This is a genomic window from Methanosarcina mangrovi (genome assembly GCF_052057765.1).
Taxonomy (GTDB): domain Archaea; phylum Halobacteriota; class Methanosarcinia; order Methanosarcinales; family Methanosarcinaceae; genus Methanosarcina.
The window spans coordinates 2,362,063-2,419,733 of record NZ_CP195120.1 but is presented as its reverse complement, the minus strand read 5'-3'; the positions used below and the strand labels follow the sequence as shown (position 1 = coordinate 2,419,733).

At 43.1% G+C, this 57,671-nt stretch carries 41 protein-coding genes and 1 pseudogene; 17 read left to right on the top strand and 25 right to left on the bottom strand.

Annotated elements, in window-relative coordinates; all coding sequences use genetic code 11:
- Positions 1–82: 82 nt before the first annotated feature.
- The 4 genes and pseudogenes from hsdR to ACSAZL_RS10775 all read right to left on the bottom strand — a co-directional run.
- Positions 83–1,219, bottom strand: a pseudogene (hsdR, locus tag ACSAZL_RS10790) (EcoAI/FtnUII family type I restriction enzme subunit R); the annotation flags it as partial.
- Positions 1,220–2,367: 1,148 nt separating this feature from the next.
- The gene (locus tag ACSAZL_RS10785; protein WP_440948667.1) at positions 2,368–3,801 is read right to left on the bottom strand and encodes an NAD(P)/FAD-dependent oxidoreductase; all 1,434 of its coding nucleotides are present in this window, start codon (positions 3,799–3,801) and stop codon (positions 2,368–2,370) included.
- A gap of 154 nt (positions 3,802–3,955) precedes the next feature.
- Complete coding sequence (locus tag ACSAZL_RS10780) at positions 3,956–4,159, bottom strand: hypothetical protein (protein WP_440948666.1); 204 nt, start codon at positions 4,157–4,159, stop codon at positions 3,956–3,958.
- A gap of 303 nt (positions 4,160–4,462) precedes the next feature.
- On the bottom strand, positions 4,463–4,960 hold the full coding sequence (locus ACSAZL_RS10775) for an inorganic diphosphatase (RefSeq protein ID WP_440948665.1): 498 nt from the start codon (positions 4,958–4,960) through the stop codon (positions 4,463–4,465).
- Positions 4,961–6,144: 1,184 nt separating this feature from the next.
- On the opposite strand from ACSAZL_RS10775, the gene ACSAZL_RS10770 reads away from it, so the two are divergent.
- Positions 6,145–8,763 carry a NosD domain-containing protein gene (locus ACSAZL_RS10770; protein WP_440948664.1) on the top strand — a complete coding sequence of 873 codons (2,619 nt, stop codon included), beginning with the start codon at positions 6,145–6,147 and terminating at the stop codon, positions 8,761–8,763.
- A 167-nt stretch (positions 8,764–8,930) separates the two neighbouring features.
- Here the strand turns inward: ACSAZL_RS10770 and ACSAZL_RS10765 are convergent, their stop codons facing one another.
- From ACSAZL_RS10765 to ACSAZL_RS10745, 5 genes are all read right to left on the bottom strand, one after another.
- On the bottom strand, positions 8,931–11,669 hold the full coding sequence (locus ACSAZL_RS10765) for a DEAD/DEAH box helicase (RefSeq protein ID WP_440948663.1): 2,739 nt from the start codon (positions 11,667–11,669) through the stop codon (positions 8,931–8,933).
- A 427-nt stretch (positions 11,670–12,096) separates the two neighbouring features.
- Entirely contained in the window at positions 12,097–12,765 is a 669-nt protein-coding gene (locus ACSAZL_RS10760) for a flavodoxin family protein (protein ID WP_440948662.1), read from the bottom strand.
- Between the two features lie 366 nt (positions 12,766–13,131).
- Positions 13,132–15,525, bottom strand: a complete 2,394-nt coding sequence (lon, locus tag ACSAZL_RS10755) for an endopeptidase La (RefSeq protein WP_440948661.1) — start codon at positions 15,523–15,525, stop codon at positions 13,132–13,134.
- Between the two features lie 93 nt (positions 15,526–15,618).
- The gene (locus tag ACSAZL_RS10750; RefSeq protein WP_440948660.1) at positions 15,619–16,038 is read right to left on the bottom strand and encodes a MarR family winged helix-turn-helix transcriptional regulator; all 420 of its coding nucleotides are present in this window, start codon (positions 16,036–16,038) and stop codon (positions 15,619–15,621) included.
- A 119-nt stretch (positions 16,039–16,157) separates the two neighbouring features.
- On the bottom strand, positions 16,158–16,298 hold the full coding sequence (locus ACSAZL_RS10745; RefSeq protein WP_440948659.1) for a hypothetical protein: 141 nt from the start codon (positions 16,296–16,298) through the stop codon (positions 16,158–16,160).
- A 264-nt stretch (positions 16,299–16,562) separates the two neighbouring features.
- Here ACSAZL_RS10745 and ACSAZL_RS10740 point away from each other — a divergent pair, with 264 nt between their 5' ends.
- A complete protein-coding gene (locus ACSAZL_RS10740; RefSeq protein WP_440948658.1) occupies positions 16,563–17,081 on the top strand; it encodes a protein-tyrosine phosphatase family protein in 519 nt (172 codons plus the stop codon).
- Between the two features lie 238 nt (positions 17,082–17,319).
- On the opposite strand, the gene ACSAZL_RS10735 is transcribed toward ACSAZL_RS10740, so the two are convergent.
- On the bottom strand, positions 17,320–18,612 hold the full coding sequence (locus ACSAZL_RS10735) for a Fic family protein (RefSeq protein WP_440948657.1): 1,293 nt from the start codon (positions 18,610–18,612) through the stop codon (positions 17,320–17,322).
- 399 nt (positions 18,613–19,011) lie between these two features.
- A complete protein-coding gene (locus tag ACSAZL_RS10730) occupies positions 19,012–19,218 on the bottom strand; it encodes a hypothetical protein (RefSeq protein ID WP_440948656.1) in 207 nt (68 codons plus the stop codon).
- Positions 19,219–19,612: 394 nt separating this feature from the next.
- Between ACSAZL_RS10730 and ACSAZL_RS10725 the strand changes: the two genes are divergently transcribed.
- Positions 19,613–21,451: a M3 family oligoendopeptidase gene (locus ACSAZL_RS10725; protein WP_440948655.1), complete on the top strand. Its 1,839-nt coding sequence runs from the start codon at positions 19,613–19,615 to the stop codon at positions 21,449–21,451.
- Positions 21,452–21,968: 517 nt separating this feature from the next.
- Here the strand turns inward: ACSAZL_RS10725 and ACSAZL_RS10720 are convergent.
- Positions 21,969–22,175 carry a hypothetical protein gene (locus ACSAZL_RS10720; protein ID WP_440948654.1) on the bottom strand — a complete coding sequence of 69 codons (207 nt, stop codon included), beginning with the start codon at positions 22,173–22,175 and terminating at the stop codon, positions 21,969–21,971.
- A 254-nt stretch (positions 22,176–22,429) separates the two neighbouring features.
- On the opposite strand from ACSAZL_RS10720, the gene ACSAZL_RS10715 reads away from it, so the two are divergent.
- The gene (locus ACSAZL_RS10715) at positions 22,430–23,611 is read left to right on the top strand and encodes a tetratricopeptide repeat protein (protein ID WP_440948653.1); all 1,182 of its coding nucleotides are present in this window, start codon (positions 22,430–22,432) and stop codon (positions 23,609–23,611) included.
- A gap of 149 nt (positions 23,612–23,760) precedes the next feature.
- Here the strand turns inward: ACSAZL_RS10715 and glgP are convergent, their stop codons facing one another.
- Complete coding sequence (gene glgP, locus ACSAZL_RS10710) at positions 23,761–25,440, bottom strand: alpha-glucan family phosphorylase (RefSeq protein WP_440948652.1); 1,680 nt, start codon at positions 25,438–25,440, stop codon at positions 23,761–23,763.
- A gap of 606 nt (positions 25,441–26,046) precedes the next feature.
- On the opposite strand from glgP, the gene ACSAZL_RS10705 reads away from it, so the two are divergent.
- The 3 genes from ACSAZL_RS10705 (at position 26,047) to ACSAZL_RS10695 (ending at position 29,383) form a co-directional block, all read left to right on the top strand.
- A complete protein-coding gene (locus tag ACSAZL_RS10705) occupies positions 26,047–27,261 on the top strand; it encodes a HEAT repeat domain-containing protein (RefSeq protein ID WP_440948651.1) in 1,215 nt (404 codons plus the stop codon).
- Positions 27,262–27,571: 310 nt separating this feature from the next.
- Positions 27,572–28,564 carry a PAS domain-containing protein gene (locus tag ACSAZL_RS10700; protein ID WP_440948650.1) on the top strand — a complete coding sequence of 331 codons (993 nt, stop codon included), beginning with the start codon at positions 27,572–27,574 and terminating at the stop codon, positions 28,562–28,564.
- Between the two features lie 378 nt (positions 28,565–28,942).
- A complete protein-coding gene (locus tag ACSAZL_RS10695) occupies positions 28,943–29,383 on the top strand; it encodes a pyridoxamine 5'-phosphate oxidase family protein (protein WP_440948649.1) in 441 nt (146 codons plus the stop codon).
- A gap of 840 nt (positions 29,384–30,223) precedes the next feature.
- Here the strand turns inward: ACSAZL_RS10695 and ACSAZL_RS10690 are convergent.
- Positions 30,224–30,847 carry a fasciclin domain-containing protein gene (locus ACSAZL_RS10690; protein ID WP_440948648.1) on the bottom strand — a complete coding sequence of 208 codons (624 nt, stop codon included), beginning with the start codon at positions 30,845–30,847 and terminating at the stop codon, positions 30,224–30,226.
- 1,132 nt (positions 30,848–31,979) lie between these two features.
- On the opposite strand from ACSAZL_RS10690, the gene ACSAZL_RS10685 reads away from it, so the two are divergent.
- The 4 genes from ACSAZL_RS10685 to ACSAZL_RS10670 all read left to right on the top strand — a co-directional run bounded on the left by ACSAZL_RS10685 (position 31,980) and on the right by ACSAZL_RS10670 (position 36,425).
- The gene (locus tag ACSAZL_RS10685; RefSeq protein WP_440948647.1) at positions 31,980–32,384 is read left to right on the top strand and encodes a pyridoxamine 5'-phosphate oxidase family protein; all 405 of its coding nucleotides are present in this window, start codon (positions 31,980–31,982) and stop codon (positions 32,382–32,384) included.
- Positions 32,385–32,539: 155 nt separating this feature from the next.
- Positions 32,540–32,749 carry a hypothetical protein gene (locus ACSAZL_RS10680; RefSeq protein ID WP_440948646.1) on the top strand — a complete coding sequence of 70 codons (210 nt, stop codon included), beginning with the start codon at positions 32,540–32,542 and terminating at the stop codon, positions 32,747–32,749.
- 416 nt (positions 32,750–33,165) lie between these two features.
- Positions 33,166–34,062, top strand: coding sequence for a DUF1638 domain-containing protein (locus ACSAZL_RS10675; protein WP_440948645.1), 897 nt, complete (start codon positions 33,166–33,168; stop codon positions 34,060–34,062).
- A gap of 278 nt (positions 34,063–34,340) precedes the next feature.
- On the top strand, positions 34,341–36,425 hold the full coding sequence (locus ACSAZL_RS10670; RefSeq protein ID WP_440948644.1) for a CHASE4 domain-containing protein: 2,085 nt from the start codon (positions 34,341–34,343) through the stop codon (positions 36,423–36,425).
- A 129-nt stretch (positions 36,426–36,554) separates the two neighbouring features.
- On the opposite strand, the gene ACSAZL_RS10665 is transcribed toward ACSAZL_RS10670, so the two are convergent.
- Complete coding sequence (locus ACSAZL_RS10665; protein ID WP_440948643.1) at positions 36,555–37,286, bottom strand: YkgJ family cysteine cluster protein; 732 nt, start codon at positions 37,284–37,286, stop codon at positions 36,555–36,557.
- 896 nt (positions 37,287–38,182) lie between these two features.
- On the opposite strand from ACSAZL_RS10665, the gene ACSAZL_RS10660 reads away from it, so the two are divergent.
- A complete protein-coding gene (locus ACSAZL_RS10660) occupies positions 38,183–40,318 on the top strand; it encodes a CHASE4 domain-containing protein (RefSeq protein ID WP_440948642.1) in 2,136 nt (711 codons plus the stop codon).
- Between the two features lie 35 nt (positions 40,319–40,353).
- Here ACSAZL_RS10660 and ACSAZL_RS10655 read toward each other — a convergent pair whose 3' ends face one another.
- The 5 genes from ACSAZL_RS10655 to ACSAZL_RS10635 form a co-directional block, all read right to left on the bottom strand.
- Positions 40,354–41,454 (bottom strand): transglutaminase domain-containing protein, encoded by a 1,101-nt coding sequence (locus ACSAZL_RS10655; protein ID WP_440948641.1) that lies wholly within the window; start codon positions 41,452–41,454, stop codon positions 40,354–40,356.
- 118 nt (positions 41,455–41,572) lie between these two features.
- Positions 41,573–41,773: a hypothetical protein gene (locus tag ACSAZL_RS10650; RefSeq protein WP_440948640.1), complete on the bottom strand. Its 201-nt coding sequence runs from the start codon at positions 41,771–41,773 to the stop codon at positions 41,573–41,575.
- Between the two features lie 96 nt (positions 41,774–41,869).
- Positions 41,870–43,111, bottom strand: coding sequence for an ABC transporter permease (locus ACSAZL_RS10645; protein WP_440948639.1), 1,242 nt, complete (start codon positions 43,109–43,111; stop codon positions 41,870–41,872).
- A 35-nt stretch (positions 43,112–43,146) separates the two neighbouring features.
- Positions 43,147–44,580 carry a COG1361 S-layer family protein gene (locus ACSAZL_RS10640; RefSeq protein ID WP_440948638.1) on the bottom strand — a complete coding sequence of 478 codons (1,434 nt, stop codon included), beginning with the start codon at positions 44,578–44,580 and terminating at the stop codon, positions 43,147–43,149.
- On the bottom strand, positions 44,577–45,500 hold the full coding sequence (locus tag ACSAZL_RS10635) for an ABC transporter ATP-binding protein (RefSeq protein ID WP_440948637.1): 924 nt from the start codon (positions 45,498–45,500) through the stop codon (positions 44,577–44,579). Before ACSAZL_RS10635 ends, ACSAZL_RS10640 begins: the two co-directional genes overlap by 4 nt.
- 1,295 nt (positions 45,501–46,795) lie before the next feature.
- On the opposite strand from ACSAZL_RS10635, the gene ACSAZL_RS10630 reads away from it, so the two are divergent.
- Positions 46,796–46,954 (top strand): hypothetical protein, encoded by a 159-nt coding sequence (locus tag ACSAZL_RS10630; RefSeq protein ID WP_440948636.1) that lies wholly within the window; start codon positions 46,796–46,798, stop codon positions 46,952–46,954.
- 655 nt (positions 46,955–47,609) lie between these two features.
- On the top strand, positions 47,610–47,888 hold the full coding sequence (locus tag ACSAZL_RS10625; protein WP_440948635.1) for a DUF4405 domain-containing protein: 279 nt from the start codon (positions 47,610–47,612) through the stop codon (positions 47,886–47,888).
- Between the two features lie 237 nt (positions 47,889–48,125).
- On the opposite strand, the gene ACSAZL_RS10620 is transcribed toward ACSAZL_RS10625, so the two are convergent.
- The 4 genes from ACSAZL_RS10620 to ACSAZL_RS10605 form a co-directional block, all read right to left on the bottom strand.
- Positions 48,126–49,337 (bottom strand): DUF7343 domain-containing protein, encoded by a 1,212-nt coding sequence (locus ACSAZL_RS10620; RefSeq protein WP_440948634.1) that lies wholly within the window; start codon positions 49,335–49,337, stop codon positions 48,126–48,128.
- A gap of 109 nt (positions 49,338–49,446) precedes the next feature.
- The gene (locus ACSAZL_RS10615) at positions 49,447–50,454 is read right to left on the bottom strand and encodes a hypothetical protein (RefSeq protein WP_440948633.1); all 1,008 of its coding nucleotides are present in this window, start codon (positions 50,452–50,454) and stop codon (positions 49,447–49,449) included.
- 138 nt (positions 50,455–50,592) lie between these two features.
- A complete protein-coding gene (locus ACSAZL_RS10610; protein WP_440948632.1) occupies positions 50,593–51,000 on the bottom strand; it encodes an ArsR/SmtB family transcription factor in 408 nt (135 codons plus the stop codon).
- Positions 51,001–51,093: 93 nt separating this feature from the next.
- Positions 51,094–51,411, bottom strand: coding sequence for a hypothetical protein (locus ACSAZL_RS10605; RefSeq protein WP_440948631.1), 318 nt, complete (start codon positions 51,409–51,411; stop codon positions 51,094–51,096).
- Between the two features lie 947 nt (positions 51,412–52,358).
- Between ACSAZL_RS10605 and ACSAZL_RS10600 the strand changes: the two genes are divergently transcribed.
- From ACSAZL_RS10600 to ACSAZL_RS10590, 3 genes are all read left to right on the top strand, one after another.
- Positions 52,359–53,351, top strand: coding sequence for a hypothetical protein (locus ACSAZL_RS10600; protein ID WP_440948630.1), 993 nt, complete (start codon positions 52,359–52,361; stop codon positions 53,349–53,351).
- Positions 53,352–53,728: 377 nt separating this feature from the next.
- On the top strand, positions 53,729–54,406 hold the full coding sequence (locus ACSAZL_RS10595; protein ID WP_440948629.1) for a hypothetical protein: 678 nt from the start codon (positions 53,729–53,731) through the stop codon (positions 54,404–54,406).
- Positions 54,407–54,655: 249 nt separating this feature from the next.
- The gene (locus ACSAZL_RS10590) at positions 54,656–55,999 is read left to right on the top strand and encodes a hypothetical protein (protein ID WP_440948628.1); all 1,344 of its coding nucleotides are present in this window, start codon (positions 54,656–54,658) and stop codon (positions 55,997–55,999) included.
- Between the two features lie 28 nt (positions 56,000–56,027).
- Here ACSAZL_RS10590 and ACSAZL_RS10585 read toward each other — a convergent pair whose 3' ends face one another.
- Entirely contained in the window at positions 56,028–57,401 is a 1,374-nt protein-coding gene (locus tag ACSAZL_RS10585) for a HEAT repeat domain-containing protein (protein ID WP_440948627.1), read from the bottom strand.
- Positions 57,402–57,671 lie beyond the last annotated feature (270 nt).

Here is a 57,671-nt window from a genome sequence, read left to right as displayed (position 1 = left end):
GCAATAATCGGGCTCTCTTTTGAATTTCTTCTGCTCCAAGACTGTTGATCAGATCGATAGCTTTTTTCTTTCCTTTGGGGCTGTATTTATCCATCTTACCTTTTTCCGGCCTCCAGCCTGCAAGATCTTTGTCAAGGTCAATGCGGACAACTCTGTAAGGCGCAAGGAATCCGTCTTCAATTCCCTGTTTCAGGGAATAGGTGTAAATTGGTTCTCCGAAGTAATGGGTGTTGGATACATCTTTTGTTTCCTTCGGGGTTGCAGTCAACCCGATCTGGGTTGCCGAGGAGAAATACTCAAGGATCTCTCGCCAGGCCGAATCTTCAGCTGCGCTTCCCCTGTGACACTCGTCTACGATCACAAGGTCGAAAAAATCTGGAGAAAACTGCTTGTAAATGTTTTTTTCTTCTTCTGTGCCGGAAACCGCCTGATAGAGGGACAGGTAAATTTCATAGGACTTCTCAGCTTCCCGGTTCTTTATTTTTGTCATTGCCTTGCCGAAATGCTTGAAATCGTTGATCTTCGTCTGGTCAACGAGAATGTTTCGGTCTGCCAGAAAAAGAATCCTTTTCTTTACCCCTGCCTTCCAGAGGCGCCAGATGATCTGAAAAGCCGTAAGTGTTTTTCCCGTACCTGTTGCCATAACCAGCAGGATACGGTCCTGCCCCTTCGCAATTGCCTCTACTGTACGGTTAATTGCTATTCGCTGGTAGTATCTCAGAGATTTCCGTTGATCAGCAAAATAGTCCTGAGTAACGATTTTCTGCCTTCCATCGTCGAGCCCTTTCCATTCACAGTATTTCTGCCAGAGAAAATCAGGGGAAGGAAATTTGTCGAGAGATAGTTCTTCCTCTACCTTTCCCAGCGTCCCTGTCCGGTCGTGAAGTAAAAAGGAGTCTCCGTTCGAGCTGAAAGCAAAAGGAATGTCCAGCATCTCAGCATATACAAGCGCCTGCTGCATGCCTTCCCCCACAGTATAGATATTCCGTTTAGCTTCCACCACTGCAAGAGGAAGGTTGGGTTTATAGGAAAGGATGTAATCGGCTCTCTTTGGTTGTCCCCTGCTTGCGGAAGAGCCTTTGACAATGATCCTGCCTTTTGTAAGATTCACTTCTTCCCGGATCTGGCGTTCGTCCCAGTTAGCCTGCTTGATAGCAGGTGTGATAAACTTTGAGCAAATATTCCTTTCACTCAGTTCTTTTTTATCGATTTTTTCCATTTGCAGTCATCCGGCAGAATTCACTATCACTTTAGACGGTAAGTAATTTTCACTGTTATTCACTACTTTAACTATTAAATTTCTTGTGTTTTTTAAATTCTGCAGGGATAATTGCTTTTCAGCAATCTTAGGCATTTTTTACAGTATTTTTATAATTTTCAGATTTAATTATACAATCAGTATAACATTAGCTCATTAAACCAAAAGTTATTAGAACTCACTAACGAGTATATCTCTGCATTGCGATTATTCGTTAAAAATAATATATACTACCAATGCATAGTATGAATTGCGTTCTCATCAAATGAACACCCACTAACAAACAAACACCTACTCCAAAAAGATCTACCCCACACTAAAAGATTAAAAAACGGAAGATTCACAACCCACAACCCACAAGTCAAATAACTCAAACCTCTTCCCAAACTAGAAAATTAAAAGTTAAAGATTTTAGAACTCTTTCGGAACTTCCAGGTTTTTTAGATGGGAACGCAAACTCTTTTCAAAACAAATAAAAAATTAAATAGTTGTCCTAAACAATTTCAAATAGTTTTTAGTCTATTAGTATTTATCCCATATTAAAATGTAAATTTTTAGCACGGTAAATTTTAAGTGTAGTCGCTAATTTAACTGCTATTTTCTGCACTTTTTAACTCTTGCAGAAATAACTACTCCTCAGCGTGATTCGGCATCTTTTATATCATTTTTTACATGTATTTTTATATTATTTTTATAATTTTTATATTTTATCATATGACAAGTGTAACATTGGATTATCGAACTAACTATTATTATAATACACTAACGATTATATCTCCGCGTTGCGATTATTCGTTAAAAATAATATATACTACCAATGCATAGTATGAATTGCGTTCTCATCAAATGAACACCCCACTAGCAAATAAACACCTACTCCAAAAAGATCTACCCCACACTAAAGAGATTAAAAAACGAAAATTCTCACCCCACAAGTCAAATACCTCAAACCTCTTCCCAAACTAAAAAATTCTAAAGTTAAATCTTTTAAACGCCTTTCGGAACTTCCAGGTTTTTGAGATGGGAACGCACCTTTTTTAAATACAAAATTTAAAAACAAAAATTCAATCTTCTTATTGATTACTTTTTATCTTTTCAATCTTCTTCAATCATTTTTTATCTGCTTCAACCTTTTTCAGAATCCCTTCTGCGGCCATGATTCCGGTTGCAGCGGCATTGACTATATCCCTTGAAAGCCCTGCTCCATCTCCTGCTGCAAAGAGGTTTTTGATGCTGGTCTCCATCCGGCGGTCGACTTTCAGGTGCATGGCGTAGAATTTGACTTCAGGGGCGTAAAGCAGGGTTGAGTCCGAGGCAACACCTGGAATAATCTCGTTTAAGGTCTCAAGGCCTTCGATTATATCCATAACAATCCTGTGCGGGAGAGCCATTGAGATATCGCCGGGTGTGACGTCTTTTAAGGTGTTTATAACCAGGTTTTTGGCAAGGCGCTCTTTTGTAGAACGGCGCCCACGCCTGAGGTCGCCCATGCGCTGGAGGACAGGCTTTCCTCCGCCGATTGTTGTTGCAAGTTTTGCTATTGAGCGGGCGTATTTGGTTGTGTTTTCCATGGGCTCGGTCAGTTCGATATGGACAAGAAAAGCGAAATTGGTGTTTTCTGACTCCTTATTCGTCATTGAATGCCCGTTGGTTGCAATAAAGTCCTCATATTCTTCCTTTACGACAAAGCCACGCCTGTTAGTACAGAAAGTTCTGACAAAGTCATCGTAGCGGCGGCTCTGGATATGGAACTTGGGATCGCGGTTGATTTTCGTTACAGGGTCCATAATAATTGCAGGGACTTCCACCCTGACTCCTATATCAATTCCTCCGTAACGGGCTTCTATGCCATGCTTTTCAATCATTTCCGAAACCCAGTTGCAACCCCTTCTTCCCGGAGACAGGACCACATAACGTGCCCGGATGACCTTGCCGTTCGAGAGTATGGCACCCTTGCACGTTTCACTCTCGATCAGCAGGTCCCGGACTTCGGTCTCGATCAGGAAGTCCACGCCTTTATCAACAAGGTTCTGTTTGAAAAGCCCAATGACCGCAGGAGCATTGTCCGAACCTATATGCCGCTGCTTGATTTCGATAAAGCGGGCTCCGACCGAAGCTGCCCTGCGTTTTAACTCCTCTATTTCCGGACCTTCGGTCAGGAGCGCCCCTTGAGGCGCACCGAACTTAAGAAAAACTTTATCAACCCTATCAACCAGTTCCCAGGCTTCAGTCTGGTCTCCGGTCAGGGCTGCCAGGTCCCCTCCTATGTCAGGCCGCAGGTTCAGGGTTCCGTCCGAAAAAGTCCCGCAGCCCCCAACCCCGCACATAATCTCACAGGGGGCGCAGTGCATGCAGTAGCTCTGGTTTTTCATCGGGCAGAGGCGTTTGTCGATGTCCCTGCCCATATCAATAACAAGAATTTTCAGCTTCCCGGCTGCAAGCTCGTAAGCTGCAAACATCCCCGCAGGTCCTGCCCCTATAATCACGACATCATATGCGGAGTCTATCTTTTCTTCTTCAACAGCCTGGTTTTCGTTACCCATAGGCAACTCCCTTGAAATTTCTGACGCTATAACCGGAATAACCTGTGAATTTCTCTATGCCCGCCAGTATGAACTTCTTGATACCCTTAGGTAAATTCCCACAATTCTTAACCTATTATTATATTCCCTGCTTGTATTTACACCCACCCCAATACTAACCCTGCCTCAATGGAATCTGGTCTCTTCGGCAAATGCAAATATCCATAACGTAGAAACTGTGCCCGTGGGCTCGTAAGTTCCCAAAGGTTATTTCTTCAAGCAGTTCCCTCGATTCGGGATGGAATCTGCACTGAGGCCTCTCTCGGCAGGCTTCATCTTCAGACACAGCTTTCAGTTTGCCCGTGTACAGGGCAGGCATAGTCCAATCACTGGATAAAAGTAAGTGCAAGCATGAAGGCCATAAACAGGCAGGCGAACGCCATGAACAAAAGCAACTTTTGCAAATAATCCTCCTCCTTTCCCACTATTTTAATAATCTTTCCCACTACCTTACTATATGTAACTCACAGTATAAACAACTTCCACCAATAAATAAAAATATACATAAAAAGTAGATAAATATTCTATGAAATCTCCTGGCAGCTATCCCCCACATTCCTCGAAATTTCAGAAGAATGTCTTACTTACCACAAAAACAAAATAAAGCTCATCACTGACTGAATCATTTATTTTGCTCGAGATATCGAGATTTGGCTGCCTTGAGCATATCAACTGCTGCTTCGAGACCTTCCCACCCAATAACTATTACATGTTTGCCCTCCAAGTTTTTATAAGTTTCAAAGAAGTGAATGATTTCCTTTAACAGGTGAGGAGGGACCTGTTCAATTGTTTCTATATAATTCCACAATGGGTCGGTCTCCGGAACACAGAGTATCTTTTCGTCTCTCCCTTTATCGTCTTTCATATCAAGCAATGCAACAGGATGCACATCTATTACACAGCCTGGAAACGTAGGCTCCCAGGTTAAAACAAGGGCATCCAGAGGGTCCCCGTCAAGAGCTAGAGTGTCGGGAAAAAAACCATATTCACAGGGATATACCATTGAAGAAAAAAGCATTCTGTCGAATTTAACAACTTTCTTTTCCTTATCATATTCATATTTGTTCCGACTTCCCTTTGGAATTTCGATGATCACACTTTCGACCTGTCTTTCAGTCATATCAACACTTCCTGTTTATTGAATTCATTCCAAAACTTGATTTAGCTTGATTTATCTTGATTTAGCTTTGTTATTGCTGCTAACATCAAACTCCAGGGTACGACTTTTCTTTGATTTCATACGCGGAAATACTTTCTTACCCCACTCTATCCAGCTAAAGATTCATTGGTTTGAAAGTTCATTAAGGATTTCCTTACAGCACCTGTGACACTTACAGGAATGGAAGCAACGAACTGTTAGCCATAGTTACGGGGCACATCTTTTCCGTTACGACGTTTTCAGTTACGACCTGTTGTAACAATCCGGAAGTCTTGAAATCTTGAATTCTGATCCTCCCGAGTTTTGTTTAGAGATCACGGGAAATCGAAGATTTGCTGGAGAGCAGTTTGTTTAGCTCACGACAATGTCCGGCTTGATCAGACCACCAACCCTCACTCCTGCGGCTCCCCGGCAATTTGACATTTACAGCTCTGTTCAGGACAGAGTCTGGCGATTTTCACGTGCTTATTGGCCGTTGAGGGCAGAGGGATATTCGGTTTCCTGCCTATAAAAGGTATTGGGAGTGGAGATTTTGGGCGAGTAGATTATTGGGGAAATAGGTTATTGGGGAAATAGGTTATTGGGGAAATAGGTTATTGGGGAAATAGGTTATTGGGGAAATAGGTTATTGGGGGAGGAGATAATATCTAACTGACATCATCTGAGTCTTGGCATCGATGTGACCAAGAATTCACATAAAGCTTGCCCTGTTAATGAGAATAGGAAACAGATCGGGGAGTGCATTCGGATTGAGAATTCAAAGTCAGGTGTTGAATGTTTCAGGAAAATTTTGCAGGGTTTGGTCAGGGAGTTAAGAAATCTGGAAACAGGGAAGTTGTATCATGACCTGATAAAAGACGAGCAAAAACCTGCGACGGAGGTAATCTCCACAAATAGTTCTTCCCCTTCAGTTTATTAAGTATGAAATAATACAGAAAATGAGGAGCTGAATGCCTTAGAAATGATATATAAATATTTTTACACCTTTAAATTTTAGAAAAACATCTAACATGCTCTATTTTTCCCGAAAAAATGATTAGGAATATATAATACAAAGAATAAGGTTCATTATCCCTTAAATAAACTATCCTTTTTGAGTATCCTGATGGCATCATATTTCTGGATTAAAGGGGGGAGTAACGGATATGTGGGTAAATAAATTAACTGTCCTTTTAGCGGTTGCTATATTTCTTATGATTGCGGTTTATAACCCTGCATCCGCCAGGCGGATTATCGTAGATGGCAATGGTTCAGGTGAAGATTTCAAATCTATTCAAAAAGCAGTAAATAATTCGTCTTCGGGAGATATCATTCTTGTTTCTCCGGGTTTCTATAACGAAAGTGTGGATATAGGGATACAGAACATAAGCGTCCTTTCCAAGTCTGAAAATCCTGAGGATACTACTGTTCGGGCTTTTAATGTAAGTGCGAATAATGTTACTGTAAACGGATTCAGTATACATGAAAGTTTAAACATCAACGGTTATTGCTCCAAAATTTCTGACAATATAATTTTTGGTGGAGATGTTGGCAGTGTATCTCCAGGACCGGGTGGCATTATTTTGCTTAATAACACACTTTTGAAGGGTCGCATAGAATTAATTGGTTGCCATGGCAACAAAATTCACAGTAATTATATTTCAAATGAAAAAGGTTCTGGAATTTTCCTTTCTGAATCTTCTTTTAATCAGATAGAGAATAATACTGTTGTAAATTGTAGTGAAGGGGTCCTTATATCCTGGCTCTCATCGGATAACACAGTTAACAATAACATCCTGGCTTCTAATGATCGAGGAATTTTGATTGGAGGGCAAGGAGGAAATTCAATTTCAAATAACACAATTTCAAACAACGATGTTGGGATATGGTTTTGCAGTGATTCTTCGGGTAATCTTGTGACTAATAACAATGTAGAGCAAAACAGGATATATGGAGTATATCTCAATCAGGTCACTGAGGCACCATACAATAGAACGAATCGGTTCTACAACAATATATTCAACAATACAATCAATCTCTATAACCACAGAAGCAGCTATTATACAAAAAAAGCAATAAGCGGGGGTGCTGGAATAATTCCTGTTGCTTGTAATACCACAAAAACAGCAGGCACTAACATTATCGGCGAATCATACATCGGCGGTAATTACTGGGCAAAGCCTGATGGAACCGGATTTTCGCAAACCTGTAATGATTGGGATGGAGATGGAATTGGTGACTCGATCTACATGATTAGTTTGAACATTATTGACTATCTTCCTCTTGTGTCTGCATCCAAACAGGAGCAATCAGTATTTCCTGCCGTAGACTTCAGTGCTAATGTAACAAGTGGTTATGTTCCTTTTTCTATCCAGTTTACAGACCTTTCGCAAAATGCAACAGCAAGGTCATGGGACTTCAACGGTGATGGAATTTGTGATTCTACTGACGCGAACGCTGTTTTTGTGTACACCGCTCCGGGAATCTATACTATCAATTTGACTGTAAGTAATGAAAATGGCACTGTCTCAAGATTATCTGCCGTAATTGCATCTACTCGGCCCCAATATACCCTCACGGAAACTCAAATTACTACTAATAAATCAAATCAAACGCAGCCTGCTATTTATGGGGATAGAATAGTGTGGTTAGACGATCGCAATGGAGAGTATGATTTCTATATGTACGATCTCTCCACCCGGAAGGAAACAAATATAACAGCAAATACGTCGGTTAAGAAGAAACCTGCCATCTATGGAGATAAAATAGTATGGGAGGATTGGCGCAATGTTTCCGGCTGTTCGAACTATGATATCTACATGTACGACCTCTCCACTCAAAAGGAAACTCAGATAACCGACAACAAATCAGTCCCGAATGACCCAGCCATCTATGGGGACAGGATAGTATGGGCGGATGGACGCAATGGAAACTCCGATATTTACATGTACAACTTCTCTACATCCAAGGAAACCAGGATCACTACCAATGAATCATGGCAGATAACTCCTAAAATCTATGGTGACAGAATAGTTTGGGAGGATTCTCGCAATGGGAACCCCGATATCTACATGTACGATATCTCCACCTGTATTGAGACCCGGATTACTGTTGACGATTCATTTCAATACCATCCTGTTATTTATGGCGACAAAATAGTGTGGCAAGATAGTCGCAATGGTGCCTGTGATATCTATGTGTATGATATCTCCACTTCCAAAGAAACTCAAATTACTAACGAGGGATCGTGGGCCTCCGGTCTTACTATCTATGAAGATCGGATAGTATGGAATGACAATAGAGATGGTAACTACGATATTTACATGTACAACCTCTCAACTTTTGAAGAAACTCAGATCACAACCCATGCAAGAGACGATTACAGTCCTGCAATCTATGGTGACAGGATGGTATGGGAAGGTGTCCGAAAGGAAGATAATCGAAATGAATACGTAGTAAATTATTATCCTTACACATTTCAGGATATCTATATGTGTACTCTCTCTGAAGTGGAGCCATCACTGAAAACACCTGTTGCCGACTTCTCTGCAAATGTAACATCAGGGAATGCGCCCTTGAAAGTATTATTTACTGACAACAGTACAGGCGCACCGATTTACTGGTTATGGGATTTCGGAGACGGCATTAATTCAAAACATGCTTTGAATGCAACTCACACATTTGCTGAACCGGGAAAGTACGATGTAAGTCTTACAGTAACGAATGAAAACGGTAGCAATACCTGGGTCAGGCCTGGATATATCACAGTCTCCGAAAGGAAATGAATATCTTAAGTTGAAAAACCGGTGAAAAATCGAAAATCAGTAAAAGAGTCAAGGCTAAGGGGCAAATTGGGACAATCAACAAATCTGACGAAGTAAACCCTTTTGATAAAACAAAACCTTTAGCCTTGCCAGGCAGATTTGAGAACCATTATCAGACCTTTGGTCTTTCAGTTCATTTTCCTGATAATCAGCTTCTTCACAACCTTTTTTCCATCCACTTCGTTATCGGTCTCGTTTTCTTTATTTTCGGAGATTTCAATCCAGACCCCAAAGTTATAGTCGCTGCCTGCCCCAAGGTCCCGGATCCGGATCTCAACGGGCTTTTCTCTTGTAGCTTCCTTTTTTCCTGCGAATTTCTGGTGAAAGGTTTTTGCTGCAGCTTTTTCCGGGGAAGGGGCCGAGAAGACTCCGATCATTCCTCCGTTTTTGTCCGTGGCAATGAAGGTTTTTTCTTTTTTCTCCTGCCCTGCCGGAGCTTCCTTTTTTATGGTTTCCCGCCTGAGCTGCCTCCTGACCCTGTCAAGGGCATCTCCTGAATCCTGTTTTTGCGGGCTCTGCCTCAGGGCTCTGGCTTCGGAAAGGTGCTTTTCTTTTTTCTCGGGCGGGGTGTAGGGAGCTTTTCCCAGAAGCTCGTGCAGGAGCATGATTGCCGCGTGTTTGTCGAGGGGTTCGTTATTGTTCCCGCACTTGGGGGACTGGATGCAGCCAGGGCAGCCGCTTTCGCAGGGGCAGCTCTCAATGGCTTTTAAGGTGCCTTCGAGGACCTCTTCGATCAGGTCGTAGCCTTTTTCGGCATACCCGACTCCGCCCCTGTGCCCGTCGTAGATGAAAATCCCGCTTTTACCACCGAGGTCGGGATGGGAAGGAGTTGATACCCCGCCTACATCGCTCCTGTCCACAAGCAGGTGCAGAGGGTACATGGAAATCATCGCATGCTCAACAGCATGGATCCCGCCCGCAAAGTCAAGCTTATGCTCTTCGATCAGTTCCTGCAGCCTGTTTGGGAGCTTAAGCCAGAGGGCAACTGTCTGAAGGGTTATCGGAGGCATTACAAGGTCATGGGCACTCATAGTCTCGTCACTGTGGGTCTGGATTTTCCTGTACCCTATGATCGTGTCCGTTACCTCCACATCCCCAAGGCCTACCTCCACCTCGGGAGCATGCAGGAGAGGCTTTACCGCATAGGTTTCCCTCATCTGGACCGAGGAATCTATCATGGGTTTTGTGTAGTAACTGTCGTGCGTCTTTACGGTATGGATTTCCTTTTTCTCATGGTCGATCCTGTTTATGTAAAAGGGCTCTCCCCTGTGCATATAAACAGCACCTGGATGGCATTCCCGGAAAGCCAGGGTCTCCTCTATGTCTTTTTCGAGAGGAAAGCTCCTTTCCCCTTCAAAGGCAAGCAGAGAATAAGTATTATTATCAATTCCCCTGAGGGAGACATGTTTGTAAGGGAAAGAGTCCGTGGAATACTTCAGGTCGCTGCCCGCAAGCAGCCCTTCGGCTTCCAGGAGCTCAACGACTCTTGGATACCCGCTGCCGAAATACTTTTCATCGGATGCCCTGAGAGGGATTTCCTTTGCTGCACAGAGCAGGTGCCCTGCCAGGATATAGGGGTTTTTAGGGTTGAGCACGGCATTTTCACTGCTTCTTGCAAAAAAGTCATCAGGGTTTCTCATATAGTACTGGTCAAGGGCATTTGTGCCGGCTACCATAAGGACAAGACTCTCGTTCCCGCTCCTGCCTGCCCTCCCCGCCTGCTGCCTTGCACTCATGACCGTGCCGGGATAGCCGTCAAGAATACAGGCATCCAGCCCACCTATATCTATCCCGAGTTCAAGGGCATTTGTGGAAATGACGCCTCTGAGCTCTCCGGAATTCATTTTCTTTTCGATATCTTCTCTCTCCCGGTCAAAATAACCGCTCCTGTAAGAGCAGACCGCAGAAGAGAGCCCGCGTTCCCTCAAAAGTTCCCTGCAACTCTTATACATGCGCTCCACCCCCTGCCTGGACCGTGTAAAGGCAAGGGTCTGAAGCCCTGCTTGGACTGCCCGAGTAAAAAGAGTTGAGGTCTCGGAAAAGCTGCTTCTTCGGAGTGTGCACCCCTTTCCGTTCAGGTAAAGAGGGGGGTTCCAGAACACAAATTTCTGGGAACCATGTGAAGATCCGTTATTTTCAACTACCCCGACTTCCCTGCCCAGAAGGGTTTCAGTATGTTCTTTCGGGTTCCCTATAGTTGCCGAACAGCAGATAAACTGAGGTGATGCCCCATAATACTCCGCAACCCGCAGGAGCCTTCTGAGCACGTTTGCCATATTGCTTCCTATAACTCCCCTGTAGTAATGGCTCTCGTCAACAACAATGAATTTGAGGTTTGAAAAAAAGCGTCTCCAGAGGTGGTGCCATGCCAGGAAACTCATGTGCACCATCTCAGGATTTGTGAAAACAATATTAGTATGCCCTTCCCTGATTTCCCTCTTCTGGGCTGCGGTCAGGGCGCCGGTATAACGGGCTATGCCTGCTCCTGACTTAAGTGCCCCCTCAAATTCCAGGAAAGCCTTTAGCTGGTCGTTTACAAGGGCGTTCAGAGGAGAAATATAGAGGGCGGTAGCCTCGGGGTCTTTCAGGACAGCTTCAAAAATCGGGATCATGTAAGTAAGGGACTTTCCGCTTGCAGTGCTTGTGGAGAGCACCAGGTCTTTTCCTTCCCTTACCCTTTCGATTGCTTCAGCCTGATGAGAATATAAGGATTCAATTCCGATATCTGCAAGAGCAGCTTTCAGCTTTGCTTCCAGTTCAATAGGAGCATAAAGGGCATCCTTTGCCGGGATTTCCTCGACGTGGACTATCTGGTTTTCGTAGCGGCTGGAAGCTTTTATTTCATTCAGCAGGCGAGAGATGTCCATTTTTCAGCTCCGTTTTGTTTTATTCGTATCCTGAATTCTGATCGTCCCTGGTGGGATGAGATTTTGATACCTCTATTTTTCAAGTGTGGATGAAGCTTACGCTTCAATTTGATCGAAGCCTGAAGGCTCGAGCGGAGGGTGCCGAAGAACAGGATAGATGAAAGATGCCATTCAACTTCTTGTTCCGGAATAATATTAATCTATTGATTGCCACGTGTTTCGCTTCCCGAATTGCGCCTCGGGAGTACGCAGTCCTTTTCGCTTCGCTCAAGAGGACTAATTTAACAATTGTTGGTTGTTCGATGCAGGAGAGTGGTTTTTCCCACGAAAAAGAAGGAAAAGATGTTTAAAAAGCAGAAGTAAAACGTGAAAGAAGTGAAAAAAGCAATATTAAGGAGTTTATCCTGTAATTTTAATTTTATTGCTTTTATTTCCGGACTTCAAGAGCTTTTTGCCGTTTTACGAACCTTGCCCCCATCTCAAAGGCTTTTTCACAGTCTTTCGGGAATACTTCTTTTCGCCTCTTTGCCTTCTCCTCGGGATTAAACCTATCGGCAACATACTTTGAATAATCATCGAACTGGTAGGTGTCGGTGCTGCATAGTGATTCGGAATATCCGAAGATTCTTGTTGCAACTCTTTTATTCAATTCTATAAGCTTATCAATACCAAATACTTCAAAAAGTTCCTCTGTAACATTCATTGTATAAATAAAACCAATAGGGATATTTTTCGGATAGAGCGAGGGTAAGTCATTCGAGTAAACGAGATATGGAAACACATAGCGTTCCATGAATGACCTCATCTCGCCTGTCAAATTTCCGAGATAGATTGGAGATCCCAGGATCACAGCATCAGCATCATCCAACCTCTCAAGTACAGGTGTCAGTTCATCCTTCATTGCGCATTTCCCATAGCTTTTCCCGCCCTTCAATTTACAGGCAAAACAACTTGTGCAGCCTTTAAAATCGAGGTCGTAGAGGTGGATTATTTCTGTTTCCGCACCTTCCGAAGCTGCACCTTCAAGAGCTTTTTCCAGCAGGGTTGCCGTATTCCATTTCTTTCTTGGGCTTCCGTTTATGGCTATTACTTTCATGATCTTACCTCGTATTTTCGATTTCCCGGGACTTCCAGATTCTCAGGCTTTTATAAAACTACAGTACTGCAAGTTCCTCTAATTTTCTCTATTATCGTTCTTTCCAGGAGTATTAATAACTTGATTAGCTAAATAATCTGTATCAACTCAACAATAATGACGATTTTTAAAGTATATAAACTATAAAATCAGAGTGATACTTTATAAAACAGGAAAAAGCAGGACCATAAAAGAAAAGTGCTGAAAAACTGGAGTGCTGAAAAACTGGACAATCTAAAAATTCAATTTCTAAACTATTTAAGATAAATCCTCAGGAAGGGTATATAACGGTTCCGGAAAACCGTACCCCCTCCTGCACTTCCAAATTTAAACATTCTGGGTAGCTGCGAAGCTGTTTCCTGCAAATGACGACGACAGCACATGTCCGGGGAGATCAATGTCCAGAGCCTCTTTCAGGACCTCTTCAATGGTCTCTACAGGCACGAAATGCAGTTCGTTTCTGACGTCTTCGGGCACGTCCTCCAGGTCTCTTTCGTTTTCTTTTGGCAGGATTACTTTCTTTATGCCTGCCCTATGGGCTGCTAGGACTTTTTCTTTTATGCCTCCGACGGGCAGTACTGCACCACTCAGCGTTATTTCCCCTGTCATGGCAAGTTTGGGATCAACTGCTTTGCCGGTTATCAGGGAGGTAAGGGCGGTAAAGAGGGTCACACCAGCTGACGGGCCATCCTTTGGGGTTGCACCCGATGGCACGTGGATATGGACATCACTTGTTGTAAAGTTGAAGCTGTTTTCGGTGCTGGCAAGTCTGGACCTGACAAGGCTCAAAGAGATCTGTGCCGACTCTTTCATTACGTCCCCGAGCTGGCCTGTGAGGGTAAGCTTACCGTTTCCGGGCATGAATGTGCCTTCAATGAAAAGGATGTCTCCTCCTACAGGGGTCCAGGCAAGGCCGGTTACCACTCCGGGAACATTTTCTTTTCTGGCTTCTTCCTGCCTGATTATCTCTTTTCCGAGAACCTCTTTGAGCATGTCCGCTCTGACCACGTAAGGAAGATCGGTTTTTCCTGACACGATCTTTTCGGACACAAACCTTGCAGTTTTTGCAAGCTGCTTTTTAAGTCCACGGACCCCGGCTTCGCGGGTGTATTTGTCGATTATTCCCTTCAGGGCTTCATCTTCAATTTTGAGTTTGTCCGCATCAAGGCCGTGTTCTTCCAGTATGCAGGGCAGCAGATGATCTTTTGCAATTGCAAGTTTTTCATTTTTCGTGTAGCCCGAGATCTCGATTGTCTCCATTCTGTCAAGCAGAGGCCAGGGGATACTTGCCAGAGAATTGGCAGTGGCTATGAAGAATACTTCGGACAGGTCATACGGGACTTCCAGATAATGGTCCGAGAATGTGCTGTTCTGCTCGGGGTCAAGGACTTCCAGAAGGGCACTTGCCGGGTCTCCTGCGTAGGAAGTTGAAAGCTTATCGACCTCGTCGAGGATGAAGACCGGGTTTTTCGTACCTGCTTTTCTCATGCCCTGAATAATTCTTCCGGGTAGGGCTCCTATATACGTTCTTCTGTGGCCTCTTATCTCGGCTTCGTCCCTGACGCCTCCGAGGCTAATCCTGACATACTCCCTGCCAAGGGCATCTGCAATGCTTTTTCCGAGGCTCGTTTTCCCGGTTCCGGGCGGGCCCGTAAGGAGCAGAATCGAACCCTGTTTTTCCTTTTTCAGTTTCATTACCGCCAGGTGCTGGATTATTCTTTCCTTGACCTTTTCAAGCCCGTTATGGTTGCTTTCAAGGACACGGCGAGCTTCGTCAATATCGATGCTCTTTTTCTCTTCCGTCACCCAGGGAAGGTCGAGCATGAGGTCCAGGTAGTTTCTGATAACAGCGCCCTCAGGATTGTGGGGGCCTCCGGTTTCGAGTTTCTTCAACTCTGACAATGCCTTCTTTTTGATCTCTTCAGGCATCTTTGAGTTTTCAATCCTTTCCCTGTATCCACCTTCACCTGAAGCGGCATCGTCGCCTCCGTTAAGCTCTTCCTGAATCATCTTCAGCTGCTCCCGCAGCATGGCTTCGCGGTTCGACTTGCTTATCTTGTCGGTAACTTTTTTTGCCATTTCCATCTGGAAATTGATGTTTTCTTTCTGCTTCATCAGGATTTCAAAAAATGCAAAATACCTTTCACGAACAGAAACTATCTCCAGAAGGTCCTGTTTTTCTTCCAGTTTTATCGGCATGTACGGCATAACATATCCGATGAGCTGGTCAATGGAGTCCATCTTCTCAATTGGCTTGGTAAACTGTTCAGAGCCCTGGAAGCGGCTGCTTATCTCCCGGATTGCTTTTTTAATGTTCGCCATCATTTCTGCCTGGATGTCTTCATCAAGGTCAGGTATATCAGAAACAGGCTTGAACATGGCATAGAACAATCCATTTTTCCGGTACACAGAGACTGCCTCTACCCTCTGGACAGCCTTCGCAATAACCAGATAGCCGTCATCAGCAGGCTGCACATAGCCAATTTTAAGCAGGTTTCCGGTTTTGTACAGACTATCTTCCGATATCTCCGAAGGTTTCGTGCCGCTTTTCACTGTCAGCCCGACGGCATATACAGCCTCGGCAGTTTTCATCTCAGCTAACAGTATTTCTCCCGTAACTTTGTCCGCCAGGAATTTCGCCCGGCTTTTCGGGTAAACCACTATCTCAAAGAGCGGCATTACAAGGCTTTCTCTGTTATTCTCGGCTTGTTCTGTGTACATTGTTAATCGTCTCAATTATTATCAAAAGTGCTGTCCCGGTTATCCCGGTTATTTAGTTTGAATTAACCTAACTTTTTCGCCGGACAAAAAAAATTACCATACCTTTTCCAGGAGGTTGATAAGCGCGTCAATTTCCTTCTCGTCCAGAGAACCTGCCATTTTTTCAATGACCTTTAACAATGCGTTTTCTTCGGCACGAGCAATTCTCCGTCCTTTTTCAGTCAGGCGAATGTAAAAAATTCTCCCGTCTTCCGAGGACTTTTCTTTGTACACGCAGTCCATTTTCACGAATTTGTTGACCATCTCTGTGATGGTTGGCTTTGAGTTTCGGGTGATCTTAGCAAGCCTGCTAAAAGTCACGTCCCCATGTTCATCGATAATCTTCAGATATCCGATCTGTTTAATAGTGATTTCCGATAACCCACATCCCGAGAGGATTTCACAGGAGCATTCGCTTTTGATTTTGATCAGGTTTTCGAAGACTAATAACAAATGCTCTTTTTTCTCTGTCATGCTGGATCTGGGTTGTTAGTTAGGCATTACCTAATTAAATACTTTTTGGTTAGGTGAGGGAAGATCGGTTTCATTTCTATCAGTTTGACTCATTTTGATAGACTTTGATAACAAACCGTTCAGAATGGAGAACCCCAATCAACTCCCTTGAACATGAAAATGAACTCTTTCCCTGCCTTCTTTTTTTCAACATATCCAAGTTCTTCCAGCCGGAAAAGGTCACTTCTGGCTGTAGCGTATCCTACGCTGTAAGTGTTCACTATTTCCTTGACAGTGAAGGGATTCTCAGGCTGCTTCAAGAACTGCTAAGGATTTCTGCCATGCACCAACTCCGGCAAACCCCGCTGAAGATATAAGACCTGTTCCGCATATTGAGAAGAAAGTAATCGAACTCTAATTTTTTAGACCCCTTTTGCCTTCTTTTTGCGGGATTTTTTGACCTTCTAATTTATTCTGCAACCTTCCAGCCCCCACAAATCAATTAATGAAAATTTATATCTCCTGCTTCTCATACTCTTAGCATTATGCCCTCGTTGTTGAGTCCAAGGGAGATGCCTTCAATAGAAGGTGTCCGAATTCCACTGAATTTCTATGTCGTGCTTAAAGAGCCTGTTCTTCTTGCTGGCATGTCTCGTCCACGGGAGTCTACACCCTGGGAGAAAATTGGTGAAGCCGGTTTTTCAAATGTAGTCTGCCTCAGCAGTTCGGAGGTTTATTACGACCCCTATCCTCTCAAAGTGCTGTTCTCTGCAGAATTAGAAGACCTTTATTTTGGTTATGGGCCGGAGGACCCTGAAAGAGAGGAGCGGTTTATCAGGCAGGCTGCTGCTGTCATAAGATCAAAAATGGATGAAGGAGAAGGGATTGTTGTCCACTGTCTGGGGGGCATAGGTAGGACAGGCACGGTTCTCGGATGTGTGCTCAAAGACCTTGGTTTTTTGGTGGGTGAGGTGCTGAACTATCTTGATGAACTAACTATGCATCGAGGCTTTGGAGGGTGGCCTGAAGCTGAATGGCAGGAAGAAATGATACGAAAATACTAACAAAATTTTTAGATTTGTTTGATGACTTTTTGTTGAATTCTGATTGAAATTGATATAAGTGTTTTTTTTGATAGCTTTTGATAGTGAGCACTCCGAATTTCGTTGATGAGTTTGCGCTTACTCTTTCAGCCTTTTAAAATCAGGTCTTTTCTATCAATTTGATAAATATTGATAGATCTTGATAGATTTTGACAGATTCTGACAGCTTCTGATAACAAACCACTCAGAGAAGATATATTCAATAAGCCCTCATGTATACGAAAATAAACTCCTTCCCAGCCTTCCTTTTTTCAACATATCCCAGTTCTGCAAGCCGGAAAAGGTCACTTCTGGCTGTAGCATACGCCACACTGTAAATGGTCACTATTTCTTTGATTGTGACGGGTTTTTCAGGCTGCTTCAAGAACTGCTTTAGGATTTCTGCCTGCCTTAAAGTAAGATTTCCGGATTCGGTAATGATTTTCAGGGCTTGAGCCTGCTCTTTTTGTTTTCTTTCCAGATACTCTAGGGTGTCATCAAGGGCTTTTTGTATGCAGTCGAGGTTGTATTTGATGAAGTACGTGAGGTCGCCGGAATCCTCGGGGGTACGGTCGGACTCGGTATGGTGGTAGGCATTTTGATACCTTTTTTTCGAATTATTTATTACTCTTGAGACTGCCATGTACTCGAAAAGCCAGTAATCATTCTTGAGAAGATACCAGTAGAAAAGAGCCCTTGCGGTCCTGCCGTTTCCGTCGTTGAAGGGGTGGATGTATCCTAGCAGGAAGTGGATGATTATCCCCTTTATCACGGGATGAATGAAATCTCCATCCTTGCTGTTGGCAAAATCACATAATTCATCAACCAGCTTCGGGACTTCGGTGTATTCCACAGGTTTATGAAGCAGTGCCCCGTCATGGGAATAAACGGCAATCTCGTTGTTTTCCCTGAAATTGCCTTCGTATTGGGTTTGTTCAAGTGTTCCGCCTGTAATCATCCTGTGAATTTCTAGAATTCGCTCAGGGGTGAAGGCTTCGTTTTTTAAATCCACGATATACTTTACTGTATCGTAATTGTTTACAATCATTTTTTCGTCTTTATTTTTGGGCTTTCTTTTCTCCTGCAGCATCCTTTTTGCAACTTCCCTTGTAGTTGCTGCTCCTTCTATCTGGCTTGAAGCGATTGCCTCTTCCATCAGGGAGCTGATAATGTATTTCCTTCTATTGTCCTGTAAGGCATCAAGGCTGCTTAGAAGATTTCCTGCCGCAGATTTATCAAGGATGTGAAGTTTTTCATGAAATTCATCTATTAAGTTATACTTGAAAACCCAGTCCCCAAGTTTTAAGGATTTTGCTTTTAACTCCCTCAACATTTTCATTAAACTCCATACGATTCCCGGGTCAAGAGGGAGTTTTCTGTGTTTTAACTCTTCCCAGTGCAGATATCTTTCGTTATATTCATTAACTAAATCTGCAATTTGATCGTCATGACGAAATTTTTCAGCTTCTTCAAGGGCTTCTTTTGAAAATTCAGGGACTTTCGGGAGTTTCATATTACCATTTCTATCAATTTGATTGATTTTGACAGATATTGATAGTTTATTTCCTATATTCTTTTCTATCAATTTGATTGATTTTGATAGATGTTGATAGTTCCAAATTATACTTCTCCATATCTGCACTATCGATTGATAATGTTTTCAATCAATTCTCTCTCTTTTTCCTATCAATTTGATGAATATTGATAGATATTGATAGTAAAATTAAGGATTGACAGCTCGACATCAGCTAATAAAAACGATTATAAATGAGGTAATTCAGAGATGTGATTCAAAAAAAATGCTACCTCTCCAATTTCAAAAAGAGTTCAGTATATAGCGAATACTGTATAGTAGGTAAGTTAATTTACTATATACCTATTCTGCCCTTTCCAGATTTCCGCGACTTATTTTTCAGGCATTGTAAGCATCATAGAGCTGCCAGACCCATATGATCACCCATATTAAAAACCCGGTTCCGATAATATGCATGGCTCCGGTAACCATGAAGGCTAACCAGATGCCGATTGCTTTAAGAAAATCTCCCTTTACAAGCTGGCCCAGACCGGGTACGAAAAAAGAAAATAGGGCGGGAACTCCGTGTGTTCTCCTGCATTCCATAGAACTTACCTTTTTTAAGAATTTATCTTTCTAAGAACTCGTCTTAAGAACTCGTCTTTTGTAAACACTTAATGAGAGGACGGATATAAATAATTCGATCTGGATGAGTCTTTTTCCTTAAATTAGTCTCTCAATCGTACTCTGCAGATCCACAATTATAAATTTGAGGTTTTAGATTGCATTTCTGGATTCTTTTTGAACAGCAGGTTCATATGAGTTAGTCCCGATATATTCTCAGTCAGATGTATATGTTTTCGGTAATAGGATAACAGAATGGTAGTCGGAGGGTAGCGGGTTTTGAGACGAAAGTTAGGTAAAGGTTTTTGTAGTCTTTTCAGGGTGTGGGACTTCCGAAAAAGTAGAGAAATCTTCCATAAGTACAGGAGAGAATCACATGTTTAAAGAACTTAATCCCGATGAGGTTACTACGGAGTGGAATGATTCTTATCTTTTCAACAGCAGAGAAGATGCTCTGGAAAAACTTGAGGCATTAAAAAAGAGCTCGGAAGAAATAAACGAAACTTTCCGTCCGGAGTTTGAGAGATTGTCCGGGTCAGTTCTACTGGATTATCTGGAAACTGAAAAGGACTTCTCAAGGTCCACTGATGTTCTTTATATTTACGCATATACCCAGTTCAGCAAAAATGTGAATGACCAGTTTTTTATTTCTCTTCTTGAGGGGTCTCAGAACCTGATTACAGAACATAAAATGGCCAGCGCATTTGCAACCGTGAAACTGACCTCACTTAAAAAAGAGGAGTGGGACAGGCTCTTTTCCGAAGAGCCCGGACTTGAGGTATATCGGTCTTATCTTGAAGCAACATATATGAGGTTTGTAGAGCACAGGCCTATGAATGAAGCCCATGCTATATATCTTGCAGATCTGGAAAACCAGCGCATGAAACTGGAGACTGAGGCTATTTCGAAAATAACCAATAAAGTCACGATGGCAGGAAATATAACTCTTGAGAGCGGAGAGGAGTTTCAGGTAAATTCTCAGTCCTATAACACTTTGCTTTCAACAGACCAGAGCCGGGAAAACAGGAAAAGGTGTTATGATAAGAGGTTTTACCACCTGGTAAACGAATCCGATTCGATGGCTTCTCTTTATTCTAAAAAAGCCCGACTTGACGACCTTATAGCAAGAGAACTGAACTACAGGGACTCTTATGAATCCAGCCTGTATGACCTTTATCTCACAGAGGATCAGGTTGATGACATGAGTACGGTTTTCAAGAAGAGAAAACATGTATTTGAGGATTATAACGAGTTCAGGAGGAAAAAGCTCGGGCTTGAAATGCTCAGGCCATACGACCTTATGTTGCAGTTGACTGATCAACCGGGCAAAAATTATACTTACTCAGATGCTCTGCAGGAGGTCCAGAAATCCTATTCCGGGATGGATTCCCGTTTCAACGAGATTTTTCTGGAGATGGCTACAGGGAAGTTCATAGACGTGTACCCGGACCCCGAGCACGGAAAACAGCCCGGAGGTTACTGTTACGGGCTCTGTGCCCTGAAGGCTCCTGCCCTGATTTTTATGAACTACAACGGAATTATAAGTGACCAGAAGACCCTTACTCATGAGCTCGGGCACGGGATCAATTTCTATCTGATGGGCAATTCCGTGGATTATCTTTATTGCACGGGTCAGATCTATGAAATGGAGGTCCCGTCCACTTTCAATGAAGAACTCTTTGTCGATTACATGGTCGAAAATTCTGATAAAGAAACTGCAGTTGCCGTGCTTGCCCAGCATATCGGGGAATACCAGAACTATTTTACTCGCCAGCCCATGATTACGGAATTCGAATATAAGGCACACAGCTTATGCGCTGAAAAAAGTAGTGAAAACGGAACTGTCAGCGGAGCAGAACTTAATGTCCTCTGGACCGCCCTCTCTAAAGAATACAGGAGTGACTCAGTAGAATATTACGAGGAAGATTCTGCGGAATGGACCTACATTAACCACATCTACCTGACAAATAACTACTACACTTTCAACTACGCTATTTCAAAGGCAATAACTCTCGCCCTCTTCAAGCAGTACCGCGAAGCTCCGGAAGCCTTCAACAAAAACTACATTGACTACCTCTCAGCAGGTTCGATAATGCCGCCTGAAGAAAAACTCAAGAAATATTTCGGGATCGAAATCAACAGGCAACTCTTTGAAGATGCAATGGACATCGTGGAGTTGAGAATTCAGGAATTGAATGAACTGGAAAACGGATGATGAACCTGAATTTCTCTTAAACTTTTTTCTCTTAACCTATTTTTTGGTGATTCACCGGAAAAAACTGAATTCAGAACTTTCTTACCTATCCAGGGAATATTTTCCTTAACCTGTTGAACCTCATTCAAATTCTCAGGTGAATATAAGCGCCTCCGCCAGCTTGTCTGGCGGCCCTTACCAGAAAGAAGAAAAAACAGAGTTTAAAGAGAAATAAAACCAAAATTTATGCTCTTTTGACCTTTTTGCTTCTCTTTTTCACTCACAGCGTCTCAGAAGCTTTTACCTGCTGGCATGTTGTTTTTATTCTTCTTCATTCTCTTTTCTCTTCTTTTTCGTGGGAAAGACCGCTCTCCTGTGTCGAGCGGGACAAAAACGACAAAATACAGTGAATATGGTTTCACAGGTTAGAGAAATCATAACGAGTCCACTTGAGCGAAGTGAGTGAAAAAGACCTCGTGCTTCGAAAAGAAATCAGGTGGGATATCAATCATGTAACGGTTGCTTACCTATTTTCCATTCAGGCATTGTAGGCATCATAGATCTGTGCGACCCAAATAACCATTCCCATTAAAATCCCGATTCCGATAATGCTCATGAATGCGCTGATCAGCAGGGCTGCCCAGACGCCAAATGCCTTGGATACGTGCCCCTTTAAAAGCTGTCCCAGGCCGGGGATGAAAAAAGAGAATAATGCGGGGACTCCATGTGTTTTCTTATAGCTCATAAGTTTTCCTTCCCTTATTTTAGAAAGTATGCTGACTAAGTGCTGATTACTAAAAATATTCGTTACTTTAATTAATTTTGTTTAATTATTAAAATATGGATCAATAAGTTCTTAGTAATATGAATGACTTCAAGCTTCAAAAAAAGCTTTGAAAAAAAGCTTTGAAAAAAACGCCGAAAAAAGCGCCAAAAAAAGCTTATATTCTCGGAACTCGAAAACACCGGTAACTCAGACCAAAACGCTCAAAGAATGTTATGATCCACAAAAAGAAAACCGAAAAGCCCTTTGAATGGGACCCGCCTGCTCCTTCAACAGTCTATATTAAGATCAAAAATATTCCTTATGAGACCTTTAAAACAAGGCTGAACCAGGGACTGGTTACTACCGAGCTTGACCAGATACGGTACCGTCTGGAGAGGCACATCTACTGCTGCAGGGTCTGCTCGAAGTACATAAACGGGTACTGTATAATCACTAACCGAAGAGCTGAACCCGGATGGATCTGCAAGTCCTTCGTGCCAAGAGAGGAATTCATATATCTTGATACCATGCCTGATCGGGAAGACTCGGCAGGGTTCAGGTATCTCTCGGAAACAGGGCTTAAAAGAGACAGGGAAGAAGGCGAGGGGGAAGCCGGAGGCCCGGAAAGCAGAGGAGTAGGAGACCTCTACGATGAAGGAGTGGCTCTTTACAGGCAGGGGAGGCTGAGGCTTGCGCTCAAAGCTTTTGACCGTGTGCTTGAAGTAAACCCTCTGGATTTTGCAGCCCTGTACCATAAGGGAAATTCCCTCCTGAAACTCAAACGCTATGAAGAAGCTCTTGAGATCTTCGAAAGAGCTGCAGAAATCAAGCCTGAGAATGCAGGGCTCTGGACTAATATGGGTCTTGCTCTAAAAAAGCTTGAACGTTTCCGGGATGCGCTTGAGGCTTTCGAAAAATCTATTTCCCTGAATCCTGTGCAGAAAAACGCCTGGGAAAGCAAGGATGCCGTTCTTGCCCTCATACGCCTGTGTGAAGAGAAGCTCGGTGAATCTGAAAAATCCCTGGAAATAAATCCCGGAGACCCCGATGTCCTGTTTGAAACCGGAAAACTCCGGCTCAGGCTTGGCGAGCAGGAAAAAGCCATGCAGGCTTTTAAAAAAGCCCTTGAGGTGAAACCTGAAAATGCCGAAGCCTGGCAGCTCCGGGGAGAAATCCTCTTTAAAGCCGGTTCGGAAAAAGAGGCTCTCCACGCCTTTGAGAAGGCAACCCGACTTGGGCCCGATTATCCCGAAGCCTGGTATGAAAAGGGAAAGGTTTTCCTGAAACTCGGAAATTTGAGAGCTGCAGAAAATGCTTTTAAGATTGCATCTGACCTCTGGGAGAGTAAAGGGCATAAAACAAAAGCGGAAAGTGCCCGTGAAAGTATTCGCAGATTGGGTTCCGGGAAAGCATAACTTTTCCGGACTTTTCCTTTAGCTGACCTTTTTCCCTTAATTTGCTTTTTCTTTTAGCTGATCCTTTCCTTTAACTTGCTTTTTTTTCAATTGCCTTCCTTTAACTTCCTTTTTCCTTCAACAGGTCCGAACAGCCTGATTTCTAAAATTTACAGATAAGCATGTGTAACATAACGTCGCATCATCCTGTGGCTGTTGAAATAATATGCAACCATGCCTATCGAGTTATTAATCAGTCTAAACCATTCGTCTCTGCGTTCGTAATAGGTGGGGACGATAATATAGTAGAGTTTGTTGTAAAGGTCATCAAGTTCAGCGAGCCTTGCTTCCTCTCCTGAGAGGTGTTCTTCGGGCCTGGGCCCTATGGACCAGCCGGTCACCCCTTCGATCCACCCTTCAATCCACCAGCCGTCAAGTACGCTGAAATTTACGACCCCGTTATGGGCAGCTTTCATGCCGCTTGTGCCCGAGGCCTCGTAAGGACGGGTCGGAGTGTTCAGCCAGACATCAACTCCGGAAACCATTTTTGCGGCAAGGCTCATATCGTAATTTTCCAGAAAGACGATCTTGATTTCATTTCTGAGGGCTTCGATACTTCTAAAAATTTCTCTTATAAGCTGTTTTCCAGCCTCGTCATGAGGATGGGCTTTACCTGCGAAGATAAGCTGAATCCTTCCCCTTTTATTAATCTTGCTAAGCCTTTCAAGGTCGGAGAGGATCAGGGTTGCACGCTTATATTCAGCCATACGCCGTGCAAAACCTATTGTGAGGGTCTCATAGTCCATGCCTACCCCTGTTCTTTTGTTGACCTCGTCTATGAGTGCTTTTTTCGCACTCCTGCGAGCTTCCCAGATCTCATCATCCGGGATTCCTCCGATCCTTACGAGGAGTTCGGGTTCATTTGCCCAGCCCGGCAGATAGCGGTCAAATAGCTGCCTGAAAAAAGGAGAGGTCCAGGTATAGGAATGGACGCCGTTTGTTATTGCCTGAATCGAATATCCGGGAAAGAGTTCGCTTGAGACCCGACTGTGTAGTTTTGTAACGCCATTGACATAGTTGGACAGGTTGAGCGCAAAAAGGCTTGTATTGAAACGGTCTGCCCCTCCGAACCTTCTGAGGATTTCCACATCGTTTTTATCCCTGATCATGTCGTCCACAAGCCCGTAATCGAACTTGTCATGCCCGGCTTCTACGGGAGTATGAGTGGTAAAAATACAGAGGTCCCTTACTTTCGTAGCGTCCCTGCTATTGCACTTTAAGAGTTCAAGGGCGAGCAGGCTTGAGTGCCCTTCATTCATATGGTATTTCCGGATCTTAAAGCCCAGGGCCTCAAGCATCCGCACCCCCCCTATCCCGAGTACGATTTCCTGCTTGAGCCTGTAGGAATGGTCACCCCCATAAAGAAAATCTGTGATCCCGCGGTCTTCCCATAAGTTCCCCTCTACATTGGTATCGAGAAAAATAATGGGTACGCAGCCCCCTGTAAGGCTCTTGCAGTTATATTGCCATGCCTGGATTTTAACCTCTCTATCCTGAATTTTAACGCTCACTTCCTGCGGCATTCTGGTCATAAAACTTGAAGGGGACCATTCTTCAATTTGTTCGGTCTGGTTCCCCATGAGATCAAGACTCTGCCTGAAATATCCCTTATTGCTAACCAGAGATACTGCAACAAGCGGAACTCTGAGGTCCGAAGCCGAGCGGATTGTATCACCTGCGAGCACTCCAAGCCCGCCTGCATATGTAGGGATTTCATTGCGAAGCCCTACTTCCATAGAAAAATAAGCTATTTTCTGACCTTTCAATACTCCTTGAAAACCATTTTCCATATCTTTAAATCCCCCTGTTTTACTTTAGCACGGGTACATTAAAAAAAGATATAAATGCTTTCAGTAACTGTCTTTCAGAATTCTCTTTCTGTTTCTCTCTACAAATTATATTTATAATGATGTCTCCGGTGATATATTAAATTGATCTCTCATTAAATTGATCTTCAAATTGCCTGAGGAAGCCAAATCAAGATTCAGGTAAGTCAGGTCAGGCTTCAAATAAGTTAAATCAAGCCTTAAGTGAGCCAGATCAGTCTTCAAATAGGTCAGATCAGGCTTTTAGTAAATTTGGACCGGTAAAATGTGATCCCAAAATATGCGGAAACTAAAACAGCCTGAAAACATTGAATCTCTTTGAATTCATTTTTTAGGTTCAGGACATTGAAGATTCCAAAAGGTTTATCTTCAGCTGCTTCTAAATCGAAAATAATCGCAGAGCAAGCTGATGAATATGCTTTACTGCTGGATTTAATTTCTTTACTTGAATCTTTTAATTTCGGAATGTCTTTATGTATAATTTAAATAACAAGTGTGAATATATTAATCAGGTTTATCATATTCCGATAGATATCGAATCAGTGGTAGAAAAGAAGTAGGTGGAAAGAAATGCCTGAACGTGTTATATCTCATCCCCCCGGAGATACTGATGATGAAGAGGCAATTTCTTTTAGGTCTCTGGAGATACTTAAAGCTCGGGTAATAAGAGAAAAAGATCCTGCGGTTAGACGTGAAGCTCTTTGTACCCTTGCCAAAAATCATAGTGATAGTGAAGATAGTTTTGAATTTATTAAAGAACGTGCTGTTGAGGATAGCCATTACTCAGTCCGGAAGACTGCTCTTCAGGAGCTGGTTAGGTTCTGGAAAGGAAGCCCCGAAACCCTATCCCTTATCCGGGAACGGGCTACCAAAGACTGTAATTATGAGGTCAGGAGGGCTGCTGTAAAAGAACTTGCGGAGAACTGGAAGCATCTACCTGAAATTCCTGAGCTTCTAAGGGACTGGGCTGAGAATGCGGGAGACAAATTCGTCCGGAGTACGGCTCTCCAGGAGCTTTCAAGGTGCTGGGGTAAAGGCTGTTGCAGTCTGAATTTTATTACCGATAGGGTTGTAAAGGAAAAAGATGGTTTTGTCAGGGCTATCGCAGTACAGAGTGTTGCAAAATACTGGAGTACGGAGCCTGCGGTCCTTCAGCTGGTCATGGATAAAGCCCTCAACGACGAGCACTATGCCGTAAGAAGTGTAGCTTTGCAGAAACTGACAGAGAAATGGTCTTCCAGAGAAGATATTATTTTCTTTATCAGGGAAAGGGCAGTTAAAGACGACCATTATTCTGTAAGGGGAGTTGCAATCAAGGAACTTGCAAACGGCTGGCGGAACGAACCTGAAATTCTGGACTTTATCAGGGACAGGTGCATTCATGATGAGGATAACATGGTCAGGGGAACCGCGCTCAGCCTGCTTGCCTCCTTATGGCCTGAAGCGCCTGGAACTTTTGAACTGATCATGGATAAAGCCGTTTCTGATGAACATTATTCGGTCAGGAAAAATGCCATGGAAGAACTTGCAAAAATCTGGCATGAAAAGCCGGAAACGCTTCGTCTCGTAAGGGACAGGTTACTGAATGATAGCGATAATTTTGTACGGATCACTGCAGTTCAGGAGCTTGCAAAAATCTGGCATGCGGACCCGTGCACTCTTCCCTTGATTAAGGGGATAGCCCTTAAAGAAAAAGACGAATTTGTAAGAGATGCGGCTGTCCGGGAATTAATAGACGGCTGGCAGGATGAGGATGTAAAAAAGTTCATAAAGAAATTTGCCTGACTGGGAAATTTGCTTTATTTATTCTCCTTTTTATTGTCATTTTATTTGCCTGAACCCCTTCTCTCAAACTAGGCCTTGTTGAAATTTTGCTTATATATTTTTCCCCTGGCTTTTATTTTTTCCTGCTAAATTTTGGGTCTGGACCTCACCTCGGCCAAACAGCAATAAGCCTCTGCATCATGATCCTTCTAGAAACCATAATCACAATCTATTTAATTTATTGCGTCTTTCTATGTAATTGTAGCAAAAAGACTAAATATGTGAAATTTTCTCATAGCTTCCTGTAAAAGGTTCCTGAACGGAGAATACGATGGCTAAAGCGACTTCAAATTCGGCTAAAAACGGAAGTACCAGCAAACAAAAAGCCTGCAAATATCTCAATGAGATAGCTTTATGCAGTGCACTTGAGATGGCGAAAGAGCTGATCTCGGTAATAAATAAAGTTCCTGTAACTGTTTTCCTGTGGCGGCCCGAAAAGTACTGGCCTGCAGAGTTTGTTTCTGAGAACATAAAGCAGTTCGGGTATACGGTAGAAGAATTCACCTCCGGAAAACTTCTGTATGGGAACATTGTGCACCCTGATGACCTCGAAAGGGTCGAAAGAGAGCTCTCAAGAAGGATTGAGGAAGACTACGTTGACTTCTCTCAGGAATACAGAATACTGACAAAGTCCGGGGAAGTACGCTGGGTTGATGAACGAACCTTTATAGAAGCCGATGAGAACGGGGTCGTAAAGTACCTTAAAGGTATAATTCTCGATATTACCGAAAGGAAACGAAAAGAGAAGCTGCTTTATATCCAGCGGGACCTTGGAATTGCTCTTAGCACTTCGCAACACCTGGATGAAACGCTTAATATATTGCTCGATTCGTGCCTTCAGATAGATGAAATCGATGCCGGAGGTATCTATCTGGTTGACGAAGATACCGGGGATATGACTCTGGCTATCCATCGCGGTTTCTCTCCTACCTTTGTCGAAAACGCCTCTTTTTATAGTACAAATTCCCCAAATGCCAAGCTCGTTATGATAGGGCAACCTGTCTACAAGCAGCATATAGATCTCCTTCTTACCTCCAGAGACGATGCACTCAGGCAGGAAAATCTGAGAGCTACGGCAATAATTCCAGTAAAGTCTGAAAATGATGTTATTGCCGCCTTTTATCTTGCCTCAAGTATGGAGTATGAGCTGTCGGATAGCGTGCGCACGGTTATCGAGACCATCGCAACCCAGTTTGGAGTTTTTATCTCCCGGATCCGGCTTGAAGAAAGGCTAAAAGAGTGTGTGAAGAAGCGGAAGTCCTGATTGCTTCTTTCATTTCTTTCATTTCATTTCGCTTCTTTCATTTCGCTTCTTTCATTTCGCTTCTTTCATTTCGCTTCTTTCATTTCGACTTCTTTTCCCTCTTCTGGAAAGGTCAATGCTTCTTTTACCTGAACCCCTTGCCCTGTTTTTTTATTCCGACCGTATTTTAGTTGCAGGTTCCATGATTATAAGAAAAATTTATAAATTTTGTCCCTATAAACTATATGGGAAAAGGACTGCAAATATCAGGGGTCATCAGTAGATTTTTTTCCTTTCATAGCATTGAAGAATATCCCGGAATATAGTATCTGGAAAGGCTCGATGTAAAAAATCTTCTTGTAGGAGCCTGACTGAAAGTTACAACATCTGGAGGGGAATATGACAGAAGAGCTCAAAGCTAAGATTTGTGAATACCTCGCAACTCACTATTACCTTAACCTCGCAACCCTGAGCCCGCAGGGCAAGCCAATGGCTCATACGATGGCGTATGTTTCCGAAAATGAAATCGTGTACCTGGCAACCAATAAAAACACTCGAAAGGTCCAGAATATCATGCAAAATCCGCATGTAGCATTTACGGTTGACGAGGACGATCCTGACTGGTTTGATATGCAGGCACTTCAGGTTGAGGGCAGGGCATCGATAGTTAACGATGAGACTGAAATGCGGGAAGTAGGTGAGATCATGACAGCCAAATTCCCTGTTACTGCAGATATGCCTCCTGATCCGGATACTATCATGATAAAAATCGAACCTGAAGTCGTCTATTATCTGGATTACAGTATAGAATTCGGGCACAGGGAAATGGTCACTTTTTAAAAAGCCATTGGCAATCCGGGTGAAATACTCCGGCTTTCCAGTTTTCTTTTGGCATGAAAGTACTGTGATTTGAAAAGTACTTTCATTCCTCCGTGTCTTTTATTCGAAGAATTTCATGTGCGTTTTTTGAAAAAATAGCGGTTCCTGCTTAATTACTCTATTTATGGCGAAATTTCGGATGGAATCCTTCAGTTTTCTCCCCATGAGCCGCACTGACCCTGAACAGGCCTGCCATCCAGATAATGCTTTTCTTACCCAAAAACCGTTTTTCAATTCACAGGTAAATACAGGTGCTTCCACCAGCTTGTCAGGATATCTGACTTTTTGACTTTTTGACTTTTGACTTTTCTTTTTTACTTCCCCAGGATAGATTGCTTTTCTGCATCGAGCGGAATAGGGACGACACGATACGGCGAATAAGGTTGTATCGTTAAAAAATAATGTAATGTAGTCCTCTCGAGAACAGTGAAGCTTATGACTATAACTATAAATTAGTCTGCTTGAGTGAAACTTACTACTAAAACCCATCAAGTAGTCTTCTTGAGCGAAACGGAGTGGAGCGAAAAGGACCTCGTACTGTTGCGATTGCATCGCAACTCCCCGGAAATCTCCGATTTCATGTGATCCCGAAGCGAAACTTGGGAAGTGAAACCCGGGATTTTGAGCTGCCTTTCTTTTCTTTCATTCTAAAAAGTCAGAGGTCAGGGATAACTAAAAACGGAATAAAGAAAAAAGTAAAACGAACACGATATTCTTTGAGCAGAGGGTGCAAAAAGATGAAAGTACTTTCGAGTTGCAGTACTTTCATGTTGAAAATGAATGTTTTTTCTTTTTTACCTTTCACTTCGGCGGGATCAGTACAGCATCTATCGGGTAGATGTATCCGTTGCTGACCTCGATTCTGTCCCATACAACATTTGCGTCTCCTATCTTCATAGGGTCGCTGGTGGCATCTACTATAAGTATTCCTCCCTGAAGGGTTTCAACGGATTCCATTTCAGCGACATCAAGTTTTCCTTCAGCTACGTGGTAGAGAAGAACATTTTTCAGGGCTTCCTCGTTTGCCTGGAGGTCATCAAGCGTCCCTTCCGGTAGGCTATCAAAGGCTTCATTGGTAGGTGCAAAGACGGTGTATGTCCCTTCGTTCAGGGTGCCTTCAAGTCCTGCTTCTTTCACTAATGAGACAAATGTAGTGTATCCTGCAGCTTCTGCAGCATCAACGATTGTCTGGTTACCTTCTTCAGCAGTCACGTTGTCATCGAGGCCTGGCTCTTCCTCACCCGGAGTCATTCCTTCGTCCTCCCCGGGCACCAGCCCCTCACCGACCTCTTCCCCTGCAGTTTCTCCTGCTCCTTCTGTTACAGTGGCTTCTTCTACAGGAGTTCCTTCTTCAGCTCCCGTTTCCTCTTCCTGAGTATCTTCTGCACAGCCGGAAATAAAAATTATTCCTGCTAAAATTAACACTATAATAATTCCAAGTTTCTTAATACTTCTTCCCCCTTTATACAATTAAAAGATATACTTTATGATGTATATTACATAAAACATTATATGTTCTTTTTATATAATCTTGCCTATTTTTGGAAAAAAGAGTCTTTTTAAAAAAACATCTGTTAAAAAATAAGTACATTTGAAAAAATCTGCCTGGTGTATTGTATTGATGATTTTGAGTCGATCACGTTTCCTTAACCATCGAAGGTAACCAGGAGACTTTTTCCGATAAATAAGGGCCTGCTCATTTTCAGATAGTATCTACAGATCCGCTCATGTGGACCGCTTTATCCTCCAGAGCATCTTTATGGTTCCGACCTACTTACTGGTAATTACACGAGGAACCCTTCGGCTTTTGAAGGAACAGTACTTTTCGCTTAATCAGAAACCTTTTGCCGGAACTAACCTGAACTGCCTGACCCGGAGAGAAAAGACACCATTTTCATGAATTCCAGGTAACCCTCAGCATAGGCCGAAATAAGTGGTTTTTCCGTATGAGGTCTTCCGTATGGGGTCAGAGAAAACATAAAATACCCTTCCAATGCCTGCAGAAATTAGCCTGATCAGGCATGCAGGCAGGATTCAGGAGACATAAAGTATATAGCCTTGCAGCGTTGTTGTCTGCGGGTTCTTTTCTTCAAAATAATTTAATGTCACCATTTCCTCGTGCAGTTCACCCTTAAAAAAGGAGAGTACAGAAGGTTATGCCGAGTGCAATAATTTCCCCTTCTGTATTGACAATTATGCTCCCAACCTCATAATTTCCCTAAGTTACGGATCTCGGTGTAAGCACATTTGTAAAGCCAGGTATAAGGGTCACCTGTACACTCCGAACTAAATTTGTACAATTGCAGCCAGTTTTCCAGTTAATAACGTTATCGTTTTTGGGATCGATTTTATGCCCAATTTTCTCCAGGATTTCCTTCCTCAGATCTTTGATCTTCTTAAAAAACGATATAATCACTTTTTCAGATTAACTGGCATTTAATAGTACTTATTTAGTCCGGAAAGGTTATTAAAGTACACAAATATCTTTTCAGGTACAGAATTCTAACGCTTAAATATATAAATTTATACTGCAAATCACCCTAATGGTGAACATATTATGGTAAAGTTAAGCGAAGAAATGAAAACTGCTTTTTCGAAAGTAAAGATCTTCCCTGTTGCAACGGCTTCAAAAGAGGGAGTTCCTAACGTAGTGCCCATAGGTTTCTGCCAGCTCGTGGATGACGAGACTATCTGGATTGCCGACAATTTCATGGTTAAGTCCCTGGCAAATCTGGAAGAAAATCCAATCGTTGCGGTCTATGTGTGGGGGCCGGAAACAGGCGGCTGCTATCAGATAAAAGGGAAAGCTACAATTATCAGGTCAGGCGAAAAATTCGATAAGATGAAAGCAATCGTAAATACTGCAAAACCAGGTCTTCCTGCAAAAACCCTCATCGAGGTTATGATAAGCGACGTTTTCCAGTGCGCTCCCGGTCCTGCAGCCGGAAAGAAACTTCTCTAAACGGAAGATACACCTTAAAAGGTCGCTAGTCAAAATAGTCATTCGTACAGATTAACCATTTGTCAGATATCCTCTCAAAAAAGTGCATTAATGACAAATCCGAATTGTACCTCTGGGATACCTATTGAAAAATACAAAGAATCAGGAGTGAGGATATGGTTGAAGATAAAGGAAAACCCCCTGTTTTTTGCGAAAAGCTCTGCATAGTCTGTAAAGGTGCAAGAGCAGGCAATAGTATCTGTAAATCTATTCAGAACCTTGAGCTGAAGATCTTCGGGAAAAATGGTTGTATCTGGGGAGCTGCAAGGACAAAGTATTACGGAGTTACTCCTGATAAGAAAATTCCCGAAAAATCAAAAAAATAAATTATGTAAAATCCAGGCTCTGAACTTATAAGAAGAGAAACCATAAGCAAATAAGACTAACAAATACCGACAAATAAGCAGTTAACTTGCCAATTTAATATCTATTGAAAGGAGCAGGTATCTGAATAATGGAGAATAATGGAGTGATGTGAGGAGAGGTGCCAATCACTTTTTATTTTTACTATCCTCGTCTCTTTTTAATTCGACTCCTCTATTTCTCCTGTCTAGCTGTTGCTTTTGATCACATAACTTTTATATTAAATTATCCTTGAATGATCTACAAAAGCTGAAATCTAGCTATAAAGTTGAAATGGTTTGTAAAATCCGAACTATAGCTTTAAGCCTGAAACTATCATTAAAACTGAGCTGCAAACCTGATAAGGTGCAGACCTGAAATACAGGGTTGTAAGTGAAACATGCCTGTGTTAAGTATTATCGCCTGTGGTATGCTCGAAGACGAGCTTGTACATGTACTTTCAAAAGACTGTGAACTAAAGCAGCTAATCGTTGTGGAGAACGGGAATAATTCGGGGTTTCTTCGGAAACTCAGGGCCGGAAACTGCGTACCGAGGACAATTCCTCTGGAAAGAGTCCAGATGTTTTTTAAGGCCGGGTTCAACCCTGATTTTAAAGCCCTTGCAAAGTTCCTTTCCCCCTTTCCGTTCCTTGGAAAAGCATGTGAGAAAATGAATGAGAAGGCGGGACAGCGGATAAGTGTGGTTGTAAACCTGCTAAAGCTTGGATTGCATGCTGACCTTGAGCTACTGAAGTCCGAAGTTTACCGAAATATCCGGGAAATGGCTGCATTTTCAGATGGGATACTTATTTTCTACGGTACCTGCGGGCACGTTCTCGGGGAACTGGAAAAGGATTTCGTAGACCTTGGATGTCCACTTTTTTTTCTGAAGGATAAAGCTGGAGAGATAGTTGAAGATTGTATCAGCACGGCGCTTGGCGGGAATGAAGCCTATGCCAGAGCCATGCTTGCCTGCAGAGGCAAAGGCACGATTTACCTGACTCCTATGTGGGCTTCAAACTGGAAAAATTTTGGAAAAAAGTCTGGAAGTCGAGACTTAAATAATAGGTATCTGAAAAATTCACGGTACTGCCTGGCTGTAAAAATAGAAACAGGAATTTCATATGAGCCAGAATTCCATAAAAATGTTCAAGAGTTTGCCCATACCTTCGGTATGAAAACTGCAGCCCTGAAAGGAAGTTTTGAAATTGCAGAGCAGGGATATTTCTATGCCAGAAGAGCAGTAGTCAAAAATTCAGGTTGTTTGCCTAAAAATCGTCAAGAGATAAAATTCTAAGTTTTTGATAGTGCTTATTTAAGTTCATCCTCACTTTTTCTCTGAAATTATTGAGTTTAATAGAATACATTAGTTATATTTATATTACAAAATTGTTCAATATGTCTCCTAACTCTTATATAGTTTCTCTTCTTTTAATATTAAATAATATATTAACCTCAAGCTCCTCTTTACTTCTAAGTGTGGGGGTATGTGAAATAAATATTAGCAAAAAAGTTCTTATTATCACCCTCTTAATTTTTGCAGTGCTTACAACCTCATTTACATTTACACATAACATGCAGCTGTCCAACTTTTTGGAGCTTGAACAGGCAGATACATTAGAGAATGTAGAACGAGTGCAAAACGCTGTTGCCACAGAACAGGGGTATCTGGATTATATTGTCCAGGACTGGGCTTGCTGGGATGACACCTATCAGTTTATTGATGACAAAAATCAAGAATACATAAATGTTGACCTGCAGAATCAGACACTTGCCGGGATTAATGTTAATGTCATGATTTTCGTTAATAGTTCCGGGGAAGTAGTTTACGTTAAGTCCGTAGATACTCATACTGCAGAAGAAATGCCCGTGTCTGAGGATCTGCTTGCAATGATAGAAGACGGAAGTCTTCTTACAAGTGGAGAGGACGACTCGATAAGCGGTTTTGTTTTGCTTAACGAAAACCCCATGTTTATTGCATGCCACCCGATTCTTACAACAACGTATGAAGGGCCTTCAAAGGGCACTCTCATTTTCGGGAGATATTTTGACGACGAACTCCTCGACTCTTTTAAAAAAGTTACTCGCTCTTCCCTTCTGATGTACAGGGCAGACGAAAATATGCCTACGGATTTTCAGACAAAAGTCAAAAACGCTTCGGAAAATCCTGACAGGATTATGGTTGAACCCCTGAATGAAGAGCAAATTGCAGGTTATTTCGGGTTAAAGGATATAAACGGCAACCTTGCTCTGCTTATCAGGGCGGACTTCCCGAGGGAACTTTATCTGCATGGCGAAAGAACCCTTAATTACATGTACTGGTTCCTGCTTCTGACCGGGCTTATGACAGGGGTCGGCGTCAAATTTGCGCTTGACAAATTATTTATTTCGAGATTAATAGAGATTGACGATTTTGTCACAAAGGTAAGGTCCGAAAAAGATCTTTCCAAAAGATTGGATCTAAAAGACAATGATGAACTCTATCGCCTTTCAAGAGAAATAAACGGGATGTTAAACGAGATCTATCTTGCAGAACAGGAGTTAAAAGCTCAGGCCCGCGAAAAGAAAGTTCTGCTCGACTCGCTCAATGAACTGGTCCTCTTTGTGGGTCCCGATTTAAAAATCATCTGGGCAAACAAGGCTGCTCTCGAATATATGAACATGGATCTGGAGTCGGCAATGGGAGTCTGCCTGAAAGCCACTCCCGGGATCAGCGGTCCCTTAGTTGAGTTTCTGCATCTTGAGTATATCTTTACAACCGGGGAGAAGAAATCAGGCGAATTTATTGCAAAGGACGGAAAAGTCTGGTTTGTCCAGGCAACTCCTGTGACGGATGATCAGGGAAAGATCATAGGCGTGCTTCAAACCTGCAGGGATGTTACTGAAAGGAAAGAAGCCGAGAAACTGCTCCAGGAAAAACAGGTTGCTGAGGTTGCAAATCGTACCAAGAGCGAGTTTCTGGCAAATATGAGCCATGAACTGAGAACTCCGCTTAATTCAATCATAGGCTTCTCTGACCTTTTATATGAAAAAATTTATGGAGATCTCAACGAAAAGCAGCTCAAGGCTGTAGGGAATATTTCAAGAAGTGGAAAACACCTTCTGAACCTGATTAACGATATTCTTGACCTTTCTAAAGTTGAAGCTGGGAAGCTTGAACTCGAATATAAAGAGTTTGAGCTTGGAAGTAAACTCAACTCTATAAAAAACCTTCTGTCTCCTATTGCAGACAGGAAGATGATTGAGGTTAAAATCCGGGTGGATGAAAGCCTCGGCACAATCTGGGCTGATGAGGCTCGTTTTGCTCAGATCCTGTACAACCTGCTGGATAATGCTATTAAGTTCTCATACGAAAGCGGAATTGTGAAAATAGAGGCAAGAAAGAAAGGTGATATGGTAGAAATAACGGTCAAAGACAGTGGGATCGGAATCAAAGTTGAGGATCAGAGCAAACTTTTCAAACCGTTCAGCCAGGTAGCTTCTTTTTCCTCAAAAAAGGTTCAGGGAACAGGGCTTGGACTCGCTCTGGTAAAACAGATTGTTAATCTCCATGGGGGCTATATCTGGTTCAAGAGTGAGATCGGAGAAGGAAGTACCTTTGCCTTCACAATTCCGATAAAAGGAGATAAAAGAACCGAAAGCGACGGTGAAGTAGAATAATCCAACGGTGCGGGAAAGGCTGAATCCTGAGTTTTGAAGAAAACTAAAAAACAGGTGAAATTAAGGTCAACTGATTGAAAACTCTTCGAATACTGTTTTGTCTTTAAGCCGTAAATTTTCAGTCTCCGGCTAAATGGTGGGTTCCTCGATTTCCTGAGTGTAATCAATACCGGAACCTGTTGTTTTTATCTTATACATTTCCAACTTTCCTTCTATATCAAATGCTTCTATTTTATCCATTTCTACCTGATACGTTTCAACGCAATCTCTCTGGAGGCTTAAAAGTTCTGCCAGAGTGAAAACGGCGTACGGACTTTTTCCCTGTCTACATTTTTTTAACTGTTTATAATCAAAATAAAGGTCATCGTAGCGCACAACATGACTGAACCATTCAGTCGGGATAGGAAGTCGGGACAAAAGGGGGATTGCAGATTCAAAATAGTTTCTGCAAGCTTTCTTTCTTGATAACTGGCACCAGTCGTCTATCGTGAAATGTACTTTTCCGGCTTCAACCATAAAAATAACAGGGTAGATTTTACAGGTTATGGGTTTGAAATCACCGCATTCGCATGCTTCGGTTTCTTTGTTCAAAAAAGGACACAATTCTCCAAGCTTTAATACGTGGACAAGAGTTCCATCGTCCATTTTCAAAATATCCAGATACCTGAGCTCGAATTCTGAAACGCTCATACCCATCTTTTTTGCCATATATTCTTTTTCACCAGGGAGCAGAGTTCCTATTTTATTGTGCTCGCAAGCTCCTCCGCAGTTCTTACAGATATTAAAAGTATTTGGGTTACTACCACTAAACATCTTATGGAAGTTCTCGTACATATGCATGGGTATTTTTTCAAATATCAATCTAAAAACCTCAAATATGTAAAACTGGGTTATTGGTTATATTTTTTTTAAGTCATATTTACATGTATGCTTCAGAAGGCTTTTTTTGTCAGGTTTTAAAATAAAATAACAAGTTCGACTTGCAAAGAAAAGTATTAATTCATTTATTGTTTCCGAACGAGAAATTGGATATAAAATATTTATCAGTCTAATCGAAATTTTATCTGATTTGAGCAGAAAGTGGTGTCCAAGCAGGGTATTTTAGGTTGCGGATCAGAGAAATCTATCTTTTATTATCGACGGTTCCAACGGGTCTATTGCGTTTGTTTTTCTGACTTTTCACGCATAAGCGTAGGGTTTTTATCTTCTTTGCAGGCTCCGAAAAACAATATGTTTCCGGATCCTGCCCTGAATACTAATTTTTCTCAAAATTTTATGGATTAATTTTGATATTTGTCTATTTTTCAGGAAATCCTGAAGTCAGGGCAGAGGGTAATCCTCATTTATAATTTAGTTTAAAAATAAAGATATTTATTAATCAGATCTGCAGAATGTTAAAATACAGTTCTTCTTCCTTAAACATAAAAGTGATACTAATAAACTCATCCCAAAAGCAATTTTATTCTTAATACGTGAGATCTCAGAATCCGTTTTCAGGATCAGAAACCCAATTAGGTTCTCAAAGTCTAAAATCAGGTGAATAGATTTTAAGTTCTAAGCTCACTCCAGAACTTGCCCGGTACCGAGTATCGACCTGAAATTGTACAGGAATTTTTGTTCTACTTAGCAACCTTTATATATTTTTTCACTTTATTTTTTACATAGATACCTGCACTTTAGCTTAATAAGGGATATAATTTTGCGCTATCCAGTTGCAGGTATGTGGTTTCACTTCCGGCAGCCTGTTGGTGATGTGTATGGATGTAAGTAAAAAACTGTTGATAGTTACGTTCACAATGTTTGCTTTATTAACTATGCTTTTAATAGTTGCAGCCCATACCATCCTGTTATCGAGTTTCTCCGACCTTGAAACCCGGGACACTATCAAAAATACCGGAAAAATCGAACAGGCAATTGCATGGGAAGCTTTGTCTATCGACAGAACCGCAAGGGATTGGGCTTTCTGGGATGATACGTATAAATTCGTAAATACATTAAGCCCTGAATACATAGAGTCAAACCTGGACGACAGCACGCTTTACGATCTGGATCTTAACGTTATGCTTTTTGTAAACGAATCCGGGGTCCTGGTCTATCCGATGTCCGTAGACCTGGTAAACATGACAAATGTTCCTGTTCCTGAAGGGCTTCTGGAACAAATTGACAGTGGAATTCTCACTATCCGGGGAAATACGGATTGCATACAGGGAGTCATTCTGCTTAACGAGGGCCCGATGCTTATTGTTGGCCGCCCGATTCTGTCAAGTTTCGGAGAAGGTCCTTCTGCTGGAACTCTAATTCTTGGAAAGTATATTGACAGCTCCTACATATCTTCTCTTGAAGAACGTACGCAGACTTCCCTATCGATCTATACTCTAAATGAGGAAATGCCCTCTGACTTTCAGGACGCATTTGATGAGGCTGCCAGTGAAGAGGGGAGTGCTGTTAAAATTCTTGGAGATGATAGGGTAGCCGGGTATTTCATACTTCGAAATACTACCGGGGAGCCCGTAGCCCTCATGAGGGCTGATTACCCCCGTGACCTCTATGCACAGGGTAAAAAGACCCTGATTTACATTTACGGTTTCCTGCTGCTTAGCGGGCTGGTTATAGGGACTGCGACCAAATTCAGCCTGGATAGACTCCTGGTATCAAGGCTGATTGCTATTGATAGTTTTTTTGAAAATGTAAAAAGAGAAAAAGATATCTCGAAACGCCTTGAAGTGGAGGGAGAAGATGAAATCCACAGGCTTTCAAAAGGTATCAACGAAATGCTTTCCAGCATCAGGCTTGCTGAGCAGGAGCTTAAGGCCAGGGAGTACGAAAAAAAGTTTATTCTTGATTCCCTTGAAGAAATAGTGGTGCTCAGGGACCCGAACTTTAATATTCGCTGGGCAAACAGGGCTGCCCTCAACAACAAAGATCTCTTAATGGTTGAGGCTAAAACCCGGGCAGCTGAGAGTCCTCAGGCTCCGGAAACGAACATTATCCCAAAACCCCGGCATCCTCTAGCTCCCGACTGTACGGACCAGGAGTTCACCTCTTCTGAAGGAAAGACCTGGCTTCTCAGGTCAAAACCCGTACGTGACGAAATCGGAAATACCATTGCAGTCCTGGAAACCGGGGTGGAAATCACGGAACGGAAGAATTATGAAATCGAACTCTTCTGCGCAAAACAGGAAGCTGAAGTCGCAAACCGCACGAAGAGCGAATTCCTGGCAAACATGAGCCATGAACTGAGGACCCCGCTCAACTCAATCATAGGTTTCTCCGACCTTTTATATGAAAAAATTTATGGGAATCTCAACGAAAAACAGCTCAAGGCTGTAGGAAATATTTCCAATAGTGGAAAACACCTGCTGAACCTTATTAACGAAATCCTTGACCTTTCCAAAGTAGAAGCCGGGAGCTTTGAACTGCATTACAGCACTTTCTGGCTAGCTGAAGTTTTTGCTGAAGTTCGGGACATGCTGTTTCCATTTGCCGCCAGCAAAGGACTGAAAATAGAGCTTGAGATTGAAAGCAATCTGCCCAGGGTTTATGCCGATAAGGAAAGAATCCTGCAGGTTCTCAGTAACCTGGTGACAAATGCAGTCAAATTTTCAAATGAAAACGGGTGCATAAGGGTTAAAGCAGTGAAGGTGGACGGTTTTTTGAAAATAACCGTAGCTGATGATGGAATAGGCATTGCAGCTGCCGACCATGAAAAGCTTTTCAAGCCTTTCAGCCAAATAGACTCTTTCTCTTCTAAAAAGTATCAGGGAACCGGACTCGGGCTTGCTCTTGTAAAAGAAATTGTGCAGCTCCATGGGGGCACTGTCTGGTTTGAAAGTGAAGCCGGAAAAGGGAGCATCTTCGGCTTTTCGATCCCACTTCCGGGCAGGAGCGAATAACTCCCGGAGACAAAAATAAGATTGAGTCGGAAATGTCAGTACCGACTCGACTGTATTTTTTGATAGCTTTTTGGGATGTTGTTCCAGGACACCGGCGCATTTTCAATCTGTGTGCCCAAATCTATGAAATACTCATTATTGTAGTAATACCAGATTTCCACAGCCGGGTATGCGCAATCACTGTACTGGTCGTAGTCGACATCCGAGGAGTCCGCAGGTATCAGTTCTGAACTATCATCATCATAGTAGGGGCCGTCGGTCGGGTCCAGAGGGAACCATTCTCCATCCTCATAAACCTCTACCCAGGCGTGCCCGCCGCTGACATCTCCGAAATCGACTTTTCCTATGGCAACCCGCACTGTGCTCTCATTGTATTCTCCTGAAGCTATCAGAAGGGAAGCCAGGGTATTTGCCTGTTCCTCACAGTCGCTGGCAGGCTCCCCATACACGGGATTGCTTGAATAAGCGGGCGTCTCTTCCAGGAACTCGGTCGGAGTGAGCCACTGTTCCTCTTCATCATTCAGAGTTTCGTCCGAGACCCAGGTCCAGGAGAGAGCTGCTTCATAAATCTCATATTTGTCATCAAGGTCGTTTTCTTCGAGGTAAGATACTACAGCTTCAGCGTCCGGAGTGACATACATCTGGTAGTTCGAGGTTACATTCGCACTTTGTAGTTGCTGTTCTTGCATGAAGTTATTCAATTCCTCTCTGTCAGGGATTCCCCTTCTTACAGGATCTTCTCTGGTCATGGCAGGAGGCAACTGCTCCGATCTGTCCCTATTGAATGCCGGCTGATTATTTCGCACCATAGCCTGTCTATTTTGCATCATATCTGCTCCCCTGGCAGGCAGGTCAAATTTCCAGTTCCAGCTTCCGACAGTATTACCCGTACTTTCAATAATATCCATCAGGTTGAAATACCGGCTTCCCGAAATCCGGCTCGTAACGGATGAACAGTAAGAAGTAATATCACTTGCAGCGGCCTTACTTGGAGGAACATTGCTGGAAGTAGCCTCATAGAAACCGTCAACGGTTTCCCGATTAATTCCGAAATTTCCTGCATCCAGGCTTTCGCAGGCACAGACCGACCCTGCCAGTGCGAAGGCAGCCAGTAAAATTATAATAATTTTTTTCATTCTGTTACCTACCATCCTGCTTTCTCTCTTTTCAATCTCCTGATCTCGATTTGTTTCTATTTTCTTCAAACAAGTTTCTATTTTCTTCAAACAAGTTTCTATTTTCTTCAAACAAGATTCATTTTTCTTTTCTATGAATTTTCTTCTGTGAGTTCCAGATTTTTACAGGTTTCAGGACTTCAGTTACCTCTGTCAGGTCGTGTTTCTTCCAGTAACTCATATTTTCTTCAAATAAAGCCAAAAAATCGGGAAATTCTTTCATATTCCCGATTATCGGCATTGCTATTCCGACAACCTGTATTCCCCCTTTCTTCCTCATGGAGCCTGGAGTTTAACAGCTTTTTTAGATGGAACTTAACCCTGAAAAAAATTAAGAAGGGTTTGCCCCCTTCTCTCTAAAGTTCTCTCTTTCCGGTTATTCGTATCTCAATGCGTCTACTGGCTTTAGTTTGGATGCCCTGTAAGCCGGGACTACTCCTGAAGCCACACCTATTACGATTGCAAGGATAAGCCCGAAAGCCATCAGGTCAGGGGCGAGATATAAACCTGAATCCCCTCCTCCCCCCATCATGGTCATGCCGAGCAGTGGGAAGAGAGTTGAAACAAAAGCTCCCAGAATAACCCCAAGGACGCCTCCGACAAGCCCTACCATTGCGGAGTTAAAGAGGAAAATCATGAGGATATCCCTGTTTTTTGCTCCTATGGCTTTCATGGTCCCTATCTCCTTTGTCTTTTCCAGAACTGAGGTAAACATGGTGTTGGCAATACCTACGGCTCCTACAAGAAGGGAAACAGCTGCAATTGCCCCGAGGAAGAGGGTCATCGAACTCGTCATCTCGGTAACGGACTCAGCCATGGACTTTGAAGCGCTTACGGAGAAGTCCTGATCATCTTCCCGAATAATGTGCCTTGAGACCATGAGCTTGTCTTCAATGTCTTCCATCAGCTCGTCTACCAGGTCTTCACTCTTGGCTTTTACCGTGATAGTATCGAAGACATCTTCTTCTGCATCGTCAATCAGGTTTACTGCCGCATCGATTGGCATGTAAATGCTTCTGTCGCCTTGCCCCTCTTCTGTAAGGATGCCGACAACTCGCACTGATTTACCGTTGATTGTTATTACCTGATTGACTCCGATTTCCTGGTCATAAGTATCACTGGCAACGCCGCTTCCTATGACTGCTACATACTTATCAGAGGGCTCGAGCAGCCTTCCTGATTGTGTTTCCAGGGTGGTCATGTACTGCCAGACCTGGGTGTCTACACCAGTGATTGTCATAGTTGCGTTTTCCCCTGCATAAATCACCGGTTCGCTGCCGGAAATCTGCCCGGCAATATACTCTATTCCGTCCAGGCCCTGAAGGGCGTCAATGTCATCATCGGTTAATTCAACATCTGTTGTCGTACCTCCGGGACCACCTCCTCCGGGACCGGGCATGTTTGACGATGCTCTGGTATATCCGGGGGAAATGGTTATCAGGGTCAGATCCATCTCGGAAAGTCTGCTCTGCACCTGCTCTTCCATAGCATCCCCGAGGGAGAGGATGCCAACAACAGACCCGATCCCTATAACTATCCCTATAATGGTTAGCCAGCTCCGGAGCTTACTGTGCAGGAGCATGTTCAGGCCCATTTTCAGGTAGGTTGAATTTCTCATCTTGCATCCTTCCGTTCTCTGCGGATGTTGATTTTTCAGTCTTTTGACGTCTCATGGACGTATTTCTGTTCTTCAGGCCTTTTGCTACCTGCAGTTATTCTGTTATCCTCAGGCTTTTTGTTACCGGATTTTTTCTCTTTCCTTTCCCGTATCTTTTCCTGTATTTTCTTGCGGTACACGAATGCTCCGCCCACAAGCACTATTACTGCAATATAGGGCAGGTATGAACTGATGCCACCGCTGTTGCCGGGTCCTCCTGTTTGTGGAGTCATGGTTCCACCGGTGATCTCGAGTTCTACTTCCTTATCCACCGTTATTCTTTCTCCTTTTGCATCCGTATATTCAATCTGGACTATCAGGGGATTGTCTTCAACGGAGGCAGCAGTCAAATTTCCGCCTTCAGCACTTGCTTTTGCGGTACCGGGTCCACCTGAACCAGCTTCGGTCCCTGCGGCACCCTGTGTGCTGGTTACGTCAAAGGAAGCGATTGTATAGTCTCCTTTCTCAAGATTTCCCACAATCGTTGAGGAACTTCCCGATACCCTGTAATTGTCCTGGTCCGGAATCGAGACTTTCACTGAATATGCAATGTTATTGCCTACGTTTGCAACCGAAAGAGAAATCTCTCCCTCATCGCTTTCCGAAAAGGAAACATCAAAGTCTGTTTCACCGCCTACGAAAACTCCTGCCGTAGTCTGGATGGTTTGTTCGTTGGATTCGTAGTCTTCAAGGGTAAGGTTTATGTCAAGAGTATAAAGTCCCGGGTCCGCGTTTACATCTGCCATTACGGAATAAGTAATGGTTACGGATTCTCCTGCATCCAGATACTTGATGTACTTGGTGTTGTCCGAGTATACTGGAAGGATTACACCGTCAGGGTCTGTCCAGGAAACGACCATGTTCTTCAGAGGAGAAGTTCCGGTATTCGTTACTATGAACTCAAGAGTTTCTTCTTTTGCGATGTCGATATTCGCCTTGTCTATGGTCACAATCTGAGCGTATTCTTTCCCTCTTACATCGAGGTAGATGGTTTTTGTAGTGGTGTATGTAGTTGCCGAAGATCCTGACCCGGTTTTATATGTAGTTGTGACGTCAAGGGAATACGTACCGGCAGACGCATTGGAATCTGTCATGAGCTTGAATTTAAGGACACCTCCCTCGTCGTCATCCTGCCGTGCATTCAGATAGGAAATCTCTTTTTCAAGATCTTCTCCGGAAATCTTGGAGAAAGGATATTCTGGATCGACGGTGACGGTAATATCTTTCACATCCTTTGTTCCCACATTCTGCACGCTGACAGTAAGCTCAACAGTTTCTCCAGGGCGAGCAGTGTCAGGGTTCTGATTGGTTAAATTTACCTGCAGGGATGAGGATGTTATGTCCCCGTTTGATCCAAGTGCCGTTCCAGCTCCCAGGCATATGAATGCTGAAAACAGCAGTAAAATTGTTAGCAAAGAAAACTTTTTCATTTTAATTCCTCGGATTCATTTTTCTTGCGTTTTTCTATTTTTTCGATTTCACCGTCTCTGATGTACACAACTCTTGTCGCATATCTTACCAGGTCCAGGTCATGGGTAACAATGATAATCGTCTTGCCTTCCTGTTCGTGCAGCCCGTCCAGAAATTCCAGAATATAATCTCCGGTCTTACTGTCCAGGTTTCCTGTTGGTTCATCTGCCAGAATTATAGGCGGGTTCACAGCCAGGGAGCGTGCTATAGCTACCCTTTGCCTCTGTCCGCCCGAGAGCTGGGAAGGCAGGTTTTTTTTCTTGTTCGAAAGCCCGACTATGTCAAGCAGGTATGCAGCCTTCTTTCGGGCTAACTGTGCGTCTTCTTCCTGAAATTCCAGAGGCAGGAGTACGTTTTCTTCCGTACTCAGCGTGGGAATCAGGTTGAAACTCTGGAAAATAAAGCCGATCATCTGCCCCCTGATGCGGGCAAGCTCGGATTCATCAAGTTCTGAGATATCATTTGAATTAAGGAAAACCGTGCCTTTTGATGGTATGTCAAGGCAGCCAAGCAAGTTCATAAGTGTGCTTTTTCCACTTCCGCTGGGACCAAGCACTACAAGAAATTCCCCTTCGTAGATCTCCAGATCTATCCCCTTTAAGGCTGCAAACTCAACCTCCCCCATCTGGTAAATTTTCCAGACATCAGATAGTTTGATAAGTGGTTCTCTTTCGTCTCTGGTGATCCTGCTCTTTTCAGAGCTTTTTAAAGGCCCGGGAGCTGAACTGCTTTCCGGGTTATTCAGATCCTCCCATGAACCACTTTCCTCGGAACCATTCCCGGATTCGTCGTAGAAACTCGCGGTTTTTTCGAGCGAGTCCATGATTTTTGAGGGATTTAACTTCGTTTTAAAGTCCTCTATCATTTCAGTAAGTGTCATAAATTACCTCTAAAAAGCTAGTCATATCTGAGCTGAAGCTTTCAGGCTGAGCTGAAGCTTTTCAGAGTAGCTTTGGTTCGATTTTCTTTTGTTCGTCTGGTTTTTATTTTCTCACGACCTATTTCGTGATCGAGTCTGATTATCTCGTAATCAGGTATGGTGTTCTTCGCCAGAACATCAGAATGATAGTATGCACAACTCACAACTTACTATACTTATTATATCTGTTATGGTGTAATCTGGCGTAATTTATGTGGTCCAGTTGGACCCGGATGACCCAATTGAACCAGATGTGGTTTAATGAGGTCTTGATGGTTTTGAGGCACCTGCGGAATGCATGGTGCCTCATTCTTCTGGGGTGTAGGGTTTCTGTTTGACTGCTCCTTTCCTCTTGTTCTTAAACAGGTAACACCTAGGCGTTGTGAAGGGTTTCCAGTTTTCTGGTGGCGAGGTATCCTTTCCTGGTGTAGTTCCCGTTTACTCCTCTCTGACGGAAGCACCTTTAGACCGGTGCCTGGTCAGATGACTGCTCAGGAGGGACTTGAGGCAGTCAACCCCATCATTGGCATTTAATAATAAAAGCATACTTAACCGAAAAAAGGGAATTTAAGGAATGAATTTAGCAATGAAGCTTTACTGTGAGGTTTCTGGCTTATTTATTCTTTAATCAGCCTTTAATCAGTAATTATAATCCCTATAAAGTATTATTATCTGTCATCATCATTCGCAACCCAACGCCAGCCTTCGCAGAGAGCTGTTTTCCACGGATGGAACCCCTGGTTCAGATATTGCCGTGGTCCCATCCCTCGACCTGAGTGCCCGTAAGCCGGAAGAAAATAGCCTTTTCCACAAAAATAAAAAAAGAAACATATTAGAGTCAGGGGTCATTTGAAGAAATTTAGAAGAAGATACTGGCCTTCTCTGAAGCCCCTAATATCAACTAATCTCTTACTATTTGCATACTAAGGGGAGCCACAGCAAAAAAATCCTCTGACAAACCTCTGAAATCCTCCAAAGCTGATAAGATCCTGGAATTATCTGACGTGATCAGAACTTTGTTTCTTCTCCTCCCGAGTTTCGCTTCGGGATCGCAGGAAATCGGAGATTTTCTGGGAGTTGCACTGCAAGTGCAACAGCACGCTGTCTGTTTCGGCAGAGTTGCGGCTCTGCAGTGCGCGGTCTGTTTCGCTGCGCTCAAGCAGACCAATTTTATGTATTTTAGCAATAAGCTACGCTCAAGAGGGCTAATTTATAGGTTCCAGTAGTGGGCTTCGCTCGCTCAAGCAGACTAACTTATGGACAAGGACGTACTTTTTCTCTTCGGTCAAGTGGAATTTATTAAATATATCTCAGACCCGTACAACGTCATTGGCCATATTGTGTCGTTCCTGATGCTTTCGACGCAGGAAAGCGGGCTTTCCCGCAAAATAGAAGAAAAGAAAGAAAAGAAGTAAAATCAGAAACTCTAAGGATGATTATGAGTGGAAAGGACAAAAAACAGGTCAAAATGGCATAAATTTTGGTCTTATTTCTCTTTCAAATCTATTTTTTCTGCTTTTTCTGTATGGCTGTCAGACAAGCTGGAGGGGATGCTGATGTTTGGCTGAACGGAAAGGCTTCGGGATTGGCAGGTATTCTTTCAACCAGAGGAATATTTCTTCAGTTTATCTTTCCTGATTGAGGCGCTTATTTGCAGACTGTTTTTTACCCGACTGGCTGCCCAACAGGACACAGTGCGGTGAAGGGTGAGAATACAGAAATTTTCCTCATGGACTACGTATCGATCAACCAATCTCCGTGTATTGATAAGGGCTATACAATTATGCAAACTCATTTTTTTGCTTGGATCAATGAAATACAGTTTAAAATTACAAATTTAAGTATTAGGAGCAAAAATAAAGATTTTAGTTTGATTTATTGCCTGAATAAACCTCAAAAACTAAAATAAAGTTCTTTTTCAATTCTTTTTTTGCAAGTATCTTTATCTCTTTGTCTGACAATTAGAGGGATGTACGGCGGTAAGCTGAATTAACAGTGTGGCCGCAATTGATAGTGTGAAAAAGATATAAAAATTGCACCAAGATGTAAAAGTTACAATGGAGTAAAAGTATGAGTCGAACAAAAATTAACTACGTCGTGGACCTTGCCTTACTCGCTCAATTTGTACTGGTTGGCTATTCAGGTCTTTTATTGCTTATCGACGGGCATGGGACGTCCCATTTCTGGAAGTTAATCCATGAGAAGATTGGGATCCTGATGCTGGTCTTCTTTATTGTCCACTTTGTATTGCACTGGGGCTGGCTAGTGTTAAACACAAAGAAATGTTTCAGCAGAAAAGAAACGAAAGCTGATGAGATCATTGAGGCAAAATATACTAGTGTCGATTAAGTCCAGCAAAAAGAAGGGAGAACAAGATTATCAGGAAATCAAAAGTTTATTCAAAATGTGGAGCGGCGCTTACTCAAAAATAAGAATCCGGAATGTATGAAAAATAATTATACAAAGATCTCATCCGAAAATGGAACTAGTTTCGGAATTCGGATAACCATGATACACAGGTAAGTTATTTGAATAAGCACGAGATTCAAACATAAAATAAGCAAGGGAATGTGAGATCCGGGAACTTTATCTCTCCTCGTCCCTAATGATCACAACATTCCCACGTCCCCGCTTGAACTTTTCTATCAGCTCTCTTCTTTCAAGGTCTGCAAGCATGAGACTGACTTTTCCTTCGGAATATCTCAACTTGCTGCGGAGATCTTTCTGCGTAATCCTGCCTCCCTGGCCCCTGATTATGTCCATGATTTCCTGGAGGTCCGCAGGGAGAGGAAGATTCTTTTTAACAGCAGGAGCTTCCGGCTCGGGTAGCTTTGTAGGCTCAGGCACCTGCACAGATCCTTCAGGAGATGGTCCTTCCGGAGCCTTTTCCCTATATTCTTCTGCTTCCAGTTCAAGTCCTGCAGGTTCCATTTCAGGCATTGTCTGCTCTGCCTTTCTTCCTGCCTCTATTTCCTTATTCCTTAATTCATAGTCTGATTCTTCTGAAAGTAGGGTTTCTGCGGGCTTCGCCTGGATTTCCTTTTCTATTGTCGGCGCAACTCTTTCATCAGGAAGCTCTGCCGAAAGATTGGGTATGTTTACGGGTGCAGAGAGTTTTTCTGCTTCATATACTGCTGTTTCATGTACGGCTTTTCCTTCCTGAAGCCGGTTTTTCTCCAGTTTATTTGCTTCCAGTTGATTTTTTTCCGATTTTTCGTTTTCTGGCTTCTTTTTCTCTACGTTTCTATGTTTCTGGAAACTATAGCCGCCAGCTAAAAGGAGAGACAATACAAGGGCAGCAAGCAGATAATAGGTTGAAAAGGTAGAGCCATTTATTCCGTTGCTTTCAGGGACACTTACGTTAATATCGCTCGAGTTTTCGTCATTTGAGCCGATATCAGAATCTGAATTATTATTCACAGGTATGGAGGTGCTGGAATTATTCTCTCCTTCCATCAATATTGTGGAATAAACAGGGAGGAGCAGGAGGTCGCGTACATAGCTTCCTTCTCCTTTAATTGTAACCACTTCTTCGGCTGAATAAATGAGCGTACTGTTTTCATAATAACTGGCTTTAATAAGGTAATCTCCAGGATCAAGCTCAAAATAGTATACGCCGTATTTAGCCACCATGGACTGCGCGGGAGTGGAGTTTACCTCAACCACGGCATTTTCCAGAGGTTCGAAGGTATCCCAGCTATATACCTCTCCGTGAATTGTGGCTGTGCCGTCTGCCAGGACAGGTACTGCAAAAAGTACTGCAGCAGCAACGCAGATTATGTAAACTTTCAGATTCATTTTTATCAGGAAACCCGGGTTACGGTTGAATTCTCAATTACCTTTTCGGACTTTATACTTATATCTTTTTCATAACTTTATAGATTCTCTTCAATAAAGCTGATACCCTTCAATAAAGTTCTTTTCTCCCGTTTTCCTGAACATGTATGCCCACCGGAGCATGTCTATTTTCTGTCCTTTCTGGTTCTCCTGGGCCCATTTCTTCTTCAAAAAATGAATCAGTTGCCCATTTTTCTTCCGTAGTTTTTATTCCGTCAAGGTCTTCAACAGTGTAAGTTCCGTTCCCAAAGAAAACCGCATAGCCTTCTCCGTCTGCCTCGATAGTGATATTTTCACCGATGAGCAGCAGTGTTTTTTGGGAACCTGATATCTCCATATCCGCAGACCGTATATGGTAGATGAGCATGTTTTCCTGCCGCCCATCTTTAATTTCAAGTGTGTAGTCCCCTTCGATCTGTATTACTGAATCAGGGGAAAGATCCATTATGGCTATTTCACCTTTCTGCAGGTGCAGGTTGAGGTCAAAACCTCCCATTAGAGTAACTCTTCCCTCCCCTTCCGCACTTAGTCTGGCAGTCTCGTTCAGTTCTGCACTTCCGGGCATCAGACGCTTAACTTCATCAAATATATCTTTAAGGACCAGGTTGGCCCGAATCATACTCTTCTGGGACTGGATCAGGTACTCTTTTTCTGAGCTTTCCTCTGCTGGTTCGTCTTCTGAAGCTTGATTTATCCCGGAGATATCGTACTCTTCGCCGGATACGGATGCTGCGAGGGCTCGATAATACTTTGCTTCTTCTATGAGCCCTTTGTATTCTTCAAGCAGGGCCTCAAGCCGGTTCACATCTTTTCCCTGCTCCTTGAGGTACTGGACTCCCGGTTCTATCCTTTCAGCTATAAATTCTGCCTTTTCAATATTCCCATCAAGCAGGAGAGTTGCATCCCGGAGGGAGGGTGATCCGTCCATATCTGGATGGTGAGGAGGATGCGGCGTCAGGAGTCCAGCATAAGGGTAGAAAATGCTCATGTAAAGGTCGCCTGGAACTTTTGTATAAGGCTGTGCCTGTGAATCAACACAACCTGAAGTTGCTAGAACTCCAATTATTATAAGAATCAAGGACAAGAGTTTAATTTTCATGCTTGTCTACGCCTTCTAGTAAATAATCACTGGACACTACATTCCATTTATTGTTTTTATATATTAAAATATGGTTGAAGTTCGGAAATTTTTCTCGAAAGCACGCCTGAGGCAATCTCAGATCCCGGGCTCACAATAAATCCCCGAAACATCCGATCCTTCCGGGCTTTTCAGATTGTGCTGCCGGAGCATCGCCAATATGTGGGACATATCCGGACTTCTTTTCCCTGGCAGAAGGATAATTACTTTCTCTACTGATTCATACACCTTTATTTCTCTTCCTTTTCTACTCCATTTTACCTGCCTTACTCTGATCAACCCGGCTTCAAGGAGCGAATCCAGGTTGTACTTGAGGGTATTCAGGCGCACTTCAAGCTCATCGGCAATATCAGCTGCGGACATCGATCTTCTGTCAAGCAGCTTGAGGATCCTGATCGAAGTCTCATTAGAAAGGAGCCGGGCAATTTTCCTGGAATCTTCGGAAAGCTGCAGGACCAACAATTTTTCCTCCGGGTTTTCAGGCATTTTTCTATCTCTGTATGTTGGATAACATGATAACAATATCTTTTATGATATCTTCTTTAAGGGTTTATGAGCAGTCAGGAACACCCGAAGCTGTCACTTTGCAGGTATGTAATTCAACATATGGTCTCGATTTTTTGCTTCAACCGAACCTTTCAACACAACATGAAACTGTACGATTTGAAGCATGTTTTTGTTGCTTTGAGAGTTTTTTGGCTTTAAGGGTTTGTTGTTTTGAGATTTTGTTGGTTTTAAGGGTTTGTTGTTTTGAGATTTTGTTGGTTTTAAGGGTTTGTTGTTTTGAGAGTTTGTTGGTTTTAAGGGTTTGTTGGGTGAGGATTGTAGTGGATTGGATGTGTTATTCGGTATATTCCTGACTGATGATGCTGTATCTGAATTTAAAGATAAAAGCATACTTACTTTTCCAGTTCTATCGCAGGATTGGGTTTAGTAAATATCCTTTAAGAAAGCTTATTTTTCCGTTTAATGCTTTATAATCCTTAAATTCCACGTTTTGAGAACCTGAATTTCCTGAAAGCTTTTGAGCAGGATTATACTCCAGTTATAAGCCTAAGCCGTTCTCACATTTGAAAAGGACACCCTGATTTCTGGCTTATGTCTCAACGAAGCTATCAAAATAACTCTATATTTTTTCTCTCCTTTTTCTTCCGCTTATTCTTCTATTTTTTTCATCCGCCTTTTCTTCCTTTGATTTAACCTCTTAATTTCTCTACCAGGCAAATGAATCTGAGTGTTATTAACAACGAGTACAATCAACGCGTACAATTAGTAATGAGTATTAGTAGTGAGTATAACTAACAACAGGGACAGTCTCCTGACAAACACCTCCTTTCTGTTCATTTTTCTCACACAAATCTGAAGCAGATGCAGATCTATGGGAGAAGAATAAGGATAATCGGGTAAGTTCCGGATTTCAATAATTCGGAACAGGTTTTCATATCCGGTTCCGGCAGATCGTTGTACTGCATAATTAATCGCTGACCCTATAATCACTCTATCTGGTCAGCAGGTTACTCCTAACTGTTCGGGTATCTAATATATTGGATACATTTCTTCAGTTTTGAAATACGAGTTTTTAAAACTTAAATAAGCATTAAACCTGTATTTTAAGCTTAATTTCATGAAAAAGTTTATTTAAAAGCTTATTTTCTAAATTCAAATCATTTATCATCTCTATTTCTGAAAGTATGCTTATATTTAAGCCAGCTTATTACAGGAATGTCAAGTAGCGAAAAGTTGCTTGAGTTCAACAGGACATAAGTCCAACAGTATAAGATAATTCAAAATGATGTACTAAGTTAGACAAAGTAAATTGAACAAGTAATTGACGGAGGTATACTATGAAAAAACAAGCAGTAAAATCAGCTGCCGGTTTTGCGGTGGTGCTGATGGTCTTAAGCATCATCCCTTCTGGCGCTTTTGCTTTAGAAAACGGGACCGGTACAAATCAATCAAATTCGACAAATGAAAACGAATTTGGGAAAATGATGCCGGGAGGTATGAGGCATGGGGGCGCAGGGCCCGATGGAATACGTGGTATGGGTTTCGGTCCTGCTGTAAATATTACTGAAGAAAACTTCTCAGATATTCAGGCTGAAATTCTTAACTCAATTACCGAAAAGATCGCTGAACTTCAAAGCAAGTATGACAATGTAAGTGAGGCTTCAAGTGCAGAAGAACTGCAGGAGGTTTTGCTCGCAGACAGGCCGGCAAATGCTGACGGTGCGGGCCCTGGAGAAAAGAACGGATTCCCGTGTGAAATGTACGGACCGTGTCTCTTTGAAGTCGAAAACTTAACCGATGATAACTTTACTGAAGTCCAGACCAGGATGCTTGATTCCCTTCAGAACATGACCGAAAAGCTCGAAGAAATGCATACTGAGCTCACAGAAGCAGGCGAAGACGACAGGGCTGAAGAGCTTGATGAAAGAATTGCTGAGCTTCAAAACTTATATGCTGATGTGAGTGACGCTTCAACGGCCACTGAACTTGAGGGAGTTATATTCGATTACCTGCAGGCACAGGCCGTTGATTCCCTTGAAAAGGAAATTGAAATCCTGAATGCCAGGCTTACGGAAGATGAAAATGCAACCGATGAGCAGCTCGAAGGCAGGATTGAGGAACTCACTGCCCTGATCGCGGATGTCGAAGGGGCTGAATCCCTTGATGAGCTCAGAGAAATCATGTCCTCTGAAATGAAGGACGGTAAAGGTCCGATGCAGCAGGGTGGCCCAATGCAGAATGAAGGTAAAATGCAGGGCGGTCGCAGAAACGTGCCCATTCGCCCTGAAAACATGCCGGAGAACGATACGGATAACAGCAGCGGGGAATGATCCTCTGAGATAATCATAAAAATCCCTCCTTTAAAGATCCAGTATAAGAAACCCAAACCGAAAATCTAAGTCAGAAGATCCGCTAAAATCCATACCAGGGGAATAGAAGTCCCAAAAAAAATCAAAAAGGCTTCCTGAAGGAAGCAAATCATAACTGCACTATATATGATGTCAGAGTCCAAGATAAAGGGAATGGATTGGGAGATAGAGCACATTCTATTTTCCCGTTCTTTTTCTGGCATCGGTTACCTTCAGGATACCTGGGCGGGTTTTTATTCTTAATCTGTTCCGATTACATTTTCCGAAATCACATATTTCAGAATAATTACAGATTCCAGAATACGATCCGAATGCAAGATTCATTAGAGGTTATATACATGAAACTTTTTGATTTGACTAAATTCTTTAACCTGAAAAAAATTTCCATTTTTTCCGTTTTGCTGATAATGTTCAGCGTGGTTCCCAGTTGCGCACTTGCTGAGGAGGAAACAACACAGCCCTCCTTCCTGGAGGAAGATTTTGATACTATGCAGAGCCGGATGACCGAATCCGTTGACAGGATGATCGAAGCTCTTGAAAACTCCACCGAAGAACTTGATGATGAGACCCTTGCATCCGCCGAAGAGTTGATAAGCGGGCTGACCTCAATCAAAGAAGAAATTTCCGAAGCCGAATCTGAATCCGACCTCCAGGCGATCCGGGAAGAGCTTGATGCCCTGCTTGAAGAGACTCCTGAAGAATTGAAGAACATTTCCGGATTTGGAATGATGGGCCCTGGCCCTGAACAGGTTCAGAACGGAAGTCAGAACGGAAGTCAGAACGGAGGCCAGGTCCCTCAACAGGGTGCTGGTAACATGTCTGAAGACCGCCCCGAGATGCCAGAAGGGGTTGACGCAATGGGTGAAAATGCAAGTATGGAAAAACAGGGAATGCCCGGGCAGGCTCCCGGCGAGCAGGAAGACGCGGAGAGCGACGAAAGTAGCGATACAGGAAGCACCACTGAAACCGGCTTCTTTGCAAGTCTTCTTAACAGTCTGAAATCCCTTTTCAGCTAAGCCTTTTCAGCTAAGCCTTTTCAGCTGAGTTTTTCCAGCTGAGCCGGAAAACAACCTGAAGTACAGATTCTTTTAAGACTTCAGGGGCAAAAATAGAAGGATTAATCCTTCCTTTTTTGCAATCATTTTTTGTTGCTTATTTTGAACTTAAAAATTATTTTTTTAACCATTGGGAAATTGTATTTATAGATCCCTTTACACATTTGGGAATATCACGAAGAAATCAACCCTGATAGGGGAAATTGGAAAATGGACAAACATCTTTTATCCCGAAATATAGTCGTGCTACTGCTGGCCACCAGTATTATTACGCTTGTTACACTCGCTGGTTGCGGATGCTTATCCGACTCTGAAAGCTCAGGGAGCTCCAAGTCGAGCACTACAACCGAGTCGGTAACAGCTAAAGCATATGCGCAGAGTGGCGGGACTTCAGCCCAGGCAGACCAGGCAATTACTGCATCCAATCCTGATGAAAGCAGTATAAAAGTTACTGATGGCGGAACTTTTACTCTATCCGATTCAACAATAACAAAGACCTGCAACACTTCTTCGAATGAAAACAGCGACTTTTACGGCCTCAATGCCGCAGTACTGGCAGAGTCAGGCAGTAAAATAAAGCTCACCAACTGTACGGTGAACACAAGTGGCAATGGTGCCAACGCTGTCTTTGCGACGGGCACAGGGGCTTCAATTGTCCTGTCTGATGTAGAGATCAAGACCACAGGTGACAGTTCAAGAGGTGTGGATGCAACCTTAACCGGGAACGTAACCTGCACCGATGTGGATATCAGCACTGAAGGGCAGCACTGCGCAGCCATTGCAACGGACAGGGGCAGCGGAACTGTGACCGTTACGGGCGGGATCATGAATACGGCAGGAGAAGGCTCTCCGGGAATTTATTCAACAGGTGCTATTAAGGTTTCTAACGCCGTAATTACTGCGACCGGATCCGAAGCTGCCGTAATAGAGGGAAAGAATTCCATCATCATTACGAACGTTACCCTCTCGGGCGCGAAAAAATGCGGGGCGATGCTTTATCAGAGCTTTTCCGGGGATGCCGAGGTGGGCACCAGCATCTTTACGATGAAAGGGGGGTCCCTTACGGCTGCAGTCGGCCCCCTGTTCTATATTACAAATACGGACTCAGTAATCGAGTTAAAAGGTGCGGATTTAACTGCCACATCAGGCGTTATTCTGACAGCCAGCGCCGACAGGTGGGGCAATAAGGGCTCAAATGGTGGTGTTGTGACCCTTAAGGCAGAAGAGGAAGTTCTTAACGGGGACATTACCTGCGACAACATCAGCTCGGTTACAGTCATACTGGAAAATGGCACTACCCTGACAGGGGCTATAAATACGGACAATACAGCCGGCTCAATGGCCCTTACCCTGAACTCGACCAGCATCTGGGATGTGACCGGAACCTCCTACCTGACGAGCCTGACTGATGAGAACTCCACCCTTGCCAATATTAAAGACAACGGTTACACCATCTATTATGACTCAGAGGACAGTAAAAATAGCTGGCTTAAGGGCGGAACATATACCATGAACGGTGGGGGCAAACTTACCCCCTTCACAGGTTCGATGTAACGCCGGGAGGAGTAATTGTTCAGATGCCTTATTCTGAAACCTCGAAACCTGAAGTTCCAAGGCTTTTCACCTTTTCCAGGGTAATGCCGGATTTCTCAACTTTTTCGAGAGCCTTTGATGCAGCTTTTCTTATGGAAGCTTCGTGATTCTCAAGGGCTCTCGCAAGGCCTGAAACCGCCTCGGGTGTACCTATTTTTTCAAGTGCGTAGATCACGGCTTTATGTGTCATAGCCTCAGGGTCTTCGAGGACTTTTAGCAGTTCAGGAACAGCTTCCTTTGCCTTCAAGTCTCCAAGCGAGACCGCAGCAGCCTCCTGTACGGCATTTTTGGGATCATGGAGAGCCTTCAAAAGCCCTGGCACAGCTTCTGTTTTTCCTGTCTTTCCAAGCCCAAGGGCTGCAGCTTCCCGGATTGAGCTGTCAAAGTCTTCAAGGGCTTTAACCAGACCTTCAACTGCTTCAATCGTCCCGATTTTTCCAAGGGCGTTCACTATTATTTTCCTTACAGGATTTTCATGGGTATCAAGAGCTTTAACAAGCCCCTGGGCGGCTTCAGGGGAAGCGATGTCTGCAAGTGCATCGGCAGCCCGACTTCTCAAATACCAGTCAGCGTCATCAAGCTCCCTCAAAAGAGCGGAAACAGCTTCAGGGGTGCCTGTTTTCCAGAGAGCTTCTATTGCAGCCTTCCTTACGTGTCTGTCAGTGGCATCCAGTGCCTTTATAAGAACAGGGACCGAGCCTGATGAAGCTATTATTTTACGCAGGGCTTCAGATGCCGCTTCCTGCACCGGCTGTCTTGAATCCTTCAGCGCCTCCATCAGATCTGCAAGGACATCCGGGTTGCCCCTTTTTCCAAGGGTTTCCACAGCTTGCTGCCTTACCCGGTTGTCCGGGTCTTCGAGAGCTTTTATAAGCCCGCAGCCTGCTTCATAAGTATTTATTTTTCCAAGGGCAATTATTGAAATTCTTTTCAGAGGGCTATCCGAACCCGCAAAAGCTTTCGTAAGCCCTGAAACAGCTTCAGGAGACCTGATTCTCATCAGCGCTTTTACCGATTCTTTCTGTACGAACTTGTCCGGATCTCTGAACCCGTTAACAATTCCGGAAACTGCCTCCGGTGTGCCTATCTTTCCCAGAGCAATTATTGCAGTCTTCTTGACAGTACTTTCAGGGCCGTCAAGCATTTTAATCAGATACGGGACTGCAGCAGGGTCGTTAAGCGTTCCCAGCGCATCCGAAGCCGCAATTTTTACCTTTGGGCTGGAATCTTCAAGCGCCTTAATCAGAATAGGAACAGCCTCAGGGTCCCGGGTACTACCCAGTTCTTTTGCAGCGGCGGCCCTGTTCCCTGCGAAAACAGAGCGTTCTACCTTCTTTTTCAAACTCTTTGTTTTCTCATCCATTTCTTTCTATCCCCATAAATGTAAAGAGCGATAAATATTAGGAAGTTCTGTATTAAAAAGTTTTAGATAATTTTAAGAAGATGCATGTTTATCTGCATATTAATCGGTGTGTTAGTCGGGATAATATCAACTTTTAAAAAAAATCATCTGCACAAAGTTGTTATCGTCTTTTTATTTCGATTGTTTAGATATGGTTTAGTGAGTTGAAACCCCATATTCCGAACAGTCAATCCAATACCTGAAACTCTGTAAATTCCCCTCTTAACATCC

Bases quoted from the DNA above. Each gene is read 5' to 3' on its own strand.
- ACSAZL_RS10635 (WP_440948637.1), bottom strand. From the start codon at position 45,500: ATGACACTTACTGAAATGATAGAGGACTTTAAAACGAAGTTAAATCCC.
- ACSAZL_RS10640 (WP_440948638.1), bottom strand. From the start codon at position 44,580: ATGAAAAAGTTTTCTTTGCTAACAATTTTACTGCTGTTTTCAGCATTC.
- ACSAZL_RS10725 (WP_440948655.1), top strand. From the start codon at position 19,613: ATGTTTAAAGAACTTAATCCCGATGAGGTTACTACGGAGTGGAATGAT.
- ACSAZL_RS10700 (WP_440948650.1), top strand. From the start codon at position 27,572: ATGGCTAAAGCGACTTCAAATTCGGCTAAAAACGGAAGTACCAGCAAA.
- ACSAZL_RS10760 (WP_440948662.1), bottom strand. From the start codon at position 12,765: ATGAAAGTAATAGCCATAAACGGAAGCCCAAGAAAGAAATGGAATACG.
- ACSAZL_RS10750 (WP_440948660.1), bottom strand. From the start codon at position 16,038: ATGACAGAGAAAAAAGAGCATTTGTTATTAGTCTTCGAAAACCTGATC.
- lon (WP_440948661.1), bottom strand. From the start codon at position 15,525: ATGTACACAGAACAAGCCGAGAATAACAGAGAAAGCCTTGTAATGCCG.
- ACSAZL_RS10685 (WP_440948647.1), top strand. From the start codon at position 31,980: ATGGTAAAGTTAAGCGAAGAAATGAAAACTGCTTTTTCGAAAGTAAAG.
- ACSAZL_RS10740 (WP_440948658.1), top strand. From the start codon at position 16,563: ATGCCCTCGTTGTTGAGTCCAAGGGAGATGCCTTCAATAGAAGGTGTC.
- ACSAZL_RS10630 (WP_440948636.1), top strand. From the start codon at position 46,796: ATGGACAAGGACGTACTTTTTCTCTTCGGTCAAGTGGAATTTATTAAA.
- ACSAZL_RS10660 (WP_440948642.1), top strand. From the start codon at position 38,183: ATGGATGTAAGTAAAAAACTGTTGATAGTTACGTTCACAATGTTTGCT.
- ACSAZL_RS10705 (WP_440948651.1), top strand. From the start codon at position 26,047: ATGCCTGAACGTGTTATATCTCATCCCCCCGGAGATACTGATGATGAA.
- ACSAZL_RS10645 (WP_440948639.1), bottom strand. From the start codon at position 43,111: ATGAGAAATTCAACCTACCTGAAAATGGGCCTGAACATGCTCCTGCAC.
- ACSAZL_RS10675 (WP_440948645.1), top strand. From the start codon at position 33,166: ATGCCTGTGTTAAGTATTATCGCCTGTGGTATGCTCGAAGACGAGCTT.
- ACSAZL_RS10735 (WP_440948657.1), bottom strand. From the start codon at position 18,612: ATGAAACTCCCGAAAGTCCCTGAATTTTCAAAAGAAGCCCTTGAAGAA.
- ACSAZL_RS10775 (WP_440948665.1), bottom strand. From the start codon at position 4,960: ATGACTGAAAGACAGGTCGAAAGTGTGATCATCGAAATTCCAAAGGGA.
- ACSAZL_RS10695 (WP_440948649.1), top strand. From the start codon at position 28,943: ATGACAGAAGAGCTCAAAGCTAAGATTTGTGAATACCTCGCAACTCAC.
- ACSAZL_RS10605 (WP_440948631.1), bottom strand. From the start codon at position 51,411: ATGCTTTTATCTTTAAATTCAGATACAGCATCATCAGTCAGGAATATA.
- ACSAZL_RS10785 (WP_440948667.1), bottom strand. From the start codon at position 3,801: ATGGGTAACGAAAACCAGGCTGTTGAAGAAGAAAAGATAGACTCCGCA.
- ACSAZL_RS10620 (WP_440948634.1), bottom strand. From the start codon at position 49,337: ATGAATCTGAAAGTTTACATAATCTGCGTTGCTGCTGCAGTACTTTTT.
- ACSAZL_RS10655 (WP_440948641.1), bottom strand. From the start codon at position 41,454: ATGAAAAAAATTATTATAATTTTACTGGCTGCCTTCGCACTGGCAGGG.
- ACSAZL_RS10770 (WP_440948664.1), top strand. From the start codon at position 6,145: ATGTGGGTAAATAAATTAACTGTCCTTTTAGCGGTTGCTATATTTCTT.
- ACSAZL_RS10590 (WP_440948628.1), top strand. From the start codon at position 54,656: ATGGACAAACATCTTTTATCCCGAAATATAGTCGTGCTACTGCTGGCC.
- ACSAZL_RS10595 (WP_440948629.1), top strand. From the start codon at position 53,729: ATGAAACTTTTTGATTTGACTAAATTCTTTAACCTGAAAAAAATTTCC.
- ACSAZL_RS10720 (WP_440948654.1), bottom strand. From the start codon at position 22,175: ATGAGCTATAAGAAAACACATGGAGTCCCCGCATTATTCTCTTTTTTC.
- ACSAZL_RS10680 (WP_440948646.1), top strand. From the start codon at position 32,540: ATGGTTGAAGATAAAGGAAAACCCCCTGTTTTTTGCGAAAAGCTCTGC.
- ACSAZL_RS10715 (WP_440948653.1), top strand. From the start codon at position 22,430: ATGATCCACAAAAAGAAAACCGAAAAGCCCTTTGAATGGGACCCGCCT.
- ACSAZL_RS10650 (WP_440948640.1), bottom strand. From the start codon at position 41,773: ATGAGGAAGAAAGGGGGAATACAGGTTGTCGGAATAGCAATGCCGATA.
- ACSAZL_RS10780 (WP_440948666.1), bottom strand. From the start codon at position 4,159: ATGCCTGCCCTGTACACGGGCAAACTGAAAGCTGTGTCTGAAGATGAA.
- ACSAZL_RS10765 (WP_440948663.1), bottom strand. From the start codon at position 11,669: ATGGACATCTCTCGCCTGCTGAATGAAATAAAAGCTTCCAGCCGCTAC.
- ACSAZL_RS10585 (WP_440948627.1), bottom strand. From the start codon at position 57,401: ATGGATGAGAAAACAAAGAGTTTGAAAAAGAAGGTAGAACGCTCTGTT.
- ACSAZL_RS10670 (WP_440948644.1), top strand. From the start codon at position 34,341: ATGCAGCTGTCCAACTTTTTGGAGCTTGAACAGGCAGATACATTAGAG.
- ACSAZL_RS10730 (WP_440948656.1), bottom strand. From the start codon at position 19,218: ATGGAATGCAGGAGAACACACGGAGTTCCCGCCCTATTTTCTTTTTTC.
- glgP (WP_440948652.1), bottom strand. From the start codon at position 25,440: ATGGAAAATGGTTTTCAAGGAGTATTGAAAGGTCAGAAAATAGCTTAT.
- ACSAZL_RS10600 (WP_440948630.1), top strand. From the start codon at position 52,359: ATGAAAAAACAAGCAGTAAAATCAGCTGCCGGTTTTGCGGTGGTGCTG.
- ACSAZL_RS10625 (WP_440948635.1), top strand. From the start codon at position 47,610: ATGAGTCGAACAAAAATTAACTACGTCGTGGACCTTGCCTTACTCGCT.
- ACSAZL_RS10610 (WP_440948632.1), bottom strand. From the start codon at position 51,000: ATGCCTGAAAACCCGGAGGAAAAATTGTTGGTCCTGCAGCTTTCCGAA.